The sequence below is a fragment of the Desulfovibrio sp. ZJ369 genome, assembly GCF_011039085.1.
Classification (GTDB): domain Bacteria; phylum Desulfobacterota; class Desulfovibrionia; order Desulfovibrionales; family Desulfovibrionaceae; genus Desulfovibrio.
This window is the reverse complement of record NZ_JAAKEI010000009.1, coordinates 55,026-99,069: the sequence shown is the minus strand read 5'-3', so window position 1 is coordinate 99,069 and position 44,044 is coordinate 55,026. Positions and strand designations below refer to the sequence as shown.

Annotated in this window: 35 protein-coding genes and 2 pseudogenes (1 of these 37 running past the window's edge); 9 read left to right on the top strand and 28 right to left on the bottom strand. The window is 51.5% G+C overall.

Annotated features, from left to right (window positions below; translation table 11 throughout):
* Nucleotides 1-420: 420 nt before the first annotated feature.
* Both G7Y51_RS05010 and G7Y51_RS13715 read right to left on the bottom strand, forming a co-directional pair.
* A complete protein-coding gene (locus tag G7Y51_RS05010) occupies nucleotides 421-1,476 on the bottom strand; it encodes a Fic family protein (protein WP_165175276.1) in 1,056 nt (351 codons plus the stop codon).
* Between the two features lie 115 nt (nucleotides 1,477-1,591).
* Nucleotides 1,592-1,675: pseudogene (locus tag G7Y51_RS13715) on the bottom strand (IS5/IS1182 family transposase); the annotation flags it as partial.
* On the opposite strand from G7Y51_RS13715, the pseudogene G7Y51_RS13710 reads away from it, so the two are divergent.
* Both G7Y51_RS13710 and G7Y51_RS05000 read left to right on the top strand, forming a co-directional pair.
* Nucleotides 1,655-2,328 (top strand): annotated as a pseudogene (locus G7Y51_RS13710) (IS5 family transposase); the annotation flags it as partial. The pseudogenes G7Y51_RS13715 and G7Y51_RS13710 overlap by 21 nt on opposite strands.
* 365 nt (nucleotides 2,329-2,693) lie before the next feature.
* Complete coding sequence (locus G7Y51_RS05000; protein ID WP_165175275.1) at nucleotides 2,694-3,500, top strand: hypothetical protein; 807 nt, start codon at nucleotides 2,694-2,696, stop codon at nucleotides 3,498-3,500.
* Nucleotides 3,501-3,753: 253 nt separating this feature from the next.
* On the opposite strand, the gene G7Y51_RS04995 is transcribed toward G7Y51_RS05000, so the two are convergent.
* The 13 genes from G7Y51_RS04995 to G7Y51_RS04940 form a co-directional block, all read right to left on the bottom strand.
* Nucleotides 3,754-4,695 (bottom strand): IS4 family transposase, encoded by a 942-nt coding sequence (locus G7Y51_RS04995; RefSeq protein ID WP_241160138.1) that lies wholly within the window; start codon nucleotides 4,693-4,695, stop codon nucleotides 3,754-3,756.
* Nucleotides 4,580-4,882 (bottom strand): DUF4372 domain-containing protein, encoded by a 303-nt coding sequence (locus tag G7Y51_RS13705; RefSeq protein ID WP_241160137.1) that lies wholly within the window; start codon nucleotides 4,880-4,882, stop codon nucleotides 4,580-4,582. The genes G7Y51_RS04995 and G7Y51_RS13705 overlap by 116 nt, the downstream gene beginning before the upstream one ends.
* A 77-nt stretch (nucleotides 4,883-4,959) precedes the next feature.
* On the bottom strand, nucleotides 4,960-5,250 hold the full coding sequence (locus tag G7Y51_RS04990) for a hypothetical protein (RefSeq protein ID WP_165175274.1): 291 nt from the start codon (nucleotides 5,248-5,250) through the stop codon (nucleotides 4,960-4,962).
* 80 nt (nucleotides 5,251-5,330) lie between these two features.
* Nucleotides 5,331-8,459 carry a helicase-related protein gene (locus G7Y51_RS04985; RefSeq protein WP_165175273.1) on the bottom strand — a complete coding sequence of 1,043 codons (3,129 nt, stop codon included), beginning with the start codon at nucleotides 8,457-8,459 and terminating at the stop codon, nucleotides 5,331-5,333.
* Nucleotides 8,456-11,389 (bottom strand): DUF1156 domain-containing protein, encoded by a 2,934-nt coding sequence (locus G7Y51_RS04980; protein WP_165175272.1) that lies wholly within the window; start codon nucleotides 11,387-11,389, stop codon nucleotides 8,456-8,458. Before G7Y51_RS04980 ends, G7Y51_RS04985 begins: the two co-directional genes overlap by 4 nt.
* Nucleotides 11,390-11,428: 39 nt before the next feature.
* The gene (locus G7Y51_RS04975; RefSeq protein WP_165175271.1) at nucleotides 11,429-11,902 is read right to left on the bottom strand and encodes a DUF4411 family protein; all 474 of its coding nucleotides are present in this window, start codon (nucleotides 11,900-11,902) and stop codon (nucleotides 11,429-11,431) included.
* On the bottom strand, nucleotides 11,899-13,092 hold the full coding sequence (locus tag G7Y51_RS04970) for an XRE family transcriptional regulator (RefSeq protein WP_206214250.1): 1,194 nt from the start codon (nucleotides 13,090-13,092) through the stop codon (nucleotides 11,899-11,901). Before G7Y51_RS04970 ends, G7Y51_RS04975 begins: the two co-directional genes overlap by 4 nt.
* 25 nt (nucleotides 13,093-13,117) lie before the next feature.
* Nucleotides 13,118-13,573, bottom strand: a complete 456-nt coding sequence (locus G7Y51_RS04965) for a hypothetical protein (protein ID WP_165175269.1) — start codon at nucleotides 13,571-13,573, stop codon at nucleotides 13,118-13,120.
* Between the two features lie 2 nt (nucleotides 13,574-13,575).
* The gene (locus G7Y51_RS04960; RefSeq protein ID WP_206214249.1) at nucleotides 13,576-16,614 is read right to left on the bottom strand and encodes a DUF499 domain-containing protein; all 3,039 of its coding nucleotides are present in this window, start codon (nucleotides 16,612-16,614) and stop codon (nucleotides 13,576-13,578) included.
* 575 nt (nucleotides 16,615-17,189) lie between these two features.
* Complete coding sequence (locus G7Y51_RS04955) at nucleotides 17,190-17,927, bottom strand: SLATT domain-containing protein (protein ID WP_165175267.1); 738 nt, start codon at nucleotides 17,925-17,927, stop codon at nucleotides 17,190-17,192.
* Between the two features lie 123 nt (nucleotides 17,928-18,050).
* Nucleotides 18,051-18,941: a reverse transcriptase domain-containing protein gene (locus G7Y51_RS04950; RefSeq protein ID WP_277424682.1), complete on the bottom strand. Its 891-nt coding sequence runs from the start codon at nucleotides 18,939-18,941 to the stop codon at nucleotides 18,051-18,053.
* 825 nt (nucleotides 18,942-19,766) lie between these two features.
* Nucleotides 19,767-21,410 (bottom strand): TraI/MobA(P) family conjugative relaxase, encoded by a 1,644-nt coding sequence (gene traI / locus G7Y51_RS04945; protein ID WP_165175265.1) that lies wholly within the window; start codon nucleotides 21,408-21,410, stop codon nucleotides 19,767-19,769.
* Nucleotides 21,407-21,730 carry a hypothetical protein gene (locus G7Y51_RS04940; RefSeq protein WP_165175264.1) on the bottom strand — a complete coding sequence of 108 codons (324 nt, stop codon included), beginning with the start codon at nucleotides 21,728-21,730 and terminating at the stop codon, nucleotides 21,407-21,409. Before G7Y51_RS04940 ends, traI begins: the two co-directional genes overlap by 4 nt.
* A 581-nt stretch (nucleotides 21,731-22,311) precedes the next feature.
* Here G7Y51_RS04940 and G7Y51_RS13700 point away from each other — a divergent pair.
* Both G7Y51_RS13700 and G7Y51_RS04920 read left to right on the top strand, forming a co-directional pair.
* On the top strand, nucleotides 22,312-22,710 hold the full coding sequence (locus G7Y51_RS13700) for a hypothetical protein (RefSeq protein WP_241160136.1): 399 nt from the start codon (nucleotides 22,312-22,314) through the stop codon (nucleotides 22,708-22,710).
* Between the two features lie 374 nt (nucleotides 22,711-23,084).
* Nucleotides 23,085-23,738 carry a hypothetical protein gene (locus G7Y51_RS04920; RefSeq protein ID WP_165175261.1) on the top strand — a complete coding sequence of 218 codons (654 nt, stop codon included), beginning with the start codon at nucleotides 23,085-23,087 and terminating at the stop codon, nucleotides 23,736-23,738.
* Nucleotides 23,739-23,928: 190 nt separating this feature from the next.
* Here the strand turns inward: G7Y51_RS04920 and G7Y51_RS04915 are convergent, their stop codons facing one another.
* Nucleotides 23,929-24,453, bottom strand: coding sequence for a hypothetical protein (locus tag G7Y51_RS04915; protein ID WP_165175260.1), 525 nt, complete (start codon nucleotides 24,451-24,453; stop codon nucleotides 23,929-23,931).
* Between the two features lie 369 nt (nucleotides 24,454-24,822).
* Here G7Y51_RS04915 and G7Y51_RS04910 point away from each other — a divergent pair, with 369 nt between their 5' ends.
* From G7Y51_RS04910 to G7Y51_RS04890, 5 genes are all read left to right on the top strand, one after another.
* Nucleotides 24,823-29,622, top strand: a complete 4,800-nt coding sequence (locus G7Y51_RS04910; protein ID WP_165175259.1) for a type ISP restriction/modification enzyme — start codon at nucleotides 24,823-24,825, stop codon at nucleotides 29,620-29,622.
* Between the two features lie 85 nt (nucleotides 29,623-29,707).
* A complete protein-coding gene (locus G7Y51_RS04905) occupies nucleotides 29,708-29,953 on the top strand; it encodes an HNH endonuclease family protein (RefSeq protein WP_165175258.1) in 246 nt (81 codons plus the stop codon).
* 208 nt (nucleotides 29,954-30,161) lie between these two features.
* Nucleotides 30,162-31,028 carry an ATP-binding protein gene (locus G7Y51_RS04900; protein ID WP_165175257.1) on the top strand — a complete coding sequence of 289 codons (867 nt, stop codon included), beginning with the start codon at nucleotides 30,162-30,164 and terminating at the stop codon, nucleotides 31,026-31,028.
* An 18-nt stretch (nucleotides 31,029-31,046) separates the two neighbouring features.
* Entirely contained in the window at nucleotides 31,047-31,403 is a 357-nt protein-coding gene (locus tag G7Y51_RS04895) for an STAS-like domain-containing protein (RefSeq protein WP_165175256.1), read from the top strand.
* The gene (locus G7Y51_RS04890; RefSeq protein ID WP_165175255.1) at nucleotides 31,393-31,944 is read left to right on the top strand and encodes a type II toxin-antitoxin system VapC family toxin; all 552 of its coding nucleotides are present in this window, start codon (nucleotides 31,393-31,395) and stop codon (nucleotides 31,942-31,944) included. Before G7Y51_RS04895 ends, G7Y51_RS04890 begins: the two co-directional genes overlap by 11 nt.
* 289 nt (nucleotides 31,945-32,233) lie before the next feature.
* Here the strand turns inward: G7Y51_RS04890 and G7Y51_RS04885 are convergent, their stop codons facing one another.
* From G7Y51_RS04885 to G7Y51_RS04835, 12 genes are all read right to left on the bottom strand, one after another.
* Nucleotides 32,234-32,839, bottom strand: a complete 606-nt coding sequence (locus tag G7Y51_RS04885; RefSeq protein ID WP_165175254.1) for a hypothetical protein — start codon at nucleotides 32,837-32,839, stop codon at nucleotides 32,234-32,236.
* Entirely contained in the window at nucleotides 32,836-33,540 is a 705-nt protein-coding gene (locus G7Y51_RS04880; protein ID WP_165175253.1) for a protein mobD, read from the bottom strand. Before G7Y51_RS04880 ends, G7Y51_RS04885 begins: the two co-directional genes overlap by 4 nt.
* A 2-nt stretch (nucleotides 33,541-33,542) precedes the next feature.
* A complete protein-coding gene (locus G7Y51_RS04875; protein WP_165175252.1) occupies nucleotides 33,543-33,914 on the bottom strand; it encodes a hypothetical protein in 372 nt (123 codons plus the stop codon).
* 10 nt (nucleotides 33,915-33,924) lie between these two features.
* Nucleotides 33,925-35,139, bottom strand: a complete 1,215-nt coding sequence (locus tag G7Y51_RS04870; RefSeq protein ID WP_165175251.1) for a relaxase/mobilization nuclease domain-containing protein — start codon at nucleotides 35,137-35,139, stop codon at nucleotides 33,925-33,927.
* A complete protein-coding gene (gene mobC, locus G7Y51_RS04865; RefSeq protein WP_165175250.1) occupies nucleotides 35,133-35,483 on the bottom strand; it encodes a plasmid mobilization relaxosome protein MobC in 351 nt (116 codons plus the stop codon). Before mobC ends, G7Y51_RS04870 begins: the two co-directional genes overlap by 7 nt.
* Before the next feature lie 718 nt (nucleotides 35,484-36,201).
* Entirely contained in the window at nucleotides 36,202-36,405 is a 204-nt protein-coding gene (locus tag G7Y51_RS04860) for an AlpA family phage regulatory protein (RefSeq protein ID WP_165068064.1), read from the bottom strand.
* Nucleotides 36,406-36,681: 276 nt separating this feature from the next.
* A complete protein-coding gene (locus G7Y51_RS04855) occupies nucleotides 36,682-37,887 on the bottom strand; it encodes an integrase arm-type DNA-binding domain-containing protein (protein WP_241159617.1) in 1,206 nt (401 codons plus the stop codon).
* Complete coding sequence (locus tag G7Y51_RS04850; protein ID WP_165068074.1) at nucleotides 37,881-39,080, bottom strand: integrase arm-type DNA-binding domain-containing protein; 1,200 nt, start codon at nucleotides 39,078-39,080, stop codon at nucleotides 37,881-37,883. The genes G7Y51_RS04855 and G7Y51_RS04850 overlap by 7 nt, the downstream gene beginning before the upstream one ends.
* Before the next feature lie 108 nt (nucleotides 39,081-39,188).
* A complete protein-coding gene (locus G7Y51_RS04845) occupies nucleotides 39,189-42,680 on the bottom strand; it encodes an SNF2-related protein (protein WP_241160135.1) in 3,492 nt (1,163 codons plus the stop codon).
* Complete coding sequence (locus tag G7Y51_RS13695) at nucleotides 42,626-42,946, bottom strand: hypothetical protein (RefSeq protein WP_241160134.1); 321 nt, start codon at nucleotides 42,944-42,946, stop codon at nucleotides 42,626-42,628. Before G7Y51_RS13695 ends, G7Y51_RS04845 begins: the two co-directional genes overlap by 55 nt.
* A 472-nt stretch (nucleotides 42,947-43,418) precedes the next feature.
* Nucleotides 43,419-43,592: an AbrB/MazE/SpoVT family DNA-binding domain-containing protein gene (locus G7Y51_RS13925; RefSeq protein WP_165175249.1), complete on the bottom strand. Its 174-nt coding sequence runs from the start codon at nucleotides 43,590-43,592 to the stop codon at nucleotides 43,419-43,421.
* Nucleotides 43,593-43,682: 90 nt separating this feature from the next.
* Nucleotides 43,683-44,044 carry the 3' portion of a thioredoxin domain-containing protein gene (locus tag G7Y51_RS04835; RefSeq protein ID WP_165175248.1) on the bottom strand. It continues 313 nt past the right edge of the window, so 362 of the gene's 675 nt are visible here — the last part of the coding sequence; the start codon falls outside the window, past its right edge; it ends in the stop codon at nucleotides 43,683-43,685.

Sequence of the window (44,044 nt, the reverse complement as noted above, 5' to 3'; positions counted from 1 at the left end):
GGCCTGGAGGAACCAGAACCGGAAAGGGCTTATGAGGTGGGCGGGCCGGAAAAAAGCAAAAAGCGTAGAAATATGCCCTGAAGGCACATTGCTACGCTTGTAATTTGCTTGGCGTCCCCAAGGGGATAAAATTTCAAGGACAACGGCTTGAAATTCTTTGTTTTTCATGGGTATCGTTCCGCTGACACCCACAAAAATACCTCAAATCTTGAAATATTTTCCAAGACCTCCCTGGACAGTATTAGCCCTTCCCTGGCGCGGGTATTTCCCGTGCCACAAACACGCGGGAAAGGTGCCGTATGGCATGCGCACTTGCGTATATCATACAGCGAAAGCAGACGACAGGCAACGCTTCCGGCGAGTGCGTCTTCCAGCGCCTGCTTCAAGAGGGGCTGCCGATCACGTCAAAACCACTCCCGTTCAATTCAGGGAATAAAACACGCCACGGGTTGTCCCGTGCTTTTTAAGATAGCCTTTTTTAACCAGACCCTGGACGGCCTTCCGCACGGTTTCCGGATTTTTATCAATCTGGTGTGCAATATCAGACATCTCAAACGCACTATCTTCCGCAAAAAGAGCCAAGATGGCCTGAGACGTACCGGAAAGTTTGGCATCATGTTTCTGCTTCAAGCCAGCAATCTTCGCTTCCAGATTCCGCTTTTGCTTCTGCAAAGAGGTGATAAAATACGTCAGCCACGGCTCATAATCAACTCGATCCGCCCAAATGGTCTTTTGCGTTCCGTGCAATGCCCGGTAGTACGCATCTTTGCTTGCCTCAATAATGGATTCCATTGACGCATATGGCATATAGGTATAATTATTTTTAAGCATCAATAAAATCGTCAGTGCGCGGGACAGCCGACCGTTGCCGTCGATAAATGGATGAATGGACAAAAAATGCACAATGAATAAACCAATTGTTATAATAGGATGCAGATATCGATCCTTAAACGTGTCATTTGTCCATTCCATAAGCTCGTGCATCAGCCGTGGGGTATCAAACGGCGTCGCTGTCTCAAAAAGAGAGCCAATTTCCCGCCCATTACCATCAAATGCCGCCACACGGTTGCTGTCCTTTTTATACTCTCCTCGATGCCATTCATCTTTGGCTGAATATCGTAACAAAATGTGATGTAACTGCTTTAAGTAATTCTCTGTCAGCGGTATTTCCTGATAATTTTCAAAAATCGTATTAATCAAATCCGAATACCCGGCCACCTCTTCCTCGTCACGGGATTGAAACGATTTCGTATTAATATGCCTGAAAAGCTCCTCCACCTCTTCGTCAGACATCTTGTTGCCTTCAATACGATTTGACGAGCCGACGGATTCAATGGTTGCCACCCGTTTCATGACTTTGAGTTCTTCCTGTGTCAGCCTAGCCCCACCAGCAAGCCAGGAACCATTAAATTGGTCGATTTCACTGATTTTATTCAGCATATCCGGTGTGATGACAATATCTCTGGTACTGGGCATCACATTCTCCCTAAATCAATTTTCTCGGATATTCCCAGATTTTCTCAAATATGACAAGCAACTTTCCCAGAGCCCCACACCGCTCCCACCGAGATGCCGAGGCCTAGGTGTGTCGTCATTTGATTTTAGCCCAGATAGCTATGCAGCGAATATGAACTGCAGCAAGGAAAGAGGCTGTATTTTTTGTATATCTGATGGCCTTTGGGAAATTTTAAAACCACACTCGCCGGGCAGAGAGGGAGTCAGAGGAGTAACTGCAAAGGATAATCGTCTCTTTATAAATGCAGTCTTCTGGATTTTGCGAACTGGCGCACCATGGCGGGATTTGCCCCCCTGATTTTGGTGACTGGAAAAATACACATCGCAGATTTTGTCGTTGGCGGGACAAGGGCGTATGGGAAAAACTTCTCGAAATATTGATCGATGAACCAGATTTTGAATGGCTTATGATTGATGCCTCATATATAAAGGTTCATCATGATGGAATGGGGCAAAAGGCGGCAGCCAGGATATGGGGCGCACAAAAGGGGGATTAACTCAAAGATACATCTGGCCGTGGATGCGCATGGTATGCCGGTTCGAATGGCTGTCACGTCAGGTACCGTCGCTGATTGTACGAAGGCTTGCAGTCTCATAGAAGGGATTGGCGCTAAATATCTACTTGCGGATAAAGGTTATGACAGCGAGGCTTTCGTGGAAAAGGTGGAAGAAAATGGATCGACAGCAGTCATCCCGCCACACAAAAATCGGAAAAAACAACGTGATTACGACAACTACTTGTATAAATTGAGACATTTTGTTGGAAACTCATTTCAGGTTTTGAAACAGTGGCGAGGTGTGACTACCAAGTATATCGTGGCGACGGTGAACTGGTATCATTCATCCTCCTAGCTTGGTAGAGAGGCAGTAATTATTTGTCAGCAATTGTCAATTGGCGACATACACCAATGAATGTCAATATATTTTTTGAGGGAAACATTCACCATTTCAATGAAGGTGGCTTTTTAATTCTCTGAATTTTCAAGAAAAATTTCCTGAAATCATCAAAAAGGTGAATGCCTCCGTATTGACGTGTAACTGCCACGCTTGCAGCCTACAATATAAAAGTTTATGATGCCCACTTGGGTTGTAGCCTGAGTGTCAGCTTATTTTTAGAGGATATTGGTGACTACTTTTTGTTGTGTTGATATTATTAAATTTAGAATAGGGGGCTAAGTATGAATAATAATTTAGATGGCAAGTGGCCAAATATTAAACAATATGTTACAAAAGCAAATTTGATTGCATCAATACTATTTGTACTAGTGGTAATCTCTATGTGGCTTTCTGAAAAATTTCCAGATCAAAAATTATACTTTGACCAATTTTCATCTGTAGTTATGATATCTGGGATATGGACAATTTTATATGATATTTTTTTGAAGAAAGATTTTTTATATATTGTAAAAAATAATATGTGCCTGATAAATAATAGAATAAATGCATTTGAAAATATTGAAAGGACTGGGCTTTGCCATATTGAAAGTGATGCAAATTCCTTTAAATTTGAAAGTTTTATACAAAGTAATAGGAAAATAACAATTCTATTAAATGATGGAAGGACATGGATATCTCATAATGAACAATATTTTGAAAAAAATGATCATGAAGATACTGATATAATATTTATTATTACGCATCCAGATTCTGAGATGATAAACATATTAGCACGTAAACAAAATTTAACATGCGAACAAATAAAAATTAAAATTGATGAATTTATCGGATCTATAAAGAGAATTAATGACAAAAGACAGAATAAAATAAAAGTCTTTGGACATAAACTTTATAATCCGAATAGTATTTTTTTAGGAGAAAGTGAAGTTATTATGTCGTCATATCTTGTTGCAAGAGGAAGGGGGTGTGTTCCGTTATATATTTACAAAAATAAAGGAAATGAATCGTATTATGAGCAGGTAAAAAAAGATTTAAATGGGATTATAAGCGATGAAGATACAGAAGATTTGCTCACTAAATATAATTAAAAATTTAGGTATCCTATGTTAGGATTCTAAAGATAAAAGATAGTAATGGTAACTAGACAAACAGAAGTCAAGAAAGTGTGGGTATATTTGTCGTAGAACGTAACAGCTCTGTACTAACCTTTAAGCCTTTCATGCATGACTTCTATCTTATGTCGATCTCAGTGAAGCGCCTTACTATAAGATAGAAGTCTTCTTGCTATATGTCCTTATGGAAGACATGGAATGAGACACTCATTGAGTCATTACTGTCCGGCTAAGGGGCGAGAGATAACAAGCTGAGATTGAATGAGTTTTCAATTTTTCTTCTCTGTGAACGCAGCAAATCTTCCAAAGAAGCCACACCCGGCAGATTGATCTGGATAAGCTGGCAAAGCTGTTGGACAGAAATGCCGAAACGGCTGAGGAATTTCTGGTACGCAAGGAGCAGGTAGACTGTGAGGGCCGTAAAAATCTGGATCATGACCGCGTTTTCCGAGTTGCCGACAAAGCTCCTGATACGCAGGCTTTGCTTGATTTCCTTGAAGAACAGCTCGCAGATGTCGGCGATGGTTTGGGCGCGCAGCCGGAACTGATTGGTCAGGAATTCGTAGCGCCTGCCACTTTCCGGATCGCGGTAGCCTGTTCGGCGCAGGCGCAGCGGTTTCCCACGGGTGGCGACCTCAATGACGTGGTCTGAGGTTACGCCGCTTCTCCGGTTCACAAAGCGGCGTTCCAGCAATGTACACACAATGTTCCGCTTGAGGCGCGTGACAAATGAAATATTCCTTGCTCCGAGCGCCTGAAACCAGTTGTGGTCCACATAGCCCTTGTCGAAAACCACGATAGAGCCTCTGGGCGGCTCAAGCGTCCTGGCGATGCGGCTTTCGTGGGTTCTGGCCCCGGTAATGGCCACAAATGCCGGGATATGGCCGTCGTGATCCAGCGGCACATGCATTTTGATCCCGCCTCTGGTCTTGCGAAAAGAGGCCCAGGGAAAGAGCGACAGGCAAAGCCTGATGGTGGTTGCGTCCGGGCTGAACAGGCGGGACTTGAAGCGGAATTTGTGTTTCGGGGCCTTTGAGGCGCACAAGCCGTACATTTCAGCGAACAAATCCCGGAAAAAGCCCACGGGCCGCGTGGTATTCGCATCGGCCACGGTTGAGCGGGCCACATTCTTCAGGCCCAAGTGATAGAGACGCCTTGAGGCGGCTCCCAGACAACGTAAAGCGTCCCGCAGGGAACGTCTGGCGGCAACTGGGGATGAAGGTCATAGCGGTGAACTGTTCCTTGAAACCGAATTTGCGGGACGCACGCCCGGTCTTATGCCGCTGTCCGAGCTTTTGAAAAACATGTCTGGGAATGAGGGACAGCGTCTGGGAGAAAAGAGTGCTATGGTGACTCAAGTCCAAAATCTCCTTCTGTGCTAGGTTGTTACATGAACCACTTCTACCACATTTCGTTGAGATTTTGGACTTTTTTCTTATCCCTTAGCCGGACAGCAATGGCCGTCGGTAAATGAATGAATGGACAAAAATGCACAATGAATATACCATATGATGCCAATAAGTGTTAATCCTGAAAATATTGCATTTAATAATTCAAAACTTTTCCATTGACAATTGTTTCCACAAACAAATATGAAAATTAGAGCATTTTCACTTTGAAAATGCTCTGCTGACGCGAAAGCGGCAGCCGCCGCAACGCGGCGTACATTCAGGCGAAAACCGCGTTTTTCGCCTGAATGCCACCTTTGACTTTCATAAAAAGTCAAAGGTAATCTGCTCTAATAGAAATTATTAAACACAAAGAGAAAATAGATCTAAAAGATTGCAATTCAGACCCTCCATCTGGTCAGTTATACTCAGGAAATATCGGACAGCCCGGCGACCACAGTTCCACGCTTTCTGTGTGCTGCTCAAAGTAGGCCGCATCGGTGGTCACACGGATGGCCGTCTTTCGACCAGGAGTAAGGTAGGCATAATCCTTGCCGCCCGCAAGTTCCTTTGCCTCGCATCCCGGCGGCAGCAGGGACGGGTTGGTCAGCACGCCATGAAGATACGCAAGGTCGTAGGATGGCGCGGGGCGCTGGGGCATTTCAAGATCATCAGGGCTTATTTCGTCCAGGTCAAAGCCTGTCTCCTGCTGGCGCTGCTCCAGTTCCCCCGTGAGATTGTTGGCAAGCGCCCGTCCACTCCCTGCAAGGCGTTCCTCTCTGCTTTGGAGAGTGAGTTCACTGAACGCTTTGGGTAGGCGTGAGAGAATGGGTTGCAGCTTGCCGACAAAGGTGCTGAACAGGCCGATGCGCTCGCGGAGAGCGACGTACACATCTGTTTCCACGGTGTCCGCATACATGAGGTTGATAATCTTGATGCGGGGAAACTGCTGACCCAGGCGGTCGATACGGCCAATGCGCTGCTCCACCTTCATGGGATTCCAAGGCATATCATAGTTGATGAGCGCCCCGCAGGTTTGCAGGTTCAAACCCTCGGCGGCGGCGTCCGTACACAGCAAAATCTCGGCCTTACCCTCGCGGAACAATTCCTTGGTTTTCTCTCTGGATATAAATTCCCACGCGCCGTTGTTCCACTGCTCGCCGCCCCGCCCCGAAAAACACAGGACGGATGAATGGCCCTGCGCCCGTCCCAGCGTCTTGCGCAGGGAGTCCAGCGTATCCGTGTACTGGGTGAAGACGATGACCTGCCGATAGCCCTCCTCGCGCAAGCGGGCTATGAGTTCCAGCAGGGATTGCGCCTTGGTATCGGTTCTGGGCAATGCCTTCTTGGCCTGAAGCAGCGCCTGGATACTCTCCGCTTCCTCCAGTCGCAACGTCTGCTTTTCAAGTTCGCTGGCTTCGTCCATATCCGGGCTTTCTTCCTGAAGGTCATCGTCCGGCAAGTCTTCGTCCGTGAGCAGAGGCAGCTTGCTGTGGTTCAGGGCGTTCAGCCTGTTTTGCAGGGTCTGCTCCAGCGCGTCAAAACTGCTTGCTAGGCGGCGACGGTAGATGGTCATCACAAAACCGATGGCCGTCCGCTCTTCCTTGGCCGCCTTGTTGTAGGTGGAGGAGATGTAGTCCTCCACCTCCTCATAGAGGGCGCGCTCCGCCTTGGTCAGTGTGACAAGGTAGTCCTCCACCTGCCGCTCGGCGATATTGGTCGTCAGCTTGCCTTGCTGATGATAGCGGCGCAACAGCTCGCGGGTATGCCGGGAAATGAGCATACGCGTAGGACTGTAAGACTTCATCAAGAGCAGCGCATAACGGCGCTCCTCCACTGACAGCATTTTCAGGGGAGTGTTGGCCTGGCTGTGAAGAGCCTTGAGTATCTTTTGGGCACGGAAGGTTTTGTGGTGCGGTTCACGCCGAGCGGCCTCCTCGACTGACATGGGCTGGTAATGATCCTCCATTTCGCGGAACAGACGCGCCATCCAGGCCATGTCGCTTTCTGTGGGGGCCGGATGGACGGACAGTTCAAAAAATTTGAGGAAGGACGCCACATCCCAGGAAGGCGGCATACCCAGCAGATTGAGCAAGTCCCACACCTCCACGGGATGCACCTGCATGGGCGTGGCTGTGAGCAGAATAAGCCCCCTGGTTTTATCCTTGAGGCCGCGCATGAGGCGCAACAAGCGGTTGGGGGAATCCGCCTGAATATCTTTCGAGGCTTTCCTGCGGGCGTGGTGCGCTTCGTCCAGCACCAGCAAATCCCACGGTTCGGCGTCTTCCAACAGTTGCCGGGCGCGATCCGTGCGGCGCATGAGCTGGCTGGAAACCAGGAGCAGCGGTTCCTTGTGCCAGTCGCTGTCGGCCACCTCGCGTTTGTCCATCCCCTCCAAGGCAGGGGATGGATACCAGCAGAGCTGTCCGCTCTCATAGATGGGCACATTCAGATTGAACTTTTCCCGCAGTTCCAGTTGCCATTGGCGCAGCACAGCCTTGGGAGCCATGATGCAGATGCGTTTGGCCTTGCCGGACAGCCATGCCTGCCGGATGACAAGGCCCGCTTCAATGGTCTTGCCCAGGCCCACTTCGTCCGCGATGAGCAGCCGGGGCGGCCAGCGGCGGTACATGCGGTCAAAGGCTCGCACCTGATGGGGCCAGGGCGTGACAGCCGCTGTGGCCTCGCCCACATAGTCCCCGCCGCCGGACTGCGTCGGGGCTTCGTGGATGAATTTCCATGTGGCGCGGTACGCATCGTCCGGCATGGGCACGGCATCAGGTTTCGGCGCGGGCTGTTCCGGCGGCGCAGGTTGTTCTCGAGGCGGCGTTGCCGGCAAGCGTCGGGGCAGGGCATCGTCTTTCGGCAAAAAGCGCAGCAGCTTTTCCCGCAGGGCCTGACCCAGCTCCATCACCCTGGCCGTGGGCTTGCGGTTGGCCCAGAGTCGCTGGAAATTTTCTTCCACCGCATTGAGGTGGGTCGCATCCGGCTTCCACGAACAGAACACATGGAAGGATTCCCAGTTGCGCATCCAGCCGCTGGCGCTTTCATTCAGACTGCCCGTGAAGACCAGGCGTTCTCCGGTCTTGTCTTCAAGGATGCCCGCTTTCTCGTGGAAGATAGCCATACCCGCGCAGGGCCTGCCTGTTGCCGGGTCGCAGGGCACGGCCAGCCGCACGTCCAGGTAGCCTTTGGCGACCATCCAGGCCAGCAATTCCAGCGCGTCCCGCACTTCGGCGTTGTCGGCCTGGAAGGGAGCGCGTTGCAGGCTGGCCTCCACGGTGCCGCGCAGGCTTTCGCCGCGCTGGATGGCGTCCACCTCCTCCTCGTCCAGGGTGCAGCCCACAATAAGCCGCATGTGGCCGTTGTTGCGCACCAGCTCTTCCACACCCACGGCGGCCTTGGCGAGAGCGTCCGGCTTGAAGAAGCCCGTGGTGCGGTCGTAGCGCACGGCGCAACTGAGCGCGGGGATGTAAAAGACGGAGAGCAGGTTTCCGTCGTCCGGAGAGTACATGGTTTCCCATGCGTGGTCGTGCAGGATGCTCATAAGGCGGTCTCAAGCAGGGAAAGCTGTTGCGGCGCTTTGACCTTTTCGGCAAAGAGCAGGCGGCGCAGATTCTCCAATGCTTCAAAGTCACTGGCGGCGGGCATGTCCGCGCCTTCCCTGCCGCCAAAGGAACGGGACACGGGCAGCACTTCCAGCAGGGCCTTGAGGCCGTCCATGAATTCCGGGCTCTTGTCCAGCCCGTGATGCCGGATCATCTCTGTGGCGGCATCCAGCGTGCGGGAACGGGCCGCATGGGCGGCGTGGTGCAGGGCGTCCAGCATGGAGCGCGCGCCGCCGCTCGCGCCAAGGGATGCTCTGGCGGCGCGGGTTGAGCTGTCCCACAGCACCACTTCCGAGGCTTTTTTTCCGGCGATGACGCCGATGATATCCGTATCCATGTCCAGCCCGACCACGCGGGCCAGGTTGAGGGCTTCGTCATAGGCGAATTGCGGCGCTCTGAAGGTATGCCAGGCCAGCACGAACCATTCCAGCAGGGGGTCAAGCTGCGTCTGGCGCTCGCTCTGGACAATCTGCCTGATAATCCAGCCCTTCACCGCCGTGCGGGCCGTGGTGAGCACATCTTCGGGAGTTGTGGCATAGGGGTCGAAGTCCGGCTCCAGCAGACTGCTCTGTGTCCCGGGTTTGCCCCTTGGCTGTTGCCGTGGCGTGCCCCGCTTTACGGGCCAATGCCGGGAGAAGACTTCCAAGGCAGGGCCGAAGCATGCCAGGTACAGGTCAATGCCGGAAATGCCCGCCGCGCGGAAGGTTTCGACACGTTCCAGAACGGCCTGCGTCACCTGCGGTTCCAAATCCTCCCAGAAGACGATTTCCCCCCTCTCTCCTGCGGGACGCGGACGGCAGACCAGGAAGATGGTGGAGTTGGCGGCAGCCTTGTCCTTGATGTGCAATGACCCTTCGGCCTCGGTATTCACTGGCCAGCTCGCGGTGATGACATAGCCCGCGTCCATGAGGCCCTTGGCAAGAGCGTCCCACGCGTCCGTGGCCTTGTGCGTGAACATGAGCATGAGCACGCCGTCCTGTTTCAAAACACGGCGGCATTCTGCGAAGATAGCGGCCATGCGGTTGCGGTAGTGCGCAAAGGCCAACTCCTTGGGTTTCTTCTGCCCCTTGAATTTGGCCGGATTGGCGACGGCCTCGCTTTCCTTGTCCGTGAGCTTGCGCGTGAAGAGCTGCGGATACACATAGCCCGCGGTGCGCTTGAGCCAGACATAGAAGAAGTCGGAAAGCTCTGCGTACATGACGTTATCGTAGTACGGCGGATCCATGACCACGGCGTCAATGGACTGGTCGGCGATATGGTCGAGATTGTCACCCGGCTTGCAGGTGATGGTCACAGGTGGAGGGGTAAATGCCGTGGACGGCAAGAGACTCTGCGTATGTGCTGTTTCAGTCTTAAGCGATTTGGCATCCACATCCGGGCGCAACAAACCTATCAATTCTGCTAAGCACTTGCCAGTTTGCTCGATGGCCCAATCATAACCAAGTCCTGATATGAGTGGTGCCATTTCTGCATAGGACCACCTCAATGGAAATCCATGTAGTGAAAAAGTATGCCTAATTCTATATGTTGTAATATCCCACACTGCACATCTTGAATTATAGTCAGCTAACTTGTCAAGTGCCAATGCTAAATATACAAATGCTGATTTTTGTGCATTTCCAAAGTTCTTTTTCTCTTGTTCTTCCTTTAGCAAATAACGGAAAACCTCAACACTGGTGCAATGGCAATAGAGCTGACGCGGCGAAAAGAGGTCACGCCAATAATTCACACCATATATTTTAGAACGGTCAGAAAACATATCACCGTATTCTTCCGTCGGCACTATATCTTGAGCTTCCCACTGGGGCAGCTTTTCGGCCAGCCTGGCCTTCACTGTATCAAACACATCGTCTTCAGGGCGTGGGGCGCGGTAGCCGCGCTCCCATTTCTCCCGGCCAGGCTTGCCGGACCTGGTGACGGTCTGGATGCGTTTCTTGTACACCACGGCGTAAAGCTGTTCGCCCATGCCGCCTTGCCGGGCGATGGACTTGACGGCTTCGCCGTCAATAACGCGCCCGCAGTCGGGGAAGGGGCAGGTGGCGCGTCCGCTGTCTACGGTGCCCTCGGACTGCGCTTTGACGCTATGTACAATCTCGAAGGAACAAACTCGTTCCACCTCGGACGGTCTATCATGCGGCACCACGCGGACACCCGTGCCGTCCGGCGCGAGCCGCCAGTTGGGCGACAGAGGAATCAGTCCGCCGCAGTAGGGGCAGCGGATGGTGCGGGCGAAAAGATAGCCCAAAATTTGCGTGCCAAGAGATTCGGCAGGAAAGATGCCCGCGTAAAGGGGAAGCGCCTTTTCGATAAACTGTTTTGCCAGTCTCTTGTATTCACGAAAAACATGTTCACCATGAAGCGGTGCGCTCAACGTCGCATGAAGAATCGTGATGGCAACAGGATTCAAGTCGTTTGCAAATGTGTCCAGCCCAAGACGTTCAGCCTCAAACGGTATACTCCCTCCGCCAGCAGTGGGATCCAGCACAGTGGGCATGTCAACGCCAGCGCGTTTTGCTTCGTATATAAGCCAGTCACGCTCTTCAGCCGATGGTGAGTAGGAAAACGCGCGGGGATACCCATACGGATTCAGACCGAGATTTTCACCAGTCCGTTTCGCCTCGGCAAGTCGTTGTTTTGTCTTGACCGGATCGCCATGAATACCCAAGGCGTGCAGGAAGCGTTTTTTATCCGCATCCGCCGGAAGCAGGGAGCCAAGCACCGCCGCCCGTGCCGCCACCAGAGGACGCCGTGCCCACCAGACATGCAGATAGTAGATGGGCGGTAACGCGGTCATGGAGCGACGTTCGCGGATGCTTTCCTCACTCAATTCGGCAATGGGCAACCACTCTTCGATAAGACGGCGGGACATGGGAACATCCTTGAGCTTTATATGCAGTCGGCTTGGTCACTATGCTGGCAGGGAGGAACGCATCTGCCAGAGGAAGGCCGTGATGGTGCAGCATGGAACATGCAATTCCGCGCACACGGAGGGAATTTTTTTCTTGCGGGGGGCCGTCTGGTTACCTGGTCTTTCGGACGTGACAACCGTGCCGCCCACAGCAAGGGCATGGGCTATAACCCACGGGTCAGCCTTGAGTCCTTCAAGAAGAATTTCATCAATGGCGCCGTATCCTTTGGCCATAACCCTGCTGATTTGGGTGAAGGCGGCAGTCTGGTTGACGAGTACCTTCTGGTTCGCCTTTATCCAAGCGGCCAGATTGTCATTCCCGGTGATTAATTCCTTATGCACCATTTCAGGAATGGAAACGGTCGCCGCTCCCGCAAGCGTAATCAACCAACTCCAAAAGGCAGGGTTTTTGTCCAGGGGCAGATGCAGTCTGCTGGCGTCAATAAAGAAGGATGAATCAAGGATATATATCATCCTACGACCCTCTCAAAACGGCCAACGGATATATTGAGAGTGCGTGCAGCGTCCAGAAGTGTTATCAGGCCGCTGTCGGTCGCCCGTGCCAAAGTCTCCAAGGTCTTCGTACCGAAGTTATAACGATCCATTATCTTGGGAGGAGGGCCACCATTCCTGTCTTTTCTCTTATCCTTATTTCGTTTCCATCTGGCCTGGCACCAAGCGATGAGCCGCGTATAGTCTTCGTCTTTGAGAAGGCCAAGGTCAGACAATCGCCGGGCGATGACCTCATCACTCACACTGAATTTGCGGGCAAGGGATTTGACGGAATTAGGCCGGTCTTTATTTTGCCCACTCACTGCCGAACGGAGCAAGTGCTGCGGCACAAGAAGTTCGGCGGCAACGGCATTGCAAAACTTTTCAATGGCTTTATGTTTGCGTTGGAGTGCAAAAGCGTTCTGGTTGGACACTCCGCTGGAGCCAAGAAAGATGTGGGCCAGCTCATGCGCCAGGGTAAAGTGCATGGCCGCCTTGGCGTCATTGCTGTTGATGATCACCAGAGGCACTTGCTTATCCGCAATGGCGATGCCGCGAAATTCCTCCGGGGACACTTTGTTGCGGGAGTTGCCAGAGTCGCCCATGAGTACCACATACACGCCTGCCGCATGGGCCTTGTCGCGCAGGTCACGGAAAGCATCGTCAGGAGAGCGGTGGCGTTCCGCCACAAGTTCGATGCCCAGCGTCCGCCGTATGGCATCAACAGTGACAAGTTCGCCCTTCTGCATGGTGCAGGAACCGACAAAAGTCAGGTCTTCCGCCTGTTCATCCCTGGCGATGGCGCACAGTTCGCGGTGTAAATGGAAGATACGGCGTTTGAGGGCCGCAAACTCCGGACTTTCCGTCTGAATGTCGGAAACGGTGCGGTAGTCCGTCAACGGCTTGGCCTGAACAGGCGGCGCGGGCAGGAAGAAGGTCACAAGCGGTCTGGAGTAGGCTTTGGCAAGCGCCTCCAACTGGGAAAGAGACGGCACGGCACGGCCTTCCTCCCAGGAGGCCAGACGAGCCGCAGCCGTGACGGGTTCCTCGCCCTTGCGCGGGCGCGGCGGCGTAATTTTTGCCTTCAGGGTGGCATCGTGCAGGCTCAGCCCCGCAGTGTCGCGCGCCCAGCGCAACAATGCCGGATTGACGGGAATATCGTGTTGTTGCATGGAAACACCCTGTCCCGTAGATGCACTAGTTTGGTCGGGTGAGCAAGAGGCGCAAGGCGCTCAAGACTCTGCGCGGATTCTTGCGGTGCATGGCCATGCCCAGCCAGTAGGCGGCCTCCTCCCTGTCCATGAGATCCACGCCTGTGGCAATTTGCCGCATACGTTCCGCGCTGCGCATGGGGGCCAGTACCCGGCAGAGCAGGCCAATGCTGAGGGAAGTATCCTCATCCAGCGCAAAGCGTTGGGCCTTGCCAACGCCGGGGGCAAGCTTGATGCCCGCCCGGTTGAGACGGCGCAAGACCTGCGTTTCCACCAGAGCCAGATTCCGCCCCCGCAGTCCTGCCACCCGGAGCGGCTTGCTGATGTGCGGCGTGGCCGGGCTGGGAATCTGCCATATTTCCAGTTCCAGATCGTCCGGCCCATGATTGCGGGCCTGAAGCTGGTATTGCGGAGACGTGAGGGAAGAATTCACCATGAGCATATCTATTGCCGCCTTGCCGTGGCCTTGACGAAGGCGGTAACACCGCCGATGCGCGTGAGCCGGTCGCCGAAGTCCTCGGCGTCATGGCCCTCCAGCTTCAGCTCGTTCGGAAATGTCAGCAGGTAGGTTATGGAGACGCTCTTATCCGCTGCGGCACGCAACTGCGGTAAAAGGAACTCCTTCACCTCCTGCAAACTCGTCACCGTACCTTCGTAATTCAGTTCGCAGGAACTTCCGTCCGTCGTTTCGTAGCTTCCTAAAACTGTTACCTTCTTCTCGCAAGCGGGAGTGGAAGAAACAGACCCCAGAAGGGCAAAGCCATCCTGCGCCTGGAAGAGATTTAATTCCAGAGACGCGATGGCGTCAAATCCGGCTTTGCGGGCATCTTCCCAGATGCGTGTCAGCACTTCCTTGAGAACGCCCTCATGCGAAATCTCTTGGACATTGGACGCAGAGGGATCACTCTTTCCATCCGGGCCAGGTTTGGGGCCGGGGCCTGTTCCGCCTGTCCCTGTTGTACCTCCGGGGCCGGGGCTGGGGGCGGGAGCAGGTTGCGGCGGCACGACCTCTTTAGGCCAGATTTTGTTTTCTCTGGCATAGGTGGCTGTGAGCACAAAGGCTTGCTCGTTGACTTCAATGCTGGGGAACGGGTCGCCCTTGCCGCAGACAAGTTCGCCGTTCCTGTACACAAATTCGCCCTGTTCAATGCCAAGCCGGATGCTGCGCATGAAGATATTTTCCCCCGCCAGCATGGGCAGGGCCACATCCCGCCGAAACTCGTCGCGTAGCGCCGCTGTAGTGATTTGGCCTTTTTTCAGGGGCGTCCGTTCGGTGATGTAGAGCGGAGCATCCGGGTTATCGCCGTCGCGCCGCAGTTTGTTGGCTCCCTGAAGCACGCGCACCACTTGGGCTTGACCGGAACCAGGATTGGCCGAGGCGCTGTGATATTCCACAGTGGCGTGAGCCAGTTCCACCGGGGAAGCTTCCAAGCGGTTGCGAGAGGGGTAGAAGACATGGCGGTAGGTCTGCTGGATGCAGATGGCTACTTCTTGCTCCGCCTTGTTGTAGCGTTCTCTTAGCTGTTCCTTCTGATGATCAGCCAGCTCCTGTTGATTGGCCGGGTTACGCATATCTTCCAGAGCGATACGGAGGCGCATACGGCTTTTCATGTCCTCCACCTTGCCATCATCAGCCACCACGAACACCAGGTTATTCCGGTTGATGCGCGTGCCGCCGTCGGCGCTCCTGCGCTGGAACATGGTGCAGACCAGTTCCGGCACAGCGATGCGGGCATCCGTGACGGAAACCGCCGTGGCTTCGTATCCCATCACCACCAGCAGGGGCTTGGGGGTGGCCGTGTCGTCAATGTCGTTCGCCAGGGCGGGGAAAAAGACGGCCTGAAACACGTCGCCCCTGAAAATGGTTTTGATGGCGTCATTGAGCCGTGCCCGCACATCGCCGGGATCTACCATGCGCTCCCGGCGGTGGATCATCTGAGTCAGGTTGGGTTCCACCATAAAACGGAGCGGACGATTGGGCCTGTCGTCCAAGTAGGAGGATTCCTGGACGAAACGCCGCCGGGCATCGGCAATGAAGCTGGCTTCAACGCCGGGAGCAAGGATGGAGAAGTTCAGCTCGTTTTCCGTAGCTCCACGCAGGTTTTCATTGAAGGCCAGCGTGTGGAAGAAAATACAGCGCGCCACAAACGAGGCATAGGGCGGCATGGCCTGGTACACCGCACTGTCAATCTGCTCGGCCAGAGAGGGCTTGTCGCCTTCAACGGCGGTCACGTCAGCTGCCATAGCCGGAGTGTACGCCTGCTGTCCCAGCTTGGTCAGCACTTCCTGCCGGATGGGGCTGCTGGACAGGTCGATATGGTGCAAATGGATGGCGTATGTCTCGTCCGGACGCTTCTGCCAGAGGCGGTTAACCGTCCGCGCCAACAGCCGGAGCATACCGCGCACGCGCTGGAAGTTCCCCAAGGTGGAGGTTTTCTCCTTCAGGGTGGCGATAAGTTCCGGGTGCAGGGGGTATCCTTCAAAAAAGGCTTCGCGGTTGGCGTCGCTTATGTCCGCATCGGGCAGATGCTCCCGGTTGGCGTCCCACAGGCGGCAGTATTCCTCCACAATGGCTTTGCCCCTGGCTTCATCAATGTGCTTGAACAGGCGGCGGCACAGCACCTTGACGGTTTCATCCTCCTGCGTGGGGTCAAGCAGGGTGGCCTTGCGGGCCGAAATGCTTTCCGCTTCCAACATCATGTCCGCTATGGACTGGTTTTCCTGGCTGTAGGCGTCGATGGCCTTCTGGTCACTTTTTCCGATGGCAAGGGTATACACCAGCGCCACACGGGGAGAGGATTCCACCGCCTTGAACAAGGCGCTGAGAAAGGCGCTCAACTGTCTGCTGGCGGCGCTGTCCTTGGCAGCCTGTTTGCGCAGATAAATGGCAAGCTCGTCCATCAGGATGAGCGTGGGCCTGCCGCCGAACAGAGCGCGGATGGTTTCGGCACCGGGGGCAATGCCCGCTTCATCACTTTTGCGCACTTGCTCGTAGCCATCCTTGCCGCCCAGGGCATAGGCAATCTCGCCCCAGGGGGTGTACGCCTTGACGCCATCCCCCATAGTGCGCCCGTTGACCGGATCAGCGTTCTCGCCGTCGAAGGCCGCAATACGGACAGGTTCCGTGGGAACAAGAGCCGCATCAATGAATTCGGACGGGTTCACGACGTCGAGCATACCCTGAGCCGTGTGTACCAAGGCAATCAGGGCGTGCGTTTTACCACCGCCAAAGTTGGTGTCGAGGCGGAAGATGGAGGCGACCTGCTCCCCGCAGCCTTGCAGGCGCTGGCAGACATTCTGGAGCAGGGTTTTCAGACCGCGTGTGGGATGCGTGTTGGCGAAAAACAGCCCGGCATCCTGATACTCGGCAGGAGCTTTGTGCTTGAGTACCTGTGCCAAATCCGCCGCAAAATCGGATTCCGTGAGATTGCCGCGCAACACATCGTCGCGCGGAGTGCAGACATCGAACAATGTGGGCAGCACAGTTCTCCCTCCCCTTGCACGCAGAAGTTTCGTAATCTCTTGTAATGACAGGATGTTAGAAGGAGTTTTTTCACGGCTCGCTGAAGGCCGGATTGACCGCTTCAGGGTTTGCTTATGAGAGAGTGTTAACGTTTGAATGTTTTGGCCACTTCCGAGCCGCATGGAATCTGGCTTTGGCAGGAAGCAAACATTACTTTGGCAATACCCTCGCTTATGATAACAACAAAAGCAGGAGGGTTCAAGATATGCTCCTCAGGTCAGCGGGCAAGGTACCGTTTTTATAACTGCCTGTTTAAAATCGTTAATGCACTCACTTCTCCGTAAATTTTTGTTCACATCTCAGTCGCCGGGGTATCGGCAGTGGTGGGGAGCATAGATTCCGGCATCCTGCTGACTTTCCTCTAGGTGAAGCAATGATATAGAAGGATACTACACTTGTGATAGAGGGCGGATTTTCGCAAAGAAATTTGTCAGCATATTTTATTGATTAAAAAATATTTAATGGCCCTCTATTATATTATAGGTTAAATCTATACCTAGTAACTCTTTTTATGATGCAATATAATCAAAAATATTTAAATTTTTATATAATAAACATAAAATATAACAGAAACTATCAATGAATATAAAAAAATTGAACATAATGCACTGCAAAAATGACACACTTTATAAAAAGTGATATATTTATCTTCAATAGTCGCTTTCGCCAGTTTATAGTCAATATTTATGTGATTTACTCCACACTGTGAAATGATATTGTCATATATATTTTGCAGATCGTCTATATTTAAATTCTCTAAATCATTTTCTATATGATTATCTATTTTTCGTGATAACGCTAAAAGCTTCATTCCACATTCATGAAATTTATAAGAATTTAACGTATCATTGCTTAATGATTCAGAATTTGAAATAAGAGCAATAAATACAGATAGTGTAATCACGATGCAAGAAAATAAATTTATATGATTACTGTTTTGTGTAATTAGAATATATGAACTCATACCTATCTGGACGATGGTCATTAGTATTATAAAGAATACGAAAGATTTTTGTTTTCGTTGGAGCCGGTTAGATGCATTAAGTCTAGATTTTGCAGTAATATATGCAGTATTAGATAGCTTTTTCATATCTTTCATAATGTATCCTAGAACATATTGCTTTTGAAACGCCCGCGCCAGAGCGCAACGGCGCAAGTAAATTTCACCTGCGCCTGTCTCTGCTGTCGTCATCCGTAAGGCAGCACAGCCGCCAACGGCTGACGCTCGCGGCGGGCAGGGCTTCGCCCTGCCAGGACGTTTAGCTAATTTCATTAGCAAAACCCTCTAAAAGTTGGGCTCTGAAATTAACAACAATATCCGTAGATTCATAAGCGCATAGCGTAAGGTTAGAATTCCCCCATAGGGTTCCATCTGAGGATGGACAGAGCCCTTTTTTTAATATCTCCTCCCCAAATCAAAGTCAAGCATTTGTGTTTTGCCTTTTATAAATCGTTTATATATAATATCAATTTCATATTCTGTTAAATTTCTGCCATCAGAAGGATAAAGATTCCTTCTTTGTAAAATCTCTATTTTTTCTGCTATTGTTTTATTATCAAAAGAAAAAGCATACTTATTCCAAGTGCCATCTCTAAGTGCAAAATATGCGCGAACCATTTTGGGTATGTTTTGCTGGAGATGAATATAATTATATCTTTTTAGTTTTTTAATAACAAATGCATCAAATTTGTAAAGAATTTTAATATCGGTCATCATTGAATAGTATGGCAACCATCCATATCGTTTTAATTCTGAAAATGCTCCGGCAAGAAGCATTGTAAGCTCTTCAATTATTGTTTTTTCGTTATTATTTTGATTTTTTACATTAATACTATACCGTTTAAATATAGAATTTATCCTCTTAAAATGATTTTCACAACTCTTTTTTGAGACAGATATCTTATTTTTTGATAAAGAGTATCCTAAAAATGAGATAGTATTTTGAATATTAACTATTTTAGTTTTTTCATTATTTAATTCAATTTTTAACTCATTACATTTATGTTTTAATTTTTGCAAATCAAGATACTTATGCTTTGTGATAATAATCGTATCATCAACATATCTTTTATAAAAAAATACTGTTTTATTTATTTCATGATCTAATTGCATTACATATATTTCTGCCAATAAATTAGATATGGGTATTCCTTGAGGCACACCTTCATTATTTTCCAATTTCATGCCAGATGTTGTGACTGTATAATTTTTTATAGCTCTTTCTATAAGAAAAATAGCTCTTGTATCTAATGTTTTAATTTTTTTTAACAATATATCATGATTAATAGAAGAAAAAAACTACTAAAGTCAGTCCTTATGAAAGAATATTCATTTCTGCATTTTTTTAATACCTCGCCTATATCATGTATTATGCTATTTGGCATATTCATTTTGATACCAAAATTTATTTTTAAGTATTCATTTAAACAAGTTAATACTATCTTATCCTTTATACATGGTATAGAAATTATTCTAGGGTATTTATCCCTTCCTTTAGATATGAGTTTTTCTCGATATGGAGAAAACTGATAGCAATTATTTATAATATCAGAATGTATTTTTTGAACATATGTGGGGTATAATTTTTCAAATTTTAATGGAGTTAAAAAATCTATACCTCTAGAATTTGATTTTTTAATTTTTTGATTAAATAATTCTTGTATAAAATCAATCGATATGAAATTATTAAATTCATTATGGCACATAATTACATCCTTAAATGTATGTTTTACATGAAAATTAAAATATTAATATAGTATTAATAATCGTATTCCTTAGTTATTTAAAAACTGAAAACTCTTCATGCATGGCAGAATGTATACCGGCGTGGCCATAAGTAAAAGGTATCAACCATATGGGCACATTATAACCTGCCTATTTTTATTCTACAATCCTCTCCGTTCTCACCACGCCACGCAGTGGAGATCGATTCGGTAGTGGAATTTGAGGGTACTCTCATTCCTTGCCCAAAAATATTGTCAGGCGCTGGCGATGCTGGACGCATGAGATTTCTGATACGTATTTATCTGTAGGTGCTCCGACACAGGCAGAAACGGCTTGGACTTAAACCGCTTAATCCGCTAATGTGCAAGATACGCTGGGCGTTACCGCTCATCGTAAGCGAAATACGCGGCGTGCCGGTTGCTCTTTTTCTTGCGTTACCTGACCTGTCCGTTCCCGCTCTATCTGCTCGGCCTCACGGTTGAATTTCTGAATTTTTTCCTCGGTAGGCTGAGTATAAGCAATATCAATATCCCCCGCCGTGCCAAAGGCATACCCGACCACCCTGCGCCCGTACTCTATCCGTTCGTCACGGCTCTGTCCGTAGGGGCGGGCGGGGGCGTGTCTGAATACTTCGTTGGCAACTTCCTGTGGCGTGTATCCGGCACAGCGTAGGTACAGGGCAATGGCCGCGTCCAGGCGTGATGCGTCCATTTTTTCGGGAAAACGCTTTTTGACCATTTCCCGGTAGGCGGCATACGGGGAAGCCAATGTGCCGACTCTGGGAAACGTGCGCTTCCTGACCTCCACGCCGGGAGCGATCCTTCTCCGAAAACGCCACAGATTGCCGAGGTGCGGACTGCGCTTGCCCAGCCAGTGCTTGAAGCGAGGGAGCCGCTCCGGTTTTTCTGCTTGAGACTGTCTGTCCCGCAACGCCGCTTGTTCCTCCCGCTCCTGTTCTTTCAAAAAATGCCGGGCAATGTTCAGTATGGAAAGCCCGTACCGGGCAAGACGGGCTGTAGCCGCCTCCCGGCGCTCCCGCTGCCGCTGTCCCAGCGATTCCCATTCTTCTTCCCGCTTCTTTTCGGCGAGGCGTCTTTCTTCGGCCAGCCTTTGCCGCTCTTTCTGGTATTCCTGCCATTCCTCCCGGCAGACATGACTGACCGGCTCCGGGGCGGGCTTTTTGAACGTCCGCTGGGAGTAGTAGCCGGGCTTGAACGCTCCGAGCCGCTTGCACAGTTTGGACAGACTGAAATTTCTGTCCACGCTGGATGCCTTGACCGCCATATCCCCCACAAAAATCACCGCGCCGGAGCCTTTGCGGGCGAAACGCAGCCCCACGGCGTCCAGGCCGGCGTGAAGCTCTTCCCAGCATGAGGCGTTCTGAATGACGGCATGTCCGCGCTCCTGGGCGATGCGCTGCGCGGACTTTTCGCCTGTGGCGTCTTCAAAGTCTTCGGCTCCGGGCCTTGGCTTTATCTGTTCGCGGTGCTGGAGATTCCTGACCACATACCCCTGTTCGTTGACGCGATAGCGGGCATTTATCTGCGGTGCCCATCCCTGCTTGTATTCGATTTCAGCGATGATTTTGTGCGCTGCCTCAATATCGAATCCATGATGCGGTTGAATGACTTTCTGCGTGTAAGGATGCGTCCGGTTGACGGCGATATGGAGGTGATAATTTCCCGTGTTTTTGTGCAGGGCATAAATTGTCTGGTGTTCGGCAAGCCCCATTCCCCGGAGAAAAAGACTGACCGCCTCGTCCGCCTGTTTGCGGGTGGGCTGTTCGTTTTCCTGCCATGACAAAATCCAGTGCGTGACCGGCATCCGGCTCTGAATGGATTCCTCGGCCAGAGAAATCATTTCCCTTTTCTGGGCGGCAACGGTCGTTGTCAAAAAGTTTCTGCTTCCGGCAAAGGCAAGTTTGTCCCGGCCCTCTTCATCATGGGAAGCAAGAATATAGTCCACCAGACCGCCGATCATGACGGCCTTGGATTTTTTGAAGCTGGTACGCTTGAGCTTTTTGACGATCATCTTCTTTCGCTCAAGGCTTCGATGGTTCGCCGGATTGCACGCAGCGCGGCGTCCAGTTCCGTGAGGGTGTCCGTGCTTTTTGTTCGCCGCACCACGTCAAAATGATGCTTGAGCAGTCCCCCAAGTCGCCGCAGTTCGCGGATTGTCTGGTCGTCCGCTCTGGCGATGATGGGCCTGCCGCCGAAGAACAGCCGCCGCATGTACTCGGAAACCGAGATTCCGGCTGTCGCGGCCTGTCGGGTGATTCTTGCGTCTTCTTCAACGGTGAGCCTGAGCGTCCTTCGCCTCTGAAATCTGATTGCTGCCTTCCGCTTTTCCATCTGCCTTTCCTGCCTTTTTGAGAGCGTGAGAAGCGAAGCGCCGAACGCTCTGCCGGAGTCCAGAGGCGAAGCCTTTGGCAGGATGCGAGCTGTCGTCAGACAGCTTGAATTATAATGATAACCACTTTATTTATTATAATAATTTAGAAAATAAGGCTTTTAATACCCCACAGGATACCCCATAAAAATATGGCTTTGCTTACGCCAAAAAAATTTTCTTTGGAGGGCATGAAACTGGCTGGAAGGAGCTGCTTTTCACTGGATCTATCTGGATAAAGATATTGGTGTAGAGCTTAAGAAAGGACAATTTTTGAAGTTTGGCTACGGCCACGTATGGATAAACCATAAAGCTCATGACCCTGGCTTTTGGTTCAGTGGGATACGCCCGCGGATTAACACGGGTAAACTGAAAATTACATTTCTTACATTTAAAACGTCGCTTACTCTTGACATGTCCGGATTTTATGACTTCCTTGGTAGCGCATCTGAGGCATATTGGTTTTTTATTCATGCACAGGTGATATGCAAAACACAAGCTTTACCATTATAAAATTGGAGAGTATTAACAATATGATGCAAATATGTTATATCCCTCCAAAAGAGGAGCGCATGGAAGCAAAGCCCGACTGCCCCAAGTGCCATGCCAGCACGGTATATCGAAGCGGAAAGATTCTGGGAAAACAACGGTATCGCTGCAAGAATTGTGGATTTCAATTTACTCGCACCACTTCATATGGCCGCCCGGCAAGTGTGAAAAAAAACTTGCTGTCACGCTGTATAGCATGGGTCTGTCCCTGACTGCCATTGCCCGGATTTTTCATGTTTCACCCCCCGCTGTTTTACGTTGGGTACGAAATTTTGCGGAACCTGTTTATGAAAAGACTGAACCTGCTGAGGCCATCATTGTTGAACTTGATGAAATGTGGTATTTTCTGAAATCAAAAAAACAAGCTTTGGCTCTGGAAAACCTGTTGTCGTGATACCGGTCAACTCATCGACCGGGAATGTGGAGGGCGTGATCAGGCTACCCTCCACAGATTGATGGAGCGATTGAAAAAGTGGAAGTCTGGTTTTACTGTACGGACAAGTGGAAGGTCTATCCTCTGGAGAGAGCCGAAAACGATTTTCTTCAGGGGAAAGGTGGCACAAGTCCGCATAGAAAGGAACAATTGTCGCCAGAGTCACTGCTTTGCCAGATTCCGCCGAAAGTCGGTCATTGTTTCACGAAGTCTGCACAGGGTTGACTTGGCGATGGCTCTTTTTCCAGATTTCATGTGAATGGAACTCTGGATGACAGTAAAACATTATTTAGTTAATACTATTGTAATTAATTCAGCATCTTTGGAGAATTATTATGAGTATTAATAGTGACACACAAGACAAAAATAAAATACTTTTTGATATATTAACTGATAAGTCATACCATCCGCGTGAAGAAAAAATTCTAATATTACAAAAAGCTTTTTTATTTCCAGACATAAAGAAGCGGACATCAGAACTCTTTCGAATATCTATTAAGCCACGATTAGCTGTTATTAAGAATATTCATACGATTACGGATATAGATCTTGCAAATAATATAAAATGCCTAAAAATATCAATTTCTGAATATTTTGCTGAAAGATCTTTCTCCTCTGTCTCTATTCGTAAAATTTATGGAAGAGAATCTGCCTTTGATTCAAATAGTCAACTCTATAAAGAAAATTATGATAAACTTAAAGTCTCTGATTTTCTTGAACTCATAGGATATGCTTGTGAATTTGCAAAACAATTCTATGATATGGATACAGAAAAACTTGAGAAAGGCTTATTGCTATTAAAAAGCATTGATCTTGCCTTAAATAATGAACCATATGACTATCCAGATTTAAAATCTGCTCATATTGTCATTGATATATTTTCGTTAATCGCTCAAAAAATGGAATCCGACACAAATATACAAAAACGAATTTCTGGCGGTGCAAAAATAGTTCAGTTAGCTCTTAAATTTCTTAAAGGAAAAATTTAGAGCGTTTTGCTCATGAAATCAGCTCAACGCTCTGGCAGGGCAAAGCCATGCTCGCCGCGCGCGCCAGCCGTTGGCGGCTGTGCCGCCTTACGGATGACGACAGTAGAGAGAGGCGCAGGCGAAATTTACTTGCGCCGTCAAGCGCCGGAGCGGGCGTTTCAAAAGAAAGATGCTCTAAAACATTATTTAGTTACGCTCTTGATATTTTAGCCAGATGTTCACAAAGATCAGCATTTATTTGAATACGTTTTTTTATTTTTACCCTGATACTATGATTCAGCCTTATTAGATAATCCCGCATACTGATATTTCGGATAAGTTCAGGATGCCAATATAACTTATCTCTCATGTCTGAAAAAACACAGTCAATGAAATTTTTCATAACATGAACGAAACTATCTGTTCCTATAAAAGGAATAATTTTTGATTCAAGCGTTGTAAATAATACTCCTAATCCTGCGGCACTGGCAGGATCATTGGTTAATAGTTGAGCAGGGCCTTTCCCGAGGGCAATTGTTTTAAGTAAATTGATGAGCATAAAGTTTACATTATTATTATAATAATAACGACCGTCAATATACGCTATAAAATCAAAATATTCATTTATTTCCTGATCTGTAATATCACTATCATATTGACTTTCTGCAGCTTCTTTGACCGCATCAAGCCCCTTGGCAAAAGCATTTGATACCTGTTTCATGTCGAAAGGTTTCATAGCTTTATCAGTTTGTCAGCTTTGCGTGGTTCAAAGGATAAAGCGATTCAGCTTCAAATTTTACCATATCATTCTCTTCTTTCCAGATCAAATACCAGAATCCTTTTCCACTGGCAACCGGATGACAATGTGGAAAAATGCATATTTTGACATAGTTGGGCATAGTATTGATAATTTTGCTTTACAAGAGCGGACGCTTCTTTCCCTGAAAGCGGACAGAAAATGGTTACTCGCGTGCGGCAGGTGGCCGGATATGTATGACATGGCGGCATCTCAAAGTTCCCGCAATTCCTTCTCATTTTCCGATTTTCTTTTTGGCCGTTCCAGAGTAAGCTGACGCCCTCTTCTCCTTCTTGCAGGAGTCCCCCCATGACCTTCCGCGACGTTCTCGCCAGATACCGCGCCGTTTCCTTTTCCGAGCGGGACAAGGGCGACCGTTTTGAGCGCCTGATGCAGGCATTTTTGCAGACAGTCCCGTGGTATGCGGGCACATTCCGGCATGTCTGGCTCTGGCGGGAATTTCCGTACAAAGAAAACCTTGGCGGCAGGGATACGGGCATTGATCTTGTTGCCCAGACGGTGGAGGGCGATTTTTGGGCCATTCAGTGCAAGTGCTATGATGAACAGGCCCGCATTGACAAGCCCGCTGTGGACAGTTTTCTGGCCACGTCCAGCAGGCGGTTTGTCAACGATGAGCGCCGGCCGACCTCTTTTGCGCTCAGGCTCTGGATCTCCACCACAAACAAATGGGGCGGCGAGGCGGAAAACGCCATCCGCCACCAGGAACCGCCGGTACAGCGCATCAGTCTTGCCGATCTGGAGAGCGCGCCCGTGGATTGGGCCGCGCTGGAGCGAGGCATCCACGGTTTGCGGGCCCGGCAGGGCAAAAAGCAGCCGCGCCCGCATCAGCAGGCAGCCATTGCCGCTTTTCACGCGCATTTTCAGACCGGGGATCGCGGCCGGCTGATCATGGCCTGCGGCACGGGCAAGACCTTCACTTCCCTGAAAATTGCGGAGAACGAAACCGGCGGCGCGGGCCTGGTGCTGTTTCTGGCCCCGTCCATTGCGCTGGTGGGGCAGACGCTTCGGGAATGGACAGCGGAAAGTTCCGCCCCGATCTTTCCCATCTGCATCTGTTCTGATCCGGAAGTCAGCAAGAGCAGGAAAAAGAACGACGACGACACGGACGGCTCCAGCGTCACGGATCTGGCCTTTCCCGCATCCACGCGGGTGACGGACATTGTCCGGCAGTTCAGGCTGGCCGCAAAGTTCCACAAGGATGGTCTGGTCGTGGTGTTCTCCACCTATCAGTCCATTGAGGTTGTCGCCCAGGCCCAAAAGGAATTTCAGCGGGACTTTGACCTGATTATCTGCGACGAGGCGCACCGCACAACCGGCGTCACCCTGAAGGATGAAGATGAATCCGCCTTTGTGAAAGTGCATGACAACAGCTTTATCCGGGCCAAAAAACGCCTGTACATGACGGCAACGCCGCGTCTCTATGCCGAGGAAAGCAAAAAAAGGGCGCAGGATGCCGACGCGTATCTGTGTTCAATGGATGATGCAGCCATGTACGGGCCGGAGGTCTTCCGCATCGGCTTCGGTGAAGCGGTCGATAAAAATCTGCTGGCGGATTACAAGGTGCTGGTGCTGACGCTCAGTGAAAGCCAGATTCCCGCCGCCCTGCAAGCCGCCGTGGCGGACGGCGGCAAGGAAATTGACACCGACGACGCCAGCAAGCTTGTGGGATGCATCAACGCGCTCTCAAAGCGTATGCTCATTGATGAGGGCCTGCTGAAAGCGTCGGATCCCTCCCCCATGCGCAAGGCGGTCGCCTTTTGCCAGAGCATCAAAATTTCCAAAAAAATCAGCGCGGTCTTCAATGGCTTCAAGGAAAGCTATTACGAGAGCCTGACGCGGGAGGAACGGGCGGAAATGGTCCGCGTTGCCGCGGATCATGTGGACGGAACCATGCCCGCCACAACCCGCGACGAAAAACTGGCCTGGCTCAATGCCGCGCCTGCCGACGGCAATGAATGTCGCATCCTGACCAATGTGCGCTGTCTTTCCGAAGGCGTGGACGTGCCTTCGCTGGACGCGGTGCTCTTCCTTTCGGCCCGCAATTCCCAGATTGACGTGGTGCAGTCCGTGGGGCGCGTCATGCGGACGGCGCCGGGCAAGAAGTTCGGCTACATCATTATTCCGGTGCTGATTCCTTCCCAGGTGACGCCGGAAGAAGCCCTGAACGACAACAGACGCTTTGCCGTGGTCTGGACAGTGCTGAACGCCCTGCGCGCCCATGATGATCGCTTCAGCGCCACAGTCAACAAGATTGAGCTCAATCACCACAAGCCTGCGGAAGGTGGTTCCGTTCTGGTGGGCGGCATTGCCGATGGCTCCGGTGACGACACTGGCGAGAGAAGCGCGCGGGGAGACGGCAAAGCAAGGCCGGTGCAGCTTCCCCTGCCGCAAATACAGGAGCTGCAAAATACCATTTATGCCCGCATGGTGCAGAAAGTGGGCAACAGGCGTTATTGGGAGCAGTGGGCGGCGGACGTGGCCAAAATCGCTCAGGGCTATATGGAGCGCATCAATCGCCTGATTGCGGCGCCCGGCCCGCACAAGACAGCCTTTGAGGATTTTCTTGGAGGCTTGCGCAAAAACATCAATCCTTCCGTCACATCCGGCGAAGTGGTGGAAATGCTGGCCCAGCACATGATCACCAGACCGGTCTTTGAAGCCCTGTTTGAGGATTATTCCTTTGTGCGCAACAATCCCGTTTCACAGGCCCTGCAAGGCATGATCGATCTGCTGGAAGCGCAGGCCCTGGAAAAGGATACCGTTGTCCTCTCGCGTTTTTATGAATCCGTGAAAATGCGTGTTTCCGGCATCGACAATGCCGAGGGCCGGCAGCGCATCATTGTTGAGCTGTATGACAAATTCTTCCGCACCGCTTTTCCCCTGACCGTGGAAAAGCTGGGCATCGTCTATACGCCCGTTGAGATTGTTGATTTTATCAACCGTTCCGTGGCCGACGTGCTTCAGGCGGCCTTCGGACGCACGCTCTCAGATGAGAATGTTCACATTCTCGATCCCTTCACTGGCACGGGAACCTTCATTGCCCGCCTGATCCAGAGCGGCCTTGTCGCGCCGGAGGCCCTGCCCCGCAAATACGCGGCGGAGCTGCACGCCAATGAAATTGTGTTGCTGGCCTACTATATCGCGTCGATCAACATTGAAAACGCCTGGCATGCCGCGCGGGGAGAAGCCACAGCCTACACGCCCTTCAACGGCATCTGTCTGACGGATACCTTCCAGCTTGGCGAAGCCGACGACCAGCAGGCTTTGTACGCTCCGTCCCTGCCGCAAAATTCCGAACGTGTGCAGGCCCAGCGGAATACGCCCATTCAGGTCATCATCGGCAACCCGCCCTATTCCGTTGGGCAGAAATCCGCCAACGACGACGCGCGGAATCAGTCCTACCCGAAGCTGGAACGGCGGATTGAAACGACCTATGCCGCGCGGTCAAGTGCCAATAACAAAAATTCGCTGTATGATTCTTATATCAAGGCGTTTCGCTGGGCATCGGACAGGCTGGACAAACAGCACGGCGGCATCATTGCCTTTGTTTCCAATGGGTATTGGCTGGACGGCAATGCAATGGACGGCTTCCGTAAAACGCTGGAAGCGGAGTTCAGCGCCATCTATGTCTTCAATTTGCGCGGAAACTGCCGCACGTCGGGAGAATTGCGGCGTAAGGAATCCGGCAATGTCTTTGGCCTTGGCAGCCGCACGCCCATTGCCATCACTGTGCTGGTCAAAAAGCCCGGACACCAGGGCAAGGCCGTCATTCAGTATCACGACATCGGCGATTACCTGAGCCGGGAAGAAAAGCTTGCCATCATTGCCAAAAAGCGCAGCATCCTCAATCCCGCCATGAACTGGACGCATCTTTGCCCCAATACGCATGGCGACTGGCTCAATCAGCGCAATGATGTGTTCAGTACCTTTATTCCGCTGGGAGACAAGGAGAACAAGGACAATAAACAGACCTTTTTTGTACCGTATTATTCCAATGGACTGAAAACGCAACGTGATGCATGGTGCTACAACTTTTCAAAGATAAAGCTACAGAAGAATATTCAGGAGACCATTGATTATTATAATGAGATGGTGGAATCCGGCGAAGAAAAACCCCGTCTTGATGCTACAAGGATAAGTTGGTCTGCAAATATGCAAATATCTTTTTCCAAAAAACAGAAAATAAACTTTGTGGAAAAAGATTGCCGTATTGGCTTATATCGTCCATTTAATAGGGAACATGTCTATTTTAATCGGGAACTGAATGAAAGAGTTTACCAAGTGCCCAAACTCTTTCCCACGCCGGAAACAAAAAATCTTGTTATTTGTATTCCTGCAAACAAAAATGAACTGCCGTTAGTTCTCAAAAGTATTCCTGATTTGCATATAAATGGTGATTCTCAATGTTTCCCCCTCTATTATTACGAAAAGAAAAAGAGTTTCCATCCTACACTCTTTGATGCAGGAAACGAGGAATACACGCGCAAAGACGGTATTACAAGCTTTATACTGGATCGCTGCCGGGCAAGCTACGGCCCCAAGGTAACAAAGGAAGACATTTTCTATTATGTCTATGGCTTGCTGCATTCGCCGGACTACCGCCGCACCTTTGCGGCGGACTTGAAAAAGATGCTGCCGCGCTTGCCGCTGCTGGAAAAGCCTGCGGATTTCTGGGCATTCAGCAAGGCGGGGCGCGCCCTGGCCGATTTGCACCTGAACTATGAAACCCAACCTCCCTGCCCGACCGTGCAGGTACAAGGCGCGGAAAACGGCAATTTCCGCGTGGAAAAAATGCGCTTCCCCCGCAAGGGAGACAAATCGACGATTGAATACAACCCGTGGATCACCATCTCCCATATCCCGCCGGAAGCCTACGACTATGTGATCAATGGACGTTCCGCCATTGAATGGATCATGGAACGCTACCAGATCAAAACCGACAAGGCCAGCGGCATCACCAACGATCCCAACGACTGGACCGAAGAACAGGGCAACCCAAGGTATATTCTGGACTTGCTCCTGAGCGTGATCACGGTCAGCCTGGAGACGGTGAAAATTATAAAGAAGTTGCCTGGTTGTGCCTGGTGAGCATATATTGAGAGGTAATTATGACTGGTTTTAGCGTCTCAATTGCAACTGCTATTAAAAGGTTTGGGAATAAATTGAACATATCATGCCAATATCGGCTAAGCTAGCCTGTGTCGCTAAATTAGGGAATTTATTACCACTTGGAATAGAGCTGAATTCAAATATTGGAAACAAAGAATTTGCATCTAAAATGAGGGCGTATCAAGAATCAAGATATCAGAGTGTTATAAAATTCCTTGAAGAATATAAAGATAAAAAAGATTGGACAGAAGAAGATATCAACAAACGTACGGACAAACTAGCAGAAATCCTTTATAATAGAAGGAGTTAATAAATTTGTATTTAATGTATAAGTCTACTGTTAGATCGAGCCACCAATTATAACAAACTCAACAAGTAGGCAAAAAAACTAGGCAAGTCGGGAAATTTCACCGATTTGCCCCTATTCCTCAAGTGTGTTAGCATAGCGACAGAGAGAACATACGTGAACTGTCAGAATTGATAAGACATTATACGCCAAAAGAGGAAATGTTGCTCCCGTGAAGATAGACCTTGGCACGATAAGAAGCGACTCTGCCGGATTTAAAGCAATTGCGGATATTGCAGTCAAAGCAAAAGAAATCCGGCAGGAATCCATAACGCTGGACTTTTCCTCATGCCAGTTTTTTGAAGCGAATATGTCAGCGCCGCTGTATGCGGTTATCTCACGGCTTCGTGACGCTAATAATGACGTTACCATAGAAAATGTACCGGGAGCCATCAGCAACATTCTTCGGAAAAACAGATTCTTGACGCACTTTAATAGAGCTGAGCAGACAGACAGCTACCAAACAACATTGCCATTCAGAATATTTAAGGATACAGAAGAACTGTTTCATGAATATATTACAAACTATATGCAGGGAAAAGGTATTCCTGATATGTCGTTAGCACTGGCAAAACGCTTTCGACAAAGTCTGTTAGAACTTTTTCTGAATGCAGTCCTCCATTCAGAGTCAAAATCCGGGATATTTGTCTGCGGACAATACTACCCGAATAAACAGCGTTTGGATTTTACCATTGCGGATGCTGGAATTGGTATTCCTGAAAATGTACGAAGATATACACGGACTCAAATTTCTGCCTGTGATGCCATTCAATGGGCCCTGCAGGAAGGTAATACTACCAAAACGGGAAATCAACCCGGCGGCCTTGGTCTAAAGCTTATTAAAGACTTTATCAATATAAACAAAGGAATAATTCATATTGTCTCGCAATCCGGCTATTATACTTTCTCTGCAATAGAAGAATCTATTCAGGATATGCAGCTCGATTTTTCCGGAACTTGTATAAACATTGAAATCAATACAGCAGACACAAGCAGTTATTGCTTGCAATCTGAATTGACAAATGAAGACATTTTTTGATGAGACAGGGAGCTAATCATGACGACGCAGGAAACAATTCAGGTAGCAGAAATTATAAACAGCCCTCTTGGTATATCAGCGGAGGACGGTCAAAAAGTCTTTAACAGAATAAGACAAGGCATATCTGAGGGGAAACTCATTACAATTTCCTTCGACAGAATAAATATGCTTATATCTCTCTTTCTCAATGTGGCGATTGGGCAACTCTATGGCTGCCTAAAGGAAGAAATGATCCGGAAGCAGCTGAAAGTAGAAGGACTTTCCCCTGATGATAGGGAATTACTCAAACGCGTTATCGAAAATGCAAAAAACTACTATGCCAATAAAAAGTCCTATGATGATGCGTGGCAAGAGGAATATACTCATGAAAAATAAAGCATATGACTTGTCTTCATATGTCTTCAGATCTGGCGAAAAGATTCTTCTAGATACGAATATCTGGCTTTATCTTTTCCCAGCTCCTGCGGGTTATCCAAAGAAGTTTGTCTCTCATTATTCTACAGCTTTTGCAAGACTCATTAAAGCAAAAGCGCAACCAGTACTTTCTCCAATAGTACTAAGTGAATATTTAAATCGATATATAAGAATAGAATGGCAGGGCTGTTATCAAACAAAATATCGTGACTTCAAAAACTTCAGAAAATCAACAGACTTCACGCAAGTTGCCGCGTCCATGAAAGTGTTTGCACAAAAAATTTTACAGTCTTGCCAGGTTCACGACCTTGCAGCAAATGCCCTGAATTTACAACAATCTCTCAATGAGTTTGTAATGGGAAATATTGACTTTAACGACGCTGTTTTGGTTGATATTTGTAAACAGTTAAATTTTAAATTGATGACAAATGACAGTGATTTTCAGTATGGCGGTATTGAAATCTTAACAACAAATCCAACACTACTGAACGCTTGCCCATAATAAACATGATATTTGACATATAATCAACATAAATAACAGCATTTTAATGAATATAAATAAAAATATCACTGTACAAATATTTTTCTAAGCATCATCCTCATCAACAAAAATCATTGCTGTAATTACAAAAAGATAGGTACCAGCAACGAAGCTTAATCCCCTGATCAGGATAGCAAACGGCATATTCAAAAGAGCGACAGGTAGTAGAGATTGCCAGAAGCGATACAGAAGTCAGTCCAGAGCTTAAGACTCCAAAGACAAGAAAGTAAACCAAGGTTACAACAACCAGTCAGCATATCAATTTTACGCAAAGCATTGCACCAGCCATCGTAAATCCAAAAGCCATTATCCCTTTCTTCCACCACCCCGTTTCCCCCTCGGCAAACTCCGTTGCGGCCACGCCTCCACAAAACATCCCCGCCGCGAGACACAGCCCGCTGATGAGCCAGCCGGATGGCATGTGCAGAACCGCCGCCAAGGGAATATCCCGCCCCGTCTCGATACGAAAGCCCGCCCAGAGCATCAGGCTGCCGTAGGCCAGCAGGCAAATCAGGGCAAGCAGTCCCATCGGCGCCAGTCTGGCGTATTGAATCTTGGAAGCAAGGTTTTGTGCCTCCTGCACCACGCTGTCGGTGAGCCGGGCTTGCGCGGCGGCAGTCTCCTTTTCGGCGGCAGCGGCCATGCCGTCCATGATGGTTTTGGAGGCAGCGGCGATTTTCTCCGGCAACGCCTCATAGTAGACGCGCTGATATTCCATCGCGGCCAGCAGCGGCCAGAGCGCGTCGTCCTCCCTGAGATTCAAGCTGTTGCCGACCTCACGCAGACGGGCCGTTTCCGTTTCGGACAATTTCCTGCCGCACGCCTTGCCGAGATCGATCACGCTATCCATGCTCATGACGCTTCTCCCATGACGGAATCAAACATTTTCGCGCACAATGTCCGCCAACGCTGCAATTCCGCCCGTGTGCCGAAGGGCATTTCAGGATGGGCGGCGCGGATGGACATACGTCTGGAATACAGCCAGTCGGCCACGCGACCGGCCACCGTCGGAAAGTCCAGCGTCATGCCGTTCTTTTCCACCACTTCCCGCGCTTTGGAGCTGTTATACATATCAAAACGCCGCGCTTCACCGAAATACAGGTTCCGGCAGACGTGGATGGGCACGTCCGTAAACACTTCCTGAAAGGAATGCAAAAGCTCTATGGAATCACGGTGCCGGTTGATTATCCAGAAAACAACCAGTTCCCGCCGCATTTCCCGCAGGGCTTCCTTCATGATGTCGCCATAACTGGCCGTGCTGGTTTTGGTGCGGGCTGCGGCATTGATGACCACGGCATGATCCGGATAGTTCTGCACAGTGTCCAGCAGCTCCGCCCAGCCGTCGGCATCGTCCAGACTGTTCAGACGGCAGAGCAGGTTCGGCAGGGCAAGCTCCTTGTGCGCCTTGAATACGTCCGGGTTGTCGGTATCGGTATCCACAAGCAGGATGTTCGCGTCCCTGTTGAGCAGATAATCCACGAGGGCGAAGGAAAAGAGACTCTTGCCGACGCCGCCCTTGCTGCCGCCAACATAGAACACGCTTGTTTGAATGTTCATGATCAAAGCTCCGTATCGGGTATGTCCGGCGTATAGTAGGCCGGGCTTTCTTCCTGTGCGTGGGACGTGACGGGAGGAGCCGCGACGGGTTTCGCGGTTTCAGGCCGGGGCCTGGGCTCGCGTTTTCGCGGAGCCGCCTTCGCGGGAAGCACCTTTGCCCGGATGACGGGCGCGGGAATGACCACGTTGCCCTGGGCCATGATGTCCGCCAGTTCCTTCACCGTGTATCCCTTTTCAAGAGCTTTCAGGATATGGGCGTTGAGCAGGTCTGCGGCTTCCTCCCGCGTCTTGCCGAGATTCTTGTCCGGCAAGTCGTCCAGGATTTTCCGCATGGCATTGATGTCTTTCACCGGAATACGTTTGAACTTTCCCATGCGTTTCCCCCTATCTCATCCGTCTGCGCGGTCGGCTCTGGCGTTCCCGCTCTATGCGCCGTTTTTCAAGGTCGCCAACAAGGTCTGCAAGCTGCTGTACACTTCGCTGACATCGGTGAACAATCTCTTCAACGTGCGAAGTTCCGTCTGAAGCAGCATCTGTTTGTCCTCCAGTACGTCGATCCTCGTGCTGAAGGCCGTCAGCCGGGCATTGCAGTTCTCCTCCATCCGTTTCAGGCTCTGTATCAGCATCCGTTCTGTTTCGGTCATGAATGGTATCCTCCTGGAGTTGGGGCAAAAGGAGGGCTTCCTCGCGGGGGAGCTGATTCCATTTTGCCGGATAGCGTTTGATGTTGCAGGCGGCGCGTTTTTCAATGACGCGCTCAAAAGCCGGTTGCAGACGGGCGACCATGCGCCGCGCCGTTTCCTGCTTCTTTTCTTCGGATTTTTCCTTCGGGGCGGCTTTGGGCGTCCAGCCTCTGGCGTAAAAACCTCCCCTGAAGCGCATCTTCATGCCGCTGTCCGGGGCGATGACGCTGATGTAGTCCCTGCCTTCGCGGTTGATGCGCAGTCCCTGTTCCTTCAGAGCGTTCAGAACATCTTCCCGGTTCCGGACAAGTCCCCGCGTTACTTTCTCCTTGAGAAAGGTATGAATGACTTCCTTTGCCCTGTCGCGGTCGCTTTCCCGGATTTCCTTGCCCCATCGCGCCATTCGCGCCTTGAACAGGTCGGCCTTTTTCGGAAGCTCGTCCCGCGCCCGTGCCGGATCATCTGGCCGCGCCCAGCCTTCGCGCCAGTTGAACAGGTCGCGGAAGACAGCAAAGTCTTTTTGCCAGCCGGGAGGGCAGGCGTTGAAATCCTTGCCGCTGGAAAGCTCCAGTCGCGGAATCAGAAAATGCAGCTCGTGATGCCCGGCATGGGTATGCCGCACCCAGAGGATATTGCGCTGATCCGCTTCCAGTCCGGCGAAGGCCACGCGCTCAAAGGCGTCCATGACTTCCTCTTCCTGTGCCTCGCTGATCTTCTCATCAGGATGCCACGACAGAACGCCGGAGGTGAATTTCCATCGCCGCTCTATGCTGTCGACAAGCGCGCGGGTCATGGCGGGATCGCCGCGCAGCACCTGAGGCGGGGCTGTGTCTCTCCCCGGATAGTCCGGGCACACAAGATAGCGGCTGGGCTTGTCGCCTTCTCCTGTGCCGTGCGGAAAAACTTTCATCAGCATGGCCCGGCCTCCGGTTCATTTTCCGCTGAAGCGCATGATGCGAACTCGGCGATGCGCCGTTCGATGCCTGCCAGCGCCGTCAATACCTCCACGGCTTCCGTTGCCCGCTTATAGGTGTTGGCCCATCTCGCGAGCTGGTTGATGTTCGCGCCGATGCGGGCCAGTTCCCGCAACCGCCGTTTCTCTTCCGGCGTTTTTCGCAGGCGGATGCCAAGGCAGGTCTGGCGGATGTACTCCGACATGCTCATGCCATGCACTCCCGCGTTGAAGCGGAGGATGTCGCGCTCCTCCGGGAACACGCGCACGATGACAGCGGCGTTGCGCACGGGCTTGACGCGCCTCATTGCCTTTCCTGCCTTTTTGCCTTTTGGGGTTCGAAGGGGCTTTGCCCCTCGCCAGCCGTGAGGCTATACGCGCAGCGTATAGACGAAACGTAAGCTGGCCCTCGGAGACAATGACGGACAAATGAACAGGCATCCGCGCAAAAACAAAGACGCATGGTGCGGGCATCAGGAATGCGGCGAGTGCGTATCGGGCGTGAAGCGCAGTCGTATCCGGTGTGTCGCTGGCGGGTATAGCGACGGCTCCAGATAAACATCCGGCTCGTAAGAAGGCGGTATGCGGCGAAAGACTGAACGCCATGCACAAGCCGCTCAATCAGTATCCGGCTCACAACATGGTCAGCATGATGCACATGACGGCGCGGGCATTTGAACGTCGGGCGGGAGGCAACGCCGTATGTATCGGGAAGATTCTGAGGAGAGTAAGCCGGGACGGGCTTGCAGGTATCGCGCCCGCCGCGTGCCGGTATGGGGGAGAGCCGTGGGAGGCGGGAAACGCTTTTTCGTGTCGTTGTCTTTATGCTTCTGGCTTGCGAGTTTCCTTTGACCGAGCCCCCGCCGGAGGCTTCCTCGTCCGTCGCCCGCAAGCATCCATAGCCGGAAAGCAAGGGCGTTTGGTCAAGGCCCGCGAAGCGGCCCGACCGGGCACGGCCTTGACCGGATGCACGCTTCCGGCACTCCTGCGGGAGTGACGGACGGAGAGCCGGGGGAAAAACGGGATTCATTTTTCCTCCGGATCGACAGTGAGCTTTTCCAGAAGCGCGGCAATATCCGCCGCTCTCCACGCCGTTGTGCGCGGACCGAGTTTGACGGGTTTCGGATACCGACCGCTCTTGCAGCCCGCCCACCATGCGCTACGGCTGACGGGGATGAGCGCAAGTACCTGCGGCAGACGAAGCAGAGCGTTACTGGGTATATTTTGCATGGACTTTCTCCTGTCTGGTTAGGTTCGGCACAGCATATCATAGGTTTTTCCGTCCCTTCTGATTTGAGGTTCCCGCATACAGCGGGATAAATCCAATATTGTCCTGTGAGATGCCGCTTGTGTTTAAAAAAATTCAAAATACCACTTGACATGTTTTTGTGTTTGAAGATGTGTTGATGTAACTTATTGAAATTATATAATTATAAACACGCATGGAGGTAATGTTTTCACTGGATTGTATTGGACATATTCGCCCCTTGTTGCTTGTAACAGACATTATGACACTTCATTGTCCTGCTGTGCCTCTTCGCGCAAGCCGTCCAAAAAGTCAGCCCATGCCTGCATCATGCGATGCCGCTGGGGAAGATATTGGGCATGGTTGTAGGCGATACGGGAGGTATCCTTTTCCTTGTGAGCCAGTTGCCGTTCTATCCAGTCCGGATCAAAGCCCTGTTCATTGAGCAGGGTCGAGGCCATAGACCGGAAGCCATGAATACACATTTCCTCCTTGCCGTATCCCAGGGCGCGCAATGCCTGTAACGGAGTGGAATAGTGAATAGGCTTCCTCACGCTGTTTCTTGAGGGGAAAAGATAGGTTCCGCCCCCGGTAACGGCGTGAAGCTCCTTGAGAATGGCAATCGCCTGTGATGACAACGGGACGATGTGCGGTTTTCGCATTTTCATACGCTCGCCAGGTATGTGCCATTCCCGTGCTTCAAAATTGAACTCGCGCCATTCGGCGCGGGCAAGTTCGACGGAACGGACAAAGAGCAGAGGGAAAAGACGCAACGCGCACTTAACCTGGAAATGGCCGGGATAGTTGTCCAACCTGTTCAGAAGCACGCCGATTTTTTCATTGGAAACGATGGTGGCCCTGTGCCTGCCCTGATGCGGACGTATGGCTCCGCGAAGGTCGACGGCAATGTTGCGCGTCACTCTGCCTGTGGCCACGGCGTAGCGGAAAACCATGCCGCAATACTGGATGATTCTGTGGGCGACAAGCTCCTGTCCCTGTTTTTCAAGGGGCTTGAGTATCAGCAGCAGGTCTTGCGCCGTGACCTCGGAAATGGGCTTCCGTTTCAACGCGGGGAAAAGATAGTGTCTGAATGTGTATAGTTTTCTTTCCCTGTCTTTTTCGGAATTGTGGACGGTCTGCGTTTCATGCCATTCAAGGACAACATGCTCGAAAGTATTGGCTTCCGCGAGAAGGGCGGCGTTCTTCATCTCTTTCTTGTGCCTGCCCGGATCAATACCGTCGGCAAGCAGCTTTTTGGCCTCATTCCGTTTTGTCCGGGCATCCTTCAAAGAGACAATCGGATATTCCCCGAAACTGAGCAGCTTTTCCTTGTCATTGAAGCGGTACGCCATGCGCCAGAGCTTTGAGCCGGTCCTGGCGACATAGAGGTACAGACCGCCGCCGTCCGCGTATTTTTTCGCTTTTTCAGCGGGCTTCAGATTCCTGATTTGCGTGTCGGTCAGCATGACGTACCTCCCTGACGGGATGTCTCCCGCAACGCCTTGTCTCGCAGGAGAAAAAGATACCCGGCCCATTCCCGCATCATGGTTTTTCTTTCCGGCAGATACTGCCACGGATCAAAACGTGTGCGGCCGGAGCGCGCCAACTGTATGTCGATGATGTTCTGTTCGTACCCAAGATCGGGCAACAGTTTGGCAACAAGAGAGCGGATTCCGTCAAAGGACAGCTTTATGCCGTCATATCCGCGTCTGCGCAGGGAAACGGTGATGGTAGATATGTCGATGGGACGTTCAGGTATGCGAACGCCGGGGAACAGCAAGGTTCCATGACCGGAGTATGCCTTCAATTCCCTGAGAATGTTGACTACCTGCGGCGCGAGAGGCACAACATGCTCATGTTTCGCCGCCATGCGTTGCGCGGGGATGATCCAGAGCCTGCGGGAGAAATCAAATTCGCTCCATGCCGCGCAGCGTAATTCGCCGGAACGGACAAACAGCAAGGGAACCAGCCGCAGAGCGCATTTGACGGGGAAATAGCCGTCATGCCGCTCAAGGTTGAGCATAATCTGGCCGAGTTTCCCGGCGTCGAGCGCGGCGGCTCTGTGTCCTGTTTGTCTGGAACGCAGCGACATGGGCAGTTCTTCCGTGGCGTCCCGCGCGGCCTTGCCTGTGGCGACGGCATAGCGGCATATCTGGCCGCAGACATCCGTCAGTCTGCGGCCTCCGCGCAATTTCCCGGATTGCCGCAACGGTTCAATGGCGCTCATAATGTCTTCGGCGGCAATGTCTGTCATGACCTTTCCGCCGAAGGCCGGAAAGAAATATTCCGTCATCCCCCGCATCATGAAGGCGCGATAGCGGCTTCTACAGTGAAGGGTTTCCCGCTCGTACCATTCCATAGCCACGCTTTGAAAGGTGGCTGTGTCGGTCGATGCCCGCGCGGCCTTCCTGTGTTCCGCCGGGTCAATGCCGTCCTTGAGCACCTCCTTGGCTTCATCCCGGCGTTGCCGTGCGGCGCGGAGCGACACCTGGGGATATTCACCGAAGGAAAGGAGCTTGGCCTTTCGGTCAAAACGGTACGCCAGTCGCCAGAGCTTTTTGCCGCTGGCCGGAATGAACAGGAACAGCCCGCCGCCGTCCGCGTACTTTTTCGGCTTGTCGGCGGCTTTCAAGCCTTGAATAAAGCGATCATCCAGCATGGTTTTCTCCGTGTCAGGGATACCCGTAAGTCCCCATGAATCCTATGGTATCCGATACCCACAAATAAAAATATTTGTAGTATTCTCAATAAATTATATGAGAATATTTCAGAATACCGATTGGTATGGATACCCTGAATAATACCCGGAAAACAGCGGGATGCAAGGCGCTTTTCCTGGACTTCTCTGGATGAATGATTTTAGATAATATATTGAAATATAAGATATTATAAGTCTAAATAGATCTATTTGGACGTGAAATGAGAGTTTGTAGTTGACCCCCGTAGCGTCCAACTCCCAGCCGTTGGTGACTTGCCCGAACGTGGAAGCCCAGGCGTCAAAAAATTCAATATCCTTGTTTTTCAGCTCCTCATACTGCATATAGCGTTGCAGAGTATAGACTTCAGCAATGGTATTGCTGATAGGCGTTCCGGTCATGAAGTACAGGCCACGTCCATCATTTTTGCGTTGCAGATAGCGGCACTTGATGAACAGGTCGAGCGCCTTGGCGGAACCTGTGACATTACCCAGGCCGGAGACGTTCATCGTGGTCTGAAAGGCCAGATTCTTGAACTCATGGCTTTCATCCACAAAGAGCGCATCCACGCCCAAGTCCGAAAAGTCCACATTCTCATCTTTCTTGCCTGCCGAGGCAACCAGTTCCTGGTAGCGGGTTTCCATTTTCTCCCGCTGTTTTTCCAGTTGCTTGATGGTGGCCCGTCCGCCCGCCGCCTCTTTTGCGGCCGCAATGGCGTCTATAACCATGTTGATCTGTTCCTGAAGAATTTCCTCCTGCACATCACGCGGCATATCGATCTTGCGAAAGGATGAATGCGCCACAATGACGGCATCCCAATCACCTGTGGCGATTTTGGCAAAGAGCCGCTGCCTGTTCTGTTTGGTAAAATCCGTCTTGTCCGCAACGAGAATGTTGGCGTCTGGATACAATTTGTAAAATTCATCGCGCCACTGGTGCAGCAAATGGTTGGGGACAACAATCATGGGCTTGGAAAGAAAGCCCATGCGTTTGGATTCCATGACCGTGGCCACACAGGCCAGCGTCTTTCCCGCGCCCACAACGTGGTCGAACAGACAAGTTCCCTCCTGAATTGCCCGCCACACCGCATTTTTCTGGTGCGGACGCAGTTTGACCGCCTCGGATGCGTTGACCAGCTCAAGATGCGATCCGTCATACTGCGGCGGCACGTTGGTATTGAAGCGTTCGTTGTAAAGTTTGCTGAGCATGTCGCGCCGTTCATCGTCCGTCCATACCCAATCCAGAAACGCCTGTTTGATTTCATCGGCCTTTTGCATGGCGGCGGCGGTCAGTTCCTGATCAATGACCATAATGGGCTTTCCGTTTTCATCATAACTGCCGCTTTCCTTCTCAACCTTGATGGGGCGATTGATGAGCAAGGATTCAAGAATCTTTTCCGCCGGATATTCGGGGATGCCCCACACATTGTCGTTTATGGCCATGTCCCGGATATCCACTTTCGCCAGCCAGCGTCCGAGCGTGGGCAGCCAGGTGATCTCCTGCATCCCCTTGCCGCCGTGCAGATGCTCCACAAAATCCGAGATGACCTGCGCCGGAACCCAGGCCGATCCGAATTTGATGCCGATGTCCACAGCCTCAATATCCGGCGGCATGACGGCAGCCAACGCTTCCACATTGGGAGCGAAGCGGGGATCGGATTCCGCCGCGGCCTGCGCCCGATGCAGTTTGGCCCGGACATTGCCGGTCAGGTATCTGTCGCGGATTTCCCACTCCTCAGTGGCGGGATTCAGGAAAATCTGCCCCTGGTCGCGCAATTCCGTCTGAATGTCCTCCGCCGGACGATGCAGAAGCTGCGCCATGCGGCTGAAATCCACCCTGCCGTTTTCCCGCAGGGCAATGAGCAGGGCGTCTCTGGCGTTTTCCGCTGTTTCCGCCACCTGCGCGGGCTTGAGCACCCGCTGCCGGAAAATGGCGGCCTTTTTGGCCGAGGCGGGACGGGCGGTTCCGCCATGCTTGCGGGCCGTTTCCGGCGACAGGCCCTTGTCGTAGTCGGCCTCGAGTGATTCCAGCAGGCTGTGTTCGGGGTCGTCCCGCATCAGGCCGCGATTGGTCTGGGAATTGAGGTGGCCGTACTTTTTGACGAAAGCGTCATACTGACTGTTGAGACGGCCACGCAGAACCGTCATTTTACTTCCGTCGCCGTCGCTCTTTTCCTCATTGAGCAATTCGCGCAACGTGTCCCGAATCTGAATCATGCCCGCCAGACGCAACCGGGCGGTTTCGTTTTTGACCGGCAGCAGATCGTAATCGCTTTCAGCAAAGGCGGAGGCGACTTTGAAGGCAATCTTCCGGCTTTGCGGCTCAACGCACAACGCGCCGGGCTTCAGCGCCTGGAAATACGGGCTGCGGATGAAGTCGGCGTTGCGTACCCGGACTTCCGTGTTTTGCGGGCTTTCCTCTCGCGGCACGAAGCAGTCCGCAGGAAGCGCGTCCAGACGTTTGGCGATTTCCGGGCCGAGTTCCAGTGGCGTGTCGGTGATACAGGACAGCGCGCCCTCGTACATGCCGCCGTCAAAGACCATTCTGCCGATCATCTGGCCGGGATTCTGGAGGAAATAGCTGTTGATCACGGCCTGGCGCGAACCACCGTTTTTGAGGTCGTCCACAACCTCCGAACCCGTCGTGATCCAATCCCTGCTTCGCTTGTTTTCGCCATTATGCCGCTGGAAAAACACGATGTCGGTCGTGACATCGGTGAGCGCGTTCTGGCGAAAGGCTGTTTCCGGCAGGCGGATAGCGCCGAGAAGATCGGCCTGGCCCGCAATATGCTCACGCGCCGAGGAATCGGCGGCGTCCAGAAAATAGCGGCTGACCACAAAGGCCGCGATGCCGCCTTCCCGCATCAGGCTGATGGACTTGGCCAGGAAATAGTTGTGGATGGAGAATTTCCGCAGTTCGGGGAAATCAGGATCGTACAGCGACTGCTTGCCGAAGGGAGGATTGCCGACCACGGCGTCTATGCCAGCGTGACGAAGCCGACTGTTCTGGAAACCGGTGTTAAGATGTACTTCTTGGGGATAAAGGTATTGAGCGATGGCTGAAGTCGTGGGATCCTGCTCCACCGCTAAAAAGAGGGCACTGAAATGTTTGGGGCAGAGACCGATGAAGTGGCCGATGCCCGCTGAAGGCTCTAGGATGCGGAGAGATTCACCCGTGCCGAGGCCAAGCCGGGAAAGTCCCTCATATATGCCCCGAATGACCGTTTCCGAAGTGTAGTGGGCATCCTGCGTGGAACGGCGGGCGGCCGCATAGTCGTCCGGGGAAAGCAGGCCCTGCAATTCCCGGTATTCAGCGGCCCATTGCTCATTTTTAGCGTCAAAGACCTGCGGCAGCCCGCCCCAGCCCACATAGCGGACAAGAATTTTCTGTTCTTCCGGCGTGGCCAGCTTCGCGCCATTGGCCTGAAGCTGTTTGAGCAGGCGTATGGCGGCGATATTATCCGCATATTTGGTTTTCGCACCGCCAACGCCCAGCCGGTCTTCAGGAGTTATTTGGTAATTTTCAGGCTCATGTCGATGCCCATGCTCTCCAATATCTCCCAATCGGACATCCCCCGCAGGCTCGCCTGCCGGGCCGTCTCGCTGCTCAACGCCTGTGCTTCCGTCTGTTGCTGACCGTACAGTTTCAGGTCGAAGGCCAGGCTCCCCTTCGCTTCCAGCATCCTCAGTTCGTCGGGGCTGTTCAGTGCCCATCGATCCAAAATCGAGTAGCCCAGGGGCGTGTAGCCCCCGCTGCGCACGTCGTTGATTGTTTCGGGCTTGAGAACCTTTCTTGCGATTTCGAGGGGACAGGTTGATCTGTCGAGCATGTTGCACCTCCCAGGGAAGGGTATGGGTGAAATGGTGGATTTCCTGTACGGTCAGATAGTCGTCATCGCCGGCCTCAAACAGCTTTTCGGGCGTCCGTTTGTCGCCGTCCATGACCTGCATGATTTTAGGATTGCGGCTGTACATGCGCGAGCCGTCGCGCATTTCATACACGGATTCGCCGTTGCCGTTGACGCCGAGGAGCGTTCTTTCCGGCTTGTCGTTTGTCGGAAAGGAAAAGCCCTGATGCTGTTCCGGCTCCGGCACAACGGAAGCCGGTTGCGCCTGTTCAGCCTGTGCGGGGGAAACGGCTTCCTCCCGCATGTCGTCCTGGATGTTTTCCGCCCGTATTTCCTCGATCTGCGTCGCCATTACATCGAAGAGCGACAACTGGCGAGGATCGTTTGCCTGCTTGCGCCGTCTGGCCATGTGTCTGTCCTTGTCTGGAGGACGGGCAGGCGGCGCATGGTCGGGCTACCCGTCATTGTGTTCCGTTTGGGCGAGTTTCAGCTTTTCAGCGTTTTCAATAAAAATCCGCCCGTTTTCCTCAAAGAAAACAACCTTGTCCCCTTCCTTGACGCCGAGCTTCTGCCGGACTTCGCGGGGAAGCGTGAGTTGGCAGCGCGAGGTGAGCCTGGCCAGTTCCATGCCGGTTCTCCTTGTTTCTTACTTCCAAGTATTATCTTGGAAGTAAGATAAAAGAGCTGTGGCAAAAGGTCAAGCGCCTGTCCCCTTCGGCTACAAAAGAGATTCGTTCAGCAGGCCGCGCGTGATGATTCCCGCCACGCGCTCCTGAGCGTTTGTGTCTCCGGCGCGAACCTGGCGGCTCAGTTCCAGGGCCGTGGGCAGTTCCGCCGCCGTGAAGTCGCAGGCCGGAAAGCGGATGCCGTTGAGAATCCATGTGGGTGTGGACGTGATGCGCGATTGCGCGGCGACAATATCCGCGCTCACCAGAGAGGTGGCAGCTTGCAGGGCGTCCGCAAGGGCTTCCGGCGCAATGGCGGCTTCCTGCATTGCGGTTTGCAACGCGGCTTCATAGGGAACCGGAATGCCGAGCGTAGTTTTTGGCAGAACGGCATCCCAGAAGCGATGCGCCGCAT

Bases quoted from the DNA above. Each gene is read 5' to 3' on its own strand.
- G7Y51_RS13925 (WP_165175249.1), bottom strand. From the start codon at position 43,592: ATGGAACTGGCCAGGCTCACCTCGCGCTGCCAACTCACGCTTCCCCGC.
- G7Y51_RS04870 (WP_165175251.1), bottom strand. From the start codon at position 35,139: ATGCTGATGAAAGTTTTTCCGCACGGCACAGGAGAAGGCGACAAGCCC.
- G7Y51_RS04880 (WP_165175253.1), bottom strand. From the start codon at position 33,540: ATGAACATTCAAACAAGCGTGTTCTATGTTGGCGGCAGCAAGGGCGGC.
- G7Y51_RS04980 (WP_165175272.1), bottom strand. From the start codon at position 11,389: ATGTCCCGCCGTCTTATCGAAGAGTGGTTGCCCATTGCCGAATTGAGT.
- G7Y51_RS04910 (WP_165175259.1), top strand. From the start codon at position 24,823: ATGACCTTCCGCGACGTTCTCGCCAGATACCGCGCCGTTTCCTTTTCC.
- G7Y51_RS04850 (WP_165068074.1), bottom strand. From the start codon at position 39,080: ATGCTGGATGATCGCTTTATTCAAGGCTTGAAAGCCGCCGACAAGCCG.
- G7Y51_RS04855 (WP_241159617.1), bottom strand. From the start codon at position 37,887: ATGCTGACCGACACGCAAATCAGGAATCTGAAGCCCGCTGAAAAAGCG.
- G7Y51_RS13700 (WP_241160136.1), top strand. From the start codon at position 22,312: ATGTTATATCCCTCCAAAAGAGGAGCGCATGGAAGCAAAGCCCGACTG.
- G7Y51_RS05000 (WP_165175275.1), top strand. From the start codon at position 2,694: ATGAATAATAATTTAGATGGCAAGTGGCCAAATATTAAACAATATGTT.
- G7Y51_RS04860 (WP_165068064.1), bottom strand. From the start codon at position 36,405: ATGCAAAATATACCCAGTAACGCTCTGCTTCGTCTGCCGCAGGTACTT.
- G7Y51_RS04985 (WP_165175273.1), bottom strand. From the start codon at position 8,459: ATGAGCATCCTGCACGACCACGCATGGGAAACCATGTACTCTCCGGAC.
- G7Y51_RS04885 (WP_165175254.1), bottom strand. From the start codon at position 32,839: ATGAGCATGGATAGCGTGATCGATCTCGGCAAGGCGTGCGGCAGGAAA.
- G7Y51_RS04905 (WP_165175258.1), top strand. From the start codon at position 29,708: ATGCCAATATCGGCTAAGCTAGCCTGTGTCGCTAAATTAGGGAATTTA.
- G7Y51_RS04940 (WP_165175264.1), bottom strand. From the start codon at position 21,730: ATGGAAAAGCGGAAGGCAGCAATCAGATTTCAGAGGCGAAGGACGCTC.
- mobC (WP_165175250.1), bottom strand. From the start codon at position 35,483: ATGAGGCGCGTCAAGCCCGTGCGCAACGCCGCTGTCATCGTGCGCGTG.
- G7Y51_RS04970 (WP_206214250.1), bottom strand. From the start codon at position 13,092: ATGCAACAACACGATATTCCCGTCAATCCGGCATTGTTGCGCTGGGCG.
- G7Y51_RS04965 (WP_165175269.1), bottom strand. From the start codon at position 13,573: ATGCTCATGGTGAATTCTTCCCTCACGTCTCCGCAATACCAGCTTCAG.
- G7Y51_RS04975 (WP_165175271.1), bottom strand. From the start codon at position 11,902: ATGATATATATCCTTGATTCATCCTTCTTTATTGACGCCAGCAGACTG.
- G7Y51_RS04920 (WP_165175261.1), top strand. From the start codon at position 23,085: ATGAGTATTAATAGTGACACACAAGACAAAAATAAAATACTTTTTGAT.
- traI (WP_165175265.1), bottom strand. From the start codon at position 21,410: ATGATCGTCAAAAAGCTCAAGCGTACCAGCTTCAAAAAATCCAAGGCC.
- G7Y51_RS04875 (WP_165175252.1), bottom strand. From the start codon at position 33,914: ATGGGAAAGTTCAAACGTATTCCGGTGAAAGACATCAATGCCATGCGG.
- G7Y51_RS13695 (WP_241160134.1), bottom strand. From the start codon at position 42,946: ATGCTCGACAGATCAACCTGTCCCCTCGAAATCGCAAGAAAGGTTCTC.
- G7Y51_RS04895 (WP_165175256.1), top strand. From the start codon at position 31,047: ATGACGACGCAGGAAACAATTCAGGTAGCAGAAATTATAAACAGCCCT.
- G7Y51_RS05010 (WP_165175276.1), bottom strand. From the start codon at position 1,476: ATGCCCAGTACCAGAGATATTGTCATCACACCGGATATGCTGAATAAA.
- G7Y51_RS04915 (WP_165175260.1), bottom strand. From the start codon at position 24,453: ATGAAACCTTTCGACATGAAACAGGTATCAAATGCTTTTGCCAAGGGG.
- G7Y51_RS04890 (WP_165175255.1), top strand. From the start codon at position 31,393: ATGAAAAATAAAGCATATGACTTGTCTTCATATGTCTTCAGATCTGGC.
- G7Y51_RS04955 (WP_165175267.1), bottom strand. From the start codon at position 17,927: ATGAAATTAGCTAAACGTCCTGGCAGGGCGAAGCCCTGCCCGCCGCGA.